The sequence below is a fragment of the Pelagibacterium nitratireducens genome (assembly GCF_037044555.1).
Taxonomy (GTDB): Bacteria; Pseudomonadota; Alphaproteobacteria; order Rhizobiales; family Devosiaceae; genus Pelagibacterium; species Pelagibacterium nitratireducens.
Map to the genome: position 1 here is coordinate 57672 of NZ_CP146275.1, position 54319 is coordinate 111990.

Annotated in this window: 61 protein-coding genes and 1 tRNA gene (2 of these 62 only partly in view); 31 read left to right on the forward strand and 31 right to left on the reverse strand. The window is 60.4% G+C overall.

Features of this window, described 5'->3' with window-relative positions; all coding sequences use genetic code 11:
• The 3 genes in view from hemW to rph are tightly spaced (each overlapping or abutting the next) and all read right to left on the reverse strand, a layout consistent with a single transcriptional unit that may run on beyond the window.
• A protein-coding gene (gene hemW, locus V6617_RS00255) for a radical SAM family heme chaperone HemW (RefSeq protein ID WP_338608370.1) crosses the window boundary here: on the reverse strand, positions 1 to 163 show its 5' portion. The gene continues 989 nt to the left of window position 1, outside the view; 163 of the gene's 1152 nt are visible here — the first part of the coding sequence; its start codon is at positions 161 to 163; the stop codon falls past the left edge of the window.
• Entirely contained in the window at positions 160 to 792 is a 633-nt protein-coding gene (gene rdgB, locus V6617_RS00260) for an RdgB/HAM1 family non-canonical purine NTP pyrophosphatase (protein ID WP_338608371.1), read from the reverse strand. Before rdgB ends, hemW begins: the two co-directional genes overlap by 4 nt.
• Positions 789 to 1508, reverse strand: coding sequence for a ribonuclease PH (gene rph, locus V6617_RS00265; protein ID WP_338608372.1), 720 nt, complete (start codon positions 1506 to 1508; stop codon positions 789 to 791). The genes rdgB and rph overlap by 4 nt, the downstream gene beginning before the upstream one ends.
• A gap of 232 nt (positions 1509 to 1740) precedes the next feature.
• Here rph and hrcA point away from each other — a divergent pair, with 232 nt between their 5' ends.
• The 8 genes from hrcA to V6617_RS00305 all read left to right on the forward strand — a co-directional run bounded on the left by hrcA (position 1741) and on the right by V6617_RS00305 (position 9994).
• Positions 1741 to 2829, forward strand: coding sequence for a heat-inducible transcriptional repressor HrcA (hrcA, locus tag V6617_RS00270; protein ID WP_338608373.1), 1089 nt, complete (start codon positions 1741 to 1743; stop codon positions 2827 to 2829).
• A 113-nt stretch (positions 2830 to 2942) separates the two neighbouring features.
• Positions 2943 to 3572, forward strand: a complete 630-nt coding sequence (gene grpE, locus V6617_RS00275) for a nucleotide exchange factor GrpE (RefSeq protein ID WP_338608374.1) — start codon at positions 2943 to 2945, stop codon at positions 3570 to 3572.
• Between the two features lie 199 nt (positions 3573 to 3771).
• Complete coding sequence (gene dnaK, locus V6617_RS00280) at positions 3772 to 5685, forward strand: molecular chaperone DnaK (RefSeq protein ID WP_338608375.1); 1914 nt, start codon at positions 3772 to 3774, stop codon at positions 5683 to 5685.
• A 272-nt stretch (positions 5686 to 5957) separates the two neighbouring features.
• A complete protein-coding gene (gene dnaJ, locus V6617_RS00285; protein ID WP_338608376.1) occupies positions 5958 to 7082 on the forward strand; it encodes a molecular chaperone DnaJ in 1125 nt (374 codons plus the stop codon).
• Positions 7083 to 7202: 120 nt separating this feature from the next.
• Positions 7203 to 7754, forward strand: a complete 552-nt coding sequence (locus tag V6617_RS00290; protein WP_338608377.1) for an NADPH-dependent FMN reductase — start codon at positions 7203 to 7205, stop codon at positions 7752 to 7754.
• 71 nt (positions 7755 to 7825) lie between these two features.
• Positions 7826 to 8512, forward strand: coding sequence for an orotidine-5'-phosphate decarboxylase (pyrF, locus tag V6617_RS00295; RefSeq protein WP_338608378.1), 687 nt, complete (start codon positions 7826 to 7828; stop codon positions 8510 to 8512).
• A 12-nt stretch (positions 8513 to 8524) separates the two neighbouring features.
• A complete protein-coding gene (gene dapB, locus V6617_RS00300; RefSeq protein WP_338608379.1) occupies positions 8525 to 9331 on the forward strand; it encodes a 4-hydroxy-tetrahydrodipicolinate reductase in 807 nt (268 codons plus the stop codon).
• Between the two features lie 48 nt (positions 9332 to 9379).
• Entirely contained in the window at positions 9380 to 9994 is a 615-nt protein-coding gene (locus tag V6617_RS00305; RefSeq protein ID WP_338608380.1) for a 2,3-bisphosphoglycerate-dependent phosphoglycerate mutase, read from the forward strand.
• Between the two features lie 96 nt (positions 9995 to 10090).
• Here the strand turns inward: V6617_RS00305 and V6617_RS00310 are convergent, their stop codons facing one another.
• The 3 genes from V6617_RS00310 to V6617_RS00320 all read right to left on the reverse strand — a co-directional run bounded on the left by V6617_RS00310 (position 10091) and on the right by V6617_RS00320 (position 12569).
• Positions 10091 to 11107 (reverse strand): AI-2E family transporter, encoded by a 1017-nt coding sequence (locus V6617_RS00310; protein ID WP_338608381.1) that lies wholly within the window; start codon positions 11105 to 11107, stop codon positions 10091 to 10093.
• 60 nt (positions 11108 to 11167) lie between these two features.
• On the reverse strand, positions 11168 to 12040 hold the full coding sequence (locus tag V6617_RS00315) for a methylated-DNA--[protein]-cysteine S-methyltransferase (RefSeq protein WP_338610770.1): 873 nt from the start codon (positions 12038 to 12040) through the stop codon (positions 11168 to 11170).
• A gap of 61 nt (positions 12041 to 12101) precedes the next feature.
• The gene (locus V6617_RS00320) at positions 12102 to 12569 is read right to left on the reverse strand and encodes a DUF2244 domain-containing protein (RefSeq protein ID WP_338608382.1); all 468 of its coding nucleotides are present in this window, start codon (positions 12567 to 12569) and stop codon (positions 12102 to 12104) included.
• Between the two features lie 38 nt (positions 12570 to 12607).
• Between V6617_RS00320 and nth the strand changes: the two genes are divergently transcribed.
• Together nth and V6617_RS00330 are read left to right on the forward strand one after the other, a co-directional pair.
• The gene (nth, locus tag V6617_RS00325) at positions 12608 to 13294 is read left to right on the forward strand and encodes an endonuclease III (protein ID WP_338610771.1); all 687 of its coding nucleotides are present in this window, start codon (positions 12608 to 12610) and stop codon (positions 13292 to 13294) included.
• Between the two features lie 215 nt (positions 13295 to 13509).
• The gene (locus V6617_RS00330; RefSeq protein WP_338608383.1) at positions 13510 to 14511 is read left to right on the forward strand and encodes an adenosine kinase; all 1002 of its coding nucleotides are present in this window, start codon (positions 13510 to 13512) and stop codon (positions 14509 to 14511) included.
• Here the strand turns inward: V6617_RS00330 and coaA are convergent.
• The 7 genes from coaA to hisB form a co-directional block, all read right to left on the reverse strand.
• A complete protein-coding gene (coaA, locus tag V6617_RS00335) occupies positions 14508 to 15452 on the reverse strand; it encodes a type I pantothenate kinase (protein ID WP_338608384.1) in 945 nt (314 codons plus the stop codon). The genes V6617_RS00330 and coaA overlap by 4 nt on opposite strands.
• Before the next feature lie 2 nt (positions 15453 to 15454).
• A complete protein-coding gene (locus tag V6617_RS00340; RefSeq protein ID WP_338608385.1) occupies positions 15455 to 15775 on the reverse strand; it encodes a phosphoribosyl-ATP diphosphatase in 321 nt (106 codons plus the stop codon).
• A gap of 72 nt (positions 15776 to 15847) precedes the next feature.
• A complete protein-coding gene (gene hisF, locus V6617_RS00345) occupies positions 15848 to 16612 on the reverse strand; it encodes an imidazole glycerol phosphate synthase subunit HisF (RefSeq protein ID WP_338608386.1) in 765 nt (254 codons plus the stop codon).
• A 106-nt stretch (positions 16613 to 16718) separates the two neighbouring features.
• Positions 16719 to 17453 (reverse strand): 1-(5-phosphoribosyl)-5-[(5-phosphoribosylamino)methylideneamino]imidazole-4-carboxamide isomerase, encoded by a 735-nt coding sequence (gene hisA, locus V6617_RS00350; RefSeq protein WP_338610772.1) that lies wholly within the window; start codon positions 17451 to 17453, stop codon positions 16719 to 16721.
• Positions 17450 to 18100, reverse strand: a complete 651-nt coding sequence (hisH, locus tag V6617_RS00355; protein ID WP_338608387.1) for an imidazole glycerol phosphate synthase subunit HisH — start codon at positions 18098 to 18100, stop codon at positions 17450 to 17452. Before hisH ends, hisA begins: the two co-directional genes overlap by 4 nt.
• Complete coding sequence (locus tag V6617_RS00360) at positions 18097 to 18465, reverse strand: hypothetical protein (RefSeq protein ID WP_338608388.1); 369 nt, start codon at positions 18463 to 18465, stop codon at positions 18097 to 18099. The genes hisH and V6617_RS00360 overlap by 4 nt, the downstream gene beginning before the upstream one ends.
• 39 nt (positions 18466 to 18504) lie before the next feature.
• On the reverse strand, positions 18505 to 19101 hold the full coding sequence (gene hisB, locus V6617_RS00365) for an imidazoleglycerol-phosphate dehydratase HisB (RefSeq protein ID WP_338608389.1): 597 nt from the start codon (positions 19099 to 19101) through the stop codon (positions 18505 to 18507).
• 142 nt (positions 19102 to 19243) lie between these two features.
• Between hisB and hslV the strand changes: the two genes are divergently transcribed.
• Genes hslV through hslU form a run of 3 tightly spaced genes read left to right on the forward strand, consistent with a single transcriptional unit; the run spans position 19244 to position 21584 of the window.
• Entirely contained in the window at positions 19244 to 19771 is a 528-nt protein-coding gene (gene hslV, locus V6617_RS00370; RefSeq protein WP_338608390.1) for an ATP-dependent protease subunit HslV, read from the forward strand.
• Positions 19768 to 20274 (forward strand): GNAT family N-acetyltransferase, encoded by a 507-nt coding sequence (locus V6617_RS00375; RefSeq protein WP_338608391.1) that lies wholly within the window; start codon positions 19768 to 19770, stop codon positions 20272 to 20274. Before hslV ends, V6617_RS00375 begins: the two co-directional genes overlap by 4 nt.
• Positions 20274 to 21584 (forward strand): ATP-dependent protease ATPase subunit HslU, encoded by a 1311-nt coding sequence (hslU, locus tag V6617_RS00380; RefSeq protein WP_338608392.1) that lies wholly within the window; start codon positions 20274 to 20276, stop codon positions 21582 to 21584. Before V6617_RS00375 ends, hslU begins: the two co-directional genes overlap by 1 nt.
• Before the next feature lie 114 nt (positions 21585 to 21698).
• Here hslU and V6617_RS00385 read toward each other — a convergent pair whose 3' ends face one another.
• The 3 genes from V6617_RS00385 to V6617_RS00395 are packed head-to-tail and all read right to left on the reverse strand — an operon-like array spanning position 21699 to position 23415.
• Positions 21699 to 22070 carry a helix-turn-helix transcriptional regulator gene (locus tag V6617_RS00385; protein ID WP_338608394.1) on the reverse strand — a complete coding sequence of 124 codons (372 nt, stop codon included), beginning with the start codon at positions 22068 to 22070 and terminating at the stop codon, positions 21699 to 21701.
• Complete coding sequence (locus V6617_RS00390) at positions 22067 to 22678, reverse strand: Smr/MutS family protein (RefSeq protein ID WP_338608395.1); 612 nt, start codon at positions 22676 to 22678, stop codon at positions 22067 to 22069. The genes V6617_RS00385 and V6617_RS00390 overlap by 4 nt, the downstream gene beginning before the upstream one ends.
• A 20-nt stretch (positions 22679 to 22698) precedes the next feature.
• The gene (locus V6617_RS00395; RefSeq protein WP_338608396.1) at positions 22699 to 23415 is read right to left on the reverse strand and encodes a Tim44/TimA family putative adaptor protein; all 717 of its coding nucleotides are present in this window, start codon (positions 23413 to 23415) and stop codon (positions 22699 to 22701) included.
• A gap of 227 nt (positions 23416 to 23642) precedes the next feature.
• Between V6617_RS00395 and V6617_RS00400 the strand changes: the two genes are divergently transcribed.
• Positions 23643 to 24071 carry an FxsA family protein gene (locus tag V6617_RS00400; protein ID WP_338608397.1) on the forward strand — a complete coding sequence of 143 codons (429 nt, stop codon included), beginning with the start codon at positions 23643 to 23645 and terminating at the stop codon, positions 24069 to 24071.
• A 223-nt stretch (positions 24072 to 24294) separates the two neighbouring features.
• Positions 24295 to 24828: a protein-export chaperone SecB gene (gene secB / locus V6617_RS00405; protein ID WP_338608398.1), complete on the forward strand. Its 534-nt coding sequence runs from the start codon at positions 24295 to 24297 to the stop codon at positions 24826 to 24828.
• 77 nt (positions 24829 to 24905) lie between these two features.
• Here the strand turns inward: secB and dnaQ are convergent, their stop codons facing one another.
• From dnaQ to V6617_RS00425, 4 genes are read right to left on the reverse strand one after another with little or no spacing between them, the layout of a single operon-like run.
• Positions 24906 to 25613: a DNA polymerase III subunit epsilon gene (gene dnaQ / locus V6617_RS00410; RefSeq protein ID WP_338610773.1), complete on the reverse strand. Its 708-nt coding sequence runs from the start codon at positions 25611 to 25613 to the stop codon at positions 24906 to 24908.
• 5 nt (positions 25614 to 25618) lie between these two features.
• Positions 25619 to 26212, reverse strand: a complete 594-nt coding sequence (coaE, locus tag V6617_RS00415; RefSeq protein ID WP_338608399.1) for a dephospho-CoA kinase — start codon at positions 26210 to 26212, stop codon at positions 25619 to 25621.
• A gap of 22 nt (positions 26213 to 26234) precedes the next feature.
• Positions 26235 to 27062, reverse strand: a complete 828-nt coding sequence (locus tag V6617_RS00420) for a shikimate dehydrogenase (RefSeq protein WP_338608400.1) — start codon at positions 27060 to 27062, stop codon at positions 26235 to 26237.
• Positions 27059 to 27661: a Maf family protein gene (locus tag V6617_RS00425; protein ID WP_338608401.1), complete on the reverse strand. Its 603-nt coding sequence runs from the start codon at positions 27659 to 27661 to the stop codon at positions 27059 to 27061. The genes V6617_RS00420 and V6617_RS00425 overlap by 4 nt, the downstream gene beginning before the upstream one ends.
• 504 nt (positions 27662 to 28165) lie before the next feature.
• Between V6617_RS00425 and hemE the strand changes: the two genes are divergently transcribed.
• The 8 genes from hemE (at position 28166) to V6617_RS00465 (ending at position 36801) form a co-directional block, all read left to right on the forward strand.
• Entirely contained in the window at positions 28166 to 29155 is a 990-nt protein-coding gene (hemE, locus tag V6617_RS00430) for a uroporphyrinogen decarboxylase (protein ID WP_338610774.1), read from the forward strand.
• Positions 29156 to 29182: 27 nt separating this feature from the next.
• Positions 29183 to 29611 carry a protoporphyrinogen oxidase HemJ gene (gene hemJ, locus V6617_RS00435; RefSeq protein WP_338608402.1) on the forward strand — a complete coding sequence of 143 codons (429 nt, stop codon included), beginning with the start codon at positions 29183 to 29185 and terminating at the stop codon, positions 29609 to 29611.
• Positions 29612 to 29777: 166 nt separating this feature from the next.
• A complete protein-coding gene (gene rho / locus V6617_RS00440; RefSeq protein ID WP_338608403.1) occupies positions 29778 to 31043 on the forward strand; it encodes a transcription termination factor Rho in 1266 nt (421 codons plus the stop codon).
• Between the two features lie 88 nt (positions 31044 to 31131).
• On the forward strand, positions 31132 to 32442 hold the full coding sequence (mnmE, locus tag V6617_RS00445; protein ID WP_338608404.1) for a tRNA uridine-5-carboxymethylaminomethyl(34) synthesis GTPase MnmE: 1311 nt from the start codon (positions 31132 to 31134) through the stop codon (positions 32440 to 32442).
• Positions 32443 to 32545: 103 nt separating this feature from the next.
• The gene (gene mnmG, locus V6617_RS00450; RefSeq protein WP_338608405.1) at positions 32546 to 34411 is read left to right on the forward strand and encodes a tRNA uridine-5-carboxymethylaminomethyl(34) synthesis enzyme MnmG; all 1866 of its coding nucleotides are present in this window, start codon (positions 32546 to 32548) and stop codon (positions 34409 to 34411) included.
• Positions 34408 to 35067 carry a 16S rRNA (guanine(527)-N(7))-methyltransferase RsmG gene (rsmG, locus tag V6617_RS00455; RefSeq protein ID WP_338608406.1) on the forward strand — a complete coding sequence of 220 codons (660 nt, stop codon included), beginning with the start codon at positions 34408 to 34410 and terminating at the stop codon, positions 35065 to 35067. Before mnmG ends, rsmG begins: the two co-directional genes overlap by 4 nt.
• Positions 35068 to 35104: 37 nt before the next feature.
• Entirely contained in the window at positions 35105 to 35905 is an 801-nt protein-coding gene (locus tag V6617_RS00460; protein ID WP_338608407.1) for a ParA family protein, read from the forward strand.
• 11 nt (positions 35906 to 35916) lie between these two features.
• Complete coding sequence (locus tag V6617_RS00465; RefSeq protein ID WP_338610776.1) at positions 35917 to 36801, forward strand: ParB/RepB/Spo0J family partition protein; 885 nt, start codon at positions 35917 to 35919, stop codon at positions 36799 to 36801.
• 167 nt (positions 36802 to 36968) lie between these two features.
• Here the strand turns inward: V6617_RS00465 and holA are convergent, their stop codons facing one another.
• Genes holA through leuS form a run of 3 tightly spaced genes read right to left on the reverse strand, consistent with a single transcriptional unit; the run spans position 36969 to position 41090 of the window.
• Positions 36969 to 37991 carry a DNA polymerase III subunit delta gene (holA, locus tag V6617_RS00470; protein ID WP_338608408.1) on the reverse strand — a complete coding sequence of 341 codons (1023 nt, stop codon included), beginning with the start codon at positions 37989 to 37991 and terminating at the stop codon, positions 36969 to 36971.
• Positions 37988 to 38419 carry an LPS assembly lipoprotein LptE gene (gene lptE / locus V6617_RS00475; RefSeq protein ID WP_338608409.1) on the reverse strand — a complete coding sequence of 144 codons (432 nt, stop codon included), beginning with the start codon at positions 38417 to 38419 and terminating at the stop codon, positions 37988 to 37990. The genes holA and lptE overlap by 4 nt, the downstream gene beginning before the upstream one ends.
• Positions 38420 to 38468: 49 nt before the next feature.
• Positions 38469 to 41090: a leucine--tRNA ligase gene (leuS, locus tag V6617_RS00480; RefSeq protein ID WP_338608410.1), complete on the reverse strand. Its 2622-nt coding sequence runs from the start codon at positions 41088 to 41090 to the stop codon at positions 38469 to 38471.
• 93 nt (positions 41091 to 41183) lie between these two features.
• On the opposite strand from leuS, the gene V6617_RS00485 reads away from it, so the two are divergent.
• The 3 genes from V6617_RS00485 to V6617_RS00495 all read left to right on the forward strand — a co-directional run bounded on the left by V6617_RS00485 (position 41184) and on the right by V6617_RS00495 (position 43184).
• Positions 41184 to 41858, forward strand: a complete 675-nt coding sequence (locus tag V6617_RS00485; RefSeq protein ID WP_338608411.1) for a YggS family pyridoxal phosphate-dependent enzyme — start codon at positions 41184 to 41186, stop codon at positions 41856 to 41858.
• A 105-nt stretch (positions 41859 to 41963) separates the two neighbouring features.
• Positions 41964 to 42647 carry a response regulator transcription factor gene (locus tag V6617_RS00490; RefSeq protein ID WP_338608412.1) on the forward strand — a complete coding sequence of 228 codons (684 nt, stop codon included), beginning with the start codon at positions 41964 to 41966 and terminating at the stop codon, positions 42645 to 42647.
• A gap of 84 nt (positions 42648 to 42731) precedes the next feature.
• Positions 42732 to 43184: a Crp/Fnr family transcriptional regulator gene (locus tag V6617_RS00495; protein ID WP_338608413.1), complete on the forward strand. Its 453-nt coding sequence runs from the start codon at positions 42732 to 42734 to the stop codon at positions 43182 to 43184.
• 129 nt (positions 43185 to 43313) lie between these two features.
• On the opposite strand, the gene xth is transcribed toward V6617_RS00495, so the two are convergent.
• From xth to V6617_RS00520, 5 genes are all read right to left on the reverse strand, one after another.
• Positions 43314 to 44114: an exodeoxyribonuclease III gene (gene xth, locus V6617_RS00500; RefSeq protein ID WP_338608414.1), complete on the reverse strand. Its 801-nt coding sequence runs from the start codon at positions 44112 to 44114 to the stop codon at positions 43314 to 43316.
• 81 nt (positions 44115 to 44195) lie between these two features.
• Positions 44196 to 44825 carry a LolA family protein gene (locus V6617_RS00505; protein ID WP_338608415.1) on the reverse strand — a complete coding sequence of 210 codons (630 nt, stop codon included), beginning with the start codon at positions 44823 to 44825 and terminating at the stop codon, positions 44196 to 44198.
• A 248-nt stretch (positions 44826 to 45073) separates the two neighbouring features.
• Positions 45074 to 47677 (reverse strand): DNA translocase FtsK, encoded by a 2604-nt coding sequence (locus tag V6617_RS00510; RefSeq protein WP_338608416.1) that lies wholly within the window; start codon positions 47675 to 47677, stop codon positions 45074 to 45076.
• A 233-nt stretch (positions 47678 to 47910) separates the two neighbouring features.
• A complete protein-coding gene (locus V6617_RS00515; RefSeq protein WP_338608417.1) occupies positions 47911 to 49284 on the reverse strand; it encodes an ammonium transporter in 1374 nt (457 codons plus the stop codon).
• A gap of 32 nt (positions 49285 to 49316) precedes the next feature.
• A complete protein-coding gene (locus V6617_RS00520) occupies positions 49317 to 49655 on the reverse strand; it encodes a P-II family nitrogen regulator (protein WP_338608418.1) in 339 nt (112 codons plus the stop codon).
• 293 nt (positions 49656 to 49948) lie between these two features.
• On the opposite strand from V6617_RS00520, the gene V6617_RS00525 reads away from it, so the two are divergent.
• Entirely contained in the window at positions 49949 to 51172 is a 1224-nt protein-coding gene (locus V6617_RS00525; protein WP_338608419.1) for an FAD-dependent monooxygenase, read from the forward strand.
• 9 nt (positions 51173 to 51181) lie between these two features.
• On the opposite strand, the gene V6617_RS00530 is transcribed toward V6617_RS00525, so the two are convergent.
• The 3 genes from V6617_RS00530 to V6617_RS00540 all read right to left on the reverse strand — a co-directional run bounded on the left by V6617_RS00530 (position 51182) and on the right by V6617_RS00540 (position 53118).
• Positions 51182 to 51439: a Trm112 family protein gene (locus tag V6617_RS00530; protein WP_338608420.1), complete on the reverse strand. Its 258-nt coding sequence runs from the start codon at positions 51437 to 51439 to the stop codon at positions 51182 to 51184.
• The gene (locus V6617_RS00535; protein ID WP_338608421.1) at positions 51436 to 52095 is read right to left on the reverse strand and encodes an LON peptidase substrate-binding domain-containing protein; all 660 of its coding nucleotides are present in this window, start codon (positions 52093 to 52095) and stop codon (positions 51436 to 51438) included. Before V6617_RS00535 ends, V6617_RS00530 begins: the two co-directional genes overlap by 4 nt.
• Positions 52096 to 52182: 87 nt before the next feature.
• On the reverse strand, positions 52183 to 53118 hold the full coding sequence (locus V6617_RS00540; protein WP_338608422.1) for a co-chaperone YbbN: 936 nt from the start codon (positions 53116 to 53118) through the stop codon (positions 52183 to 52185).
• 218 nt (positions 53119 to 53336) lie between these two features.
• Between V6617_RS00540 and V6617_RS00545 the strand changes: the two genes are divergently transcribed.
• The 4 genes from V6617_RS00545 to V6617_RS00560 all read left to right on the forward strand — a co-directional run.
• A tRNA-Gly gene (locus tag V6617_RS00545) sits at positions 53337 to 53411 on the forward strand.
• A gap of 354 nt (positions 53412 to 53765) precedes the next feature.
• On the forward strand, positions 53766 to 53972 hold the full coding sequence (locus V6617_RS00550; RefSeq protein ID WP_338608423.1) for a cold-shock protein: 207 nt from the start codon (positions 53766 to 53768) through the stop codon (positions 53970 to 53972).
• Between the two features lie 51 nt (positions 53973 to 54023).
• Positions 54024 to 54200, forward strand: coding sequence for a hypothetical protein (locus V6617_RS00555; protein ID WP_338608424.1), 177 nt, complete (start codon positions 54024 to 54026; stop codon positions 54198 to 54200).
• Between the two features lie 16 nt (positions 54201 to 54216).
• On the forward strand, positions 54217 to 54319 hold the start of the coding sequence (locus V6617_RS00560; RefSeq protein ID WP_338608425.1) for a hypothetical protein. 149 nt of this gene lie beyond the right edge of the window; only the first 103 of its 252 coding nucleotides appear in the window; it begins with the start codon at positions 54217 to 54219; its stop codon lies beyond the right edge, outside the window.

The following is a 54319-nucleotide window of genomic DNA, read 5'->3' on the forward strand; positions in this document are numbered from 1 at the left end:
GCGCCCGCCGCGCGGTGGTCTCGATCTCTTTAACATAAGCGCTAACGAAGCTGTCTTCGTCGAACTTGCCGTGGTGAACATGGGAATTGAAGTCGCAATAGGGACATTTGGCCGCGCAGAACGGCCAATGGATATAGATCCCGAATGCATTATTGGCGCTCAAAGCACGTCCTTCACGAATTTGGCAAAGGCGCGGGCGCGATGGGACAGGCCTTCCTTGCCAGGGGCCCAGGAATGTTTTTCCTCGGCGCTCATCTGGCCGAAGGTTTTCTCATATCCATCGGGCTTGAACATGGGGTCATAGCCGTGCCCCGAATCCCCGACGGGCGGCCAGACCAGCATGCCGGGCGCCAGCCCCTCGAAAATCATGTCGGTACCGTCGGGCAGGGCGAGGCAGAGGACGGCATTGAACTGGGCCGTGCGTTGATTGGGCTCGGTCGCGCCCTTTTCGACGAGCAGATCCTGCACCTTTTGCATGGCGTTGGTGAAATTGCGCGGCACACCGGCCCAGTCTGCGGTGTAAACCCCGGGCTGGCCGTCGAGCGCGTCGACCGAAATGCCCGAATCGTCGGAAAGGGCGATTTCGCCTGTGGCTTTCGCGGCTGCATGGGCTTTGAGGCGCGCATTCTCGATGAATGTGGTGCCGGTTTCTTCAGGCTCAGGCAGGCCCAGATCGCCGGCCGAGACGATATCGAGGCCGAAGTCTTTCAGCATGTCCTGAAATTCGACCAGCTTGCCCTTGTTGTGGGTGGCCAGAACCAACCGGTCGCCGCGCTTGAGCCTGATGGTCATGACGCCCCCAACACGGCGCGCTGGAGTTCGACCAGTTCGGCGATGCCTTTCTGGGCAAGCCCGATCAGTTCGGCCAGCTCCTGGGTGGAAAAGGGCTCGGCTTCGGCCGTCCCCTGGATCTCGACGAACTTGCCCGAGCCGGTCAGAACGAAATTGGCGTCGGTATCGGCCTCGCTGTCTTCGAGATAATCGAGATCAAGCACCGGGGTGCCGCGATAGACACCGCACGAGACGGCAGCCACATGGTCGCGGATCGGATCGCCCTTCAACAGCGAGCGTTCCTTCATCCAGAAGACCGCTTCCGAGAGCGCAACAAAGGCGCCGGTGATCGACGCTGTGCGCGTGCCGCCATCGGCTTCAAGCACGTCGCAGTCGAGAACGATCTGGTTTTCGCCCAAAGCCTGCATGTCGACAACGGCACGCAGGGAGCGCCCGATCAGACGCTGGATCTCCTGGGTGCGGCCCGATTGTTTGCCCGCGGTCGCCTCGCGGCGGGTGCGCGAGCCGGTGGCACGGGGCAGCATGCCGTATTCGGCCGTCACCCAACCAAGACCCTGTCCGCGCCGCCAGGGCGGAAGCGAGGTCTCGACGCTGGCGGTGCACAGAACGCGGGTGCGCCCGAATGCAACGAGGCACGAGCCCTCCGCCTGCGGCGCGACGCCCCGTTCAATTGTTACATCGCGCATCTGATCGCTTGCCCGTCCGCTTGGCCGCATAAAAACTGTCTTCCCGGTGTCTGTTGGCTGATATGGTTACCAGCCTCTTAACCGTTCGAGAAGGCCGGAACAAGCGCGCCTCACTTGGCGGTACCCTGGTTTTCTCCTACTTAGTTAATGGCAATCGAAACAAAGACAGCTTGCGGCGCCACGGCATGGCATCTTGAGTGGGTCGCGCGGTCGAACCGAAAAAACCTGCAACTTTTTCTGACCGCGCTCCGGAATGGTGAATATGGACAGAAACACGATAAATTCGTCAGAATTTTTAGAGGCCCTTTCGACACGCAGTCAGGACATCTTCCGGCGGCTGGTCGAGCGTTATCTGGAAACCGGCGAACCCATCGGGTCGCGGGCCATTTCCAAGATGCTCGACATGCAGCTTTCCCCGGCCTCGGTGCGCAATGTGATGGCCGATCTCGAGGAGCTGGGCCTGATTGCCGCGCCGCACACTTCGGCGGGGCGGGCTCCCACCCAGGAGGGGTTGCGGTTTTTCGTCGACGCCATGCTCGAAGTGGGGGCCGTGGACGAAACCGAGCGCGACCAGATCTCGCGCACCGTTTCGGGTGGAAGCCGGTCGGGACGGGTCGAGGACCTGCTCAACGAAGCGAGCGCCCTGCTTTCAGGCCTTTCGCACGGCGCGGGCATGGTCATTGCCGCAAAGGCGGACATGGTGCTCAAGCATGTCGAATTCGTCCGGCTCGATCCTGAGCGGGCCATGGCTATTCTTGTGGGAGAAGACGGACAGGTCGAAAACCGCATCATCGCCCTGCCGCCGGGGCTGACGGCGAGCGCCCTGACCCAGGCGTCCAATTTTCTCGCCCATCATATCGTGGGCAAGACGCTGCAGCAGGCGCGCGATTCGATCCGCCAGCAATCGGAAAACCAGCGCGCCGAACTCGATGCCATCGCGCAACGGCTTGTGGATTCCGGGCTCGCCTCGATGATCGAGGCCGATACGTCCGCTCCGACGCTGATCGTGCGGGGCCGGGCCAACCTGATCGATGACACGATGGCGTCCGACGATCTGGCCCGGGTGCGCCAATTGTTCGACGAGATCGAAACCAAGCAGGGGTTGATCGATCTGTTGAACGATGCGGAAACCGCCCAGGGGGTGCGCATCTTTATCGGTTCGGAAAACAAGCTGTTTTCGCTCTCGGGCTCGTCGGTCGTGCTTTCGCCCTACAAGGACGCCAATGACAAGGTTGTGGGGGTGCTGGGGGTTATCGGGCCGACACGGCTCAATTATGCGCGCATCGTGCCGGTGGTCGATTACACGGCGCATGTGGTTTCAAAGCTGATTTCGCGAAAGGGCGAGCTTTAAGGCCTGTCAGGCTCGAGCTTTGATTTGTCGGCTTTTCGCCACGAGGCTTGAAAAATTTCCGCCCTTGGCCGATATGGCAGCCAAGCTTAATTTCCCCAATCGTTGAAAGAGCAATGATGAGCGACGACAACACGACGCCAGAGCCGAACGACGAAATCGATCCGCGCCCCGACGCCGAAGAGGCCGAGGCGGTTTCCACCGAGCCGACGGCTGAAGAGCGCATTGCCCAGCTCGAGGCCGAAAAGGACCAGCTGCGTGACCAGGTGCTGCGCACCGCCGCTGAAATGGACAATCTGCGCAAGCGCACCGAGCGTGAAGTTTCCGACACGCGCTCTTATGCCATTGCCGGGTTTGCCCGCGACATGCTGGTGGCCACCGACAATCTCTCGCGTGCCCTTATGGTCATTCCCGCCGAATTGCGGGAAAACGCCGACGGGACACTCAAATCCCTGATCGAAGGGATCGAGATGACCGAGCGCGAAATGCAGCGGCTCTTGCAAAAGAACGGCGTGACACCGATCGTGGCGGAGGGCGAAAAGTTCGATCCCCACCGCCATCAGGCCATGTTTGAGGTGCCCGATGCCTCGGTGCCCGAGGGCACTGTGGTTCAGGTGGTCCAGACCGGATACGCCATCGGCGAGCGCGTGTTGCGCCCGGCCATGGTGGGAGTCGCCAAGGGCGGCAACAAACCGGCCCCCAAACCCGACGCCGAACCCGGTGAAGGGCTCGACACATCGGCCTGACAAAATTTGATGCAAAGCGGGGGGCGTGCTTGAAGGGCCCTCCCCCCCTCCTTATATAGCCAGCAAGCCCGGGAAACCGGGCCAAATCCATCCCCCAGAGGGGTCCGGCACGACCGATCAATGCGATGCCGCAACGTGAATGGGCGCGTTGAGGGGTCAGGGCCAAATTTAGGACTCGCTCGAGAAATGAGGTTTCGGAATGGGAAAAGTAATCGGTATTGACCTGGGCACGACCAATTCGTGCGTCGCCGTCATGGACGGCAAAACTCCTAAAGTGATCGAGAACGCCGAAGGCGCGCGCACCACGCCCTCGATGGTGGCCTTTTCGAACGATGGCGAACGCCTCGTGGGCCAGCCGGCCAAGCGTCAGGCCGTGACCAACCCCGAGGGTACGCTGTTTGCCGTCAAGCGCCTGATCGGGCGCCGGTTCGAAGACCCGATGGTCACCAAGGACAAGGGCCTTGTGCCCTACAAGATCGTCAAGGCTGACAATGGCGATGCGTGGGTGGAAGCGGATGGGAAGAAATCGTCTCCGTCCGAAGTCTCCGCCATGATCCTGGGCAAGATGAAGGAAACCGCAGAGAGCTATCTCGGCGAGCCGGTGACGCAGGCCGTCATCACGGTTCCGGCCTATTTCAACGACAGCCAGCGCCAGGCCACCAAGGACGCCGGCAAGATCGCCGGGCTCGAGGTGCTCCGCATCATCAACGAGCCGACCGCTGCCGCGCTGGCCTACGGGCTGGACAAGAAAGAATCCGGCACGATCGCTGTTTATGACCTTGGCGGCGGCACGTTCGACATCTCGATCCTCGAGATCGGCGACGGTGTTTTCGAAGTTAAATCGACCAATGGCGACACGTTCCTTGGCGGTGAAGATTTCGACATGCGCCTTGTCGATTACCTCGCTGACGAGTTCAAGAAAGAGCAGGGCATCGATCTGCGCGGCGACAAGTTGGCGCTGCAGCGGCTCAAGGAAGCTGCCGAAAAGGCCAAGATCGAGCTTTCGTCGGCTTCCCAGACCGAAGTCAACCTGCCCTTCATCACGGCCGATGCTTCGGGCCCCAAGCATTTGCAGCTCAAGCTGACCCGCGCCAAGTTCGAATCGATCGTTGAAGATCTGATCAAGCGCACCATTGATCCGTGCCGCGCCGCGCTCAAGGATGCCGGGATTTCGGCTGGCGAGATCGACGAGGTCGTTCTGGTCGGCGGCATGACCCGCATGCCCAAGGTGCAGGAAGAGGTGAAAAACTTCTTTGGCAAGGAGCCCCACAAGGGCGTGAACCCCGACGAAGTGGTTGCCATGGGCGCCGCCATTCAGGCCGGCGTTCTGCAGGGCGATGTGAAAGACGTTCTGCTGCTCGACGTGACCCCGCTTTCGCTGGGTATCGAGACGCTTGGTGGCGTATTTACCCGCCTGATCGACCGCAACACGACGATCCCGACCAAGAAGAGCCAGGTGTTCTCGACCGCCGAAGACAACCAGTCGGCCGTGACCATCCGGGTTTTCCAGGGTGAGCGTGAAATGGCGGCCGACAACAAGATGCTTGGCCAGTTCGACCTGGTCGGTATTCCCTCGGCGCCGCGCGGCGTGCCGCAGGTCGAAGTGACCTTCGACATCGACGCCAACGGCATCGTCAATGTTTCGGCGAAAGACAAGGGCACGGGCAAGGAGCAGCAGATCCGCATCCAGGCTTCGGGCGGTCTGTCGGACGCCGATATCGAGCAGATGGTCAAGGATGCCGAGACCAATGCCGAGGCCGACAAGAAGCGCCGCGAAGTGGTGGAAGCGAAAAACCAGGCCGAAAGCCTCGTGCATTCGACCGAATCCTCGCTCAAGGAGCATGGGGACAAGGTTTCGCCCGAGATCAAGACCGAGATCGAAACCGCCATCGCCGACACCAGGACCGCGCTCGAGGGCGACGACCCCGAAGCGATCAAGGAAAAGGCCGCTGCTTTGGCCCAGGCTTCGATGAAGCTTGGCGAGGCCATGTACAAGGCCAGTCAGGACGAAGCCGAAGCCGCCGCGGCCGGCGATGCGGCCAAGGATGACGAAGACGTTGTCGATGCCGACTTCGAAGAGGTCAAGGACGACGACGACAAGAAGTCGGCCTAAAACCTTTGCCCTGAAACCGATCAGTGCCGCCTTCGGGCGGCACTGTTATTTCCGGGCGCCAGTTTCACGTGAATCACCGGTGAGCGCTGGTCTTTTCGCCGCTGCCTATGGTAACAGGCAGCAACGATGATTACCTAAGCGCACGACGGGTTCTGGCCGTTGCCGGTCCCAAGAGAGATGCGTCATGACAAGAACGGTTGGTTTGGCACAAGAGATGATCTTGCATCCGTCCATTTTCTGCCCCTGCCGTGACACGGGGATAAACTAATCTCATGAGCAAAGCCGATTTCTATTCCGTGCTCGGGGTCGAAAAAACCTGTGACGCCGCCGGGCTCAAATCCGCCTATCGCAAGCTGGCCATGCAGTATCACCCGGATCGCAATCCGGGGGACACCGAGGCCGAGCACAAGTTCAAGGAAGTTTCCGAAGCCTACGACACGCTCAAGGACCCGCAAAAGCGCGCGGCCTATGACCGGTTTGGCCACGCGGCTTTCAATGGCGGCGGTGGCGGTGCCCAGGGGTTCGGGAATGATTTTTCCTCCTCGATGTCCGATATTTTCGAGGACATTTTCGGGGAATTCATGGGCGGCGCACGCGGCCAGCGTTCCCGCGACGGCCGCCAGCGCGGCTCGGATCTGCGCTACAATCTCGAAATCACCCTCGAAGACGCCTTTGCGGGCACCACTGTCGATATCGACGTGCCATCCCTGATCGGGTGCGAGACGTGCGAGGGGACGGGCGCCAAGCCGGGCACCGGGTTTTCAACCTGCCGCATGTGCGGCGGGCACGGCAAGGTGCGCGCAGCGCAAGGATTCTTTACCATCCAGCAGACCTGCCCCCAATGCCACGGGCGCGGGGAAACCATGGACCAGCCCTGCACCGACTGCCACGGGCAAGGCCGCCGTCAAACCTCGCGCACGCTCTCGGTCGATGTTCCCAAGGGAATCGAGGACGGCACGCGCATTCGTCTGGGTGGGGAAGGCGAGGCGGGATTGCGCGGCGGACCGGCCGGCGATCTCTACATCTTCGTTTCAGTCAGACCGCACCAGCTGTTCCAGCGCGACGGCGCCGATCTTTTCGCCAAGGTGCCCATTTCGATGATCACAGCGGCCTTGGGCGGCGAGTTCGAAGTGCCGACGCTCGAAGGCAGCCGTGCCAAGGTCAAGGTCAACGAAGGCACCCAGCCCGGCCAGCGCGTGCGGCTCAAGGGCAAGGGCATGCCGGTGCTGCGCAGCCAGCAGGTTGGTGACCTTTACGTCCAGCTCGAGGTGGAAACCCCGCAAAAGCTCTCAAAGCGGCAGCGCGAACTGCTCGAAGAATTCGAAACGCTTTCCAACCGCGACACCTCGCCGGGTTCGGAAGGGTTTTTCGACAAGCTCAAGACAATGTTCCACTGACGTCGGTTGGCTGGACCTTTTTTCAAAAGCCCTTCGCGTTGCGGAGGGCTTTTTGTATGTGAGCGGTTGCGGCGATCCAAATGGCCCGCTTAACTGCCGCCCATCAACAAGGAGACACCAATGGCTAGCGCCCTTACCCTTTGCGGCTCGATCCGCGCCGGATCGGTCAACAAGACGCTTCAGGACGCGGTGGACGCAAAGCTCAGCGAAGCCGGGGTCGCGGTCAATTCGATCACGCTCAAAGATTTCGAGATGCCGGTTTTCAATCAGGATCTCGAGCCTGACAATGTGCCCGAGGCCGCAGGACAACTGGCCGATCTGTTCCGATCCCACGACATCGTGTTTATCGCCACGCCCGAATACAATGGCGGGCTGCCGCCGCTGGTCGTCAACACGATCGCATGGCTTTCCCGGCAAAAGCCTTCGCCCTTCCGGCATGCGGTGTTCGGGATCGGCGGGGTGTCCTCGGGGCGTCACGGGACCATATGGGCCCAGAGCCATTTGCGTGATTCGCTCTCCAAGATCGGCGCGCTGGTCGTGCCGACCCTGCTCGGCGTCGGTCCGGCTTCGAGCGCTTTCGCCGAGGACGGCTCGGTGGCAGAATCGGGGGTCAGCACCAAGATCGACCAGCTGGTCAAAGAACTCACCCATTTTTCACGAGGCGGGATTTAGAGCCGGAGCTTGCGCTCGGGCCCAACTCATGGCATCGAGCCTTGATACACCAAAGCACGCGGAGACATGGAATGGCCGGTGACCTGATTGTCGGGCTCGATGTCGGGACACGCCGTGAAGCCGAGGACATGATTTCCCGGCTCGATGGCATCGTCGATTTCTACAAGATCGGCTATCAGCTTTTCTATGGCGGCGACGGGCTGATCGTGGGCAAGGAATTGCTCAAGGCCGGCAAGCGCGTGTTTTTCGACCTCAAGCTCCTCGATATCGACAACACGATTGCAAAGGGCGTCGCGGCCATTGCCGAAACCGGCGCGACCATGCTCACGCTCCATGCCTATCCCAAGGCGATGGCGGCTGCAGTCAAGGCAGCCGAAGGGTCGTCGCTCTGCCTGCTGGGCGTCACCGTCCTCACCTCGATGGATCAGGCCGATCTCGATGATGCCGGCTATGGCGTTTCGGTTGCCGAGCTCGTGGCACGTCGGGCGCGCCAGGCACGCGATGCGGGCATGGGCGGCGTCGTGGCCTCGGCCTTCGAGGCGCGGGCGGTGCGTGAGATCGTCGGGCCCGACATGGCCGTGGTGACCCCCGGTATCCGACCTGCCGGGGCGGAGAGGGGCGACCAGAAGCGTGTGATGACACCGACCGATGCGCTGGCGGCGGGCGCATCCCATCTTGTTGTGGCGCGGCCCATTGTTGCCGCACCCAGCCCGCGCCAGAGCGCGCAGGCGGTGCTGGCCGAAATGCAGGCGGCGTAAGGGGAAAACAGCATGCCACTGAAGATCGGAGTTGTGGGCGCGGGCGGGCGCATGGGACAGACGGTTATCCGCGCCGTCGCGGCCCATGCCGGCATGACGCTCACAGCGGCTGCCGACCGGGACAATTCGAGCGTTTTGGGCAAGGATGCCGGCAGCCTTGTGGGGCTCGAACCGCTGGGCGTTGCTATCGGGGACACGCCACTCGATATCGCCGACCATGTCGATGCCATCATCGATTTCACGGCGCCGCAATTGAGCGTCGCGCTGGCCCGCCGGGCCGCAGAGCGCAAGCTGGTCCATATCATAGGGACAACAGGGTGTTCGCCCGAGGACGATGCAGCGATCGCCAGGGCAGGGCGCGAGGGCGCGCGGATCGTCAAATCGGGCAATATGAGCCTTGGGGTGAACCTTCTGGCCGCATTGGTCAAAAAGACAGCGGCGAGCCTCGACATCGATTTCGACATCGAGATCCTTGAAATGCACCACCGCCACAAGGTGGACGCGCCTTCGGGCACAGCGCTGCTTCTGGGCGAGGCGGCGGCCGAGGGGCGCGACATCGATCTGGCCGATCATTCGGTCAAGGTGCGCGACGGGCACACCGGCGCGCGCGAGCCCGGCTCCATCGGCTTTGCCACATTGCGCGGCGGCGGCATCGTGGGCGAGCATTCGGTTTTGTTTTCATCGATGGCCGAAACCATCACCCTGTCCCATTCTGCGCGCGACCGGACGCTGTTTGCCGATGGAGCGCTTCGGGCTGCGCTGTGGGCCGCAGAACAGCCGGCGGGCCTTTATTCCATGGCCGATGTGCTCGGCCTTTGATCTGTAATGACCGCGTTATCGAACACGCTCAATGACAAGGACTGATTTATGACCGGCACGCTGATCCTCGTTCGCCATGGCCAGAGCGAATGGAATTTGAAAAACCTGTTCACCGGCTGGAAGAATCCCGGGCTGACCGATCTGGGGATCGAGGAAGCCAAAAAAGCCGGACAGGCGCTCAAGGCACGCGGGATCGTGCCGGACGCCTATTTCACATCCGCGCTGAGCCGCGCCCAGCGCACGCTCGACCTGATGCTCGAGGAAATGGGGATCACCGATCTCACCATCGTGCGCAGTCACAAGCTCAACGAGCGTGACTATGGCGACCTTTCGGGGCTCAACAAGGACGATGCGCGGGAAAAATGGGGCGAGGAGCAGGTCCATATCTGGCGCCGCTCCTATGACGTGCCCCCGCCGGGCGGCGAAAGCCTCAAAGACACCGCGGCGCGGGTTCTGCCCTATTACGAAGCCGAGATCGCGCCGCTGCTCAAGGCCGGCAAGACCGTTCTGGTCACGGCGCATGGCAATTCGCTGCGGGCGCTTGTCATGAAACTTGAAGGGCTCGACGAAGAAGCGATCCTCAAGCGCGAAATCGCCACCGGGGCGCCCATCGTTTACGGGATCGACGAGAGCGGCGACCGGGTTTCGACCGAAGAGCTTTAAAGCGTGTCCAGCAAAAGTGGAAGCGGTTTTGCGGTTCGGACACGCGACAAAACAAGGGCTTAGAGCCAAGGATTTGATTGAATCAAATCCTTGGCTCTAGTCGACCTTTTCGGGCGTATCGCCCAGAACGTCACGGACATAAAGTTCAAGCACCAGCACGCGCAGCGCCGCAAGCAGGGGTGTGCCCAGCGCCACCCCGAGCGGCCCGAGGGCCACGCCCATGAACAGCAGGAAGATGATGGTCAGGGCCGGGGCGAGATTGACCACCCGATCCTGGATCAGCGGGGTTGTGACATTGGCATCGAACTGCTGGATCAGGGTATAGCCGCCCAGAACGATCAGTGCCGTCGTCCAGTCCTGGCCGATCATCGACAGACCGATGGGAACGAAGGCAAGTATCGGCCCGACAAAGGGGATGAAGTTGAGAAGCCCCGCGATCAGACCGAGCGTTAGCCCATAAGACACGCCCATCACTAAAAGCAGGACCGTTGTCAGACCTCCGACGATGGCCATCAGCGCCAACTGGCCGACCAGCCAATGCTGTAGCGTCGTGCCGGCCTTGGCCAGCACCTCACGCGCCCGCGGGCGTGCCTCGATGGGCAGCAGGATGGCAAGCCCGTCGCGATAGCGTTTGGGATCGATGGCAAGGAATATCCCTGTGAGAAAGACGATCACCATATTGGAGAGCAAACCAAACCCGGTGCCCAGCACGGCACCGGCCCCGCCAAAGATCGTCTGGGGTTCGGGAATGGCTTCGACGATGTCGGTGACATCAAAGGTGCGCGCCACCGGCAGACCCCAATCGTTGAGCTGGCTCGCCACCATGTCCCAGGCCTCGGCCAATGCTCTTGAAAGCGCATCGAACTGGGTGACAATGGTCACCCCGCCGCCAATCGCGGCGACAATGACGAGCACCACGACAAAAATCAGGGTCAGGATCACGGCGACGGCGCGCGGCAGAATGGGTACGAGCCGCATCAGGAGCCGGATGAGCGCGTCGAGAACAGCGGCTACCAGGACCGCCGCGAAAACGAGCATGATGATGTGCGCATAGAGCGCGGCAAGCACCAGCGCCAGAAGTCCGATAAATGCCAAAAAAATCGCGCGCGCCAAATCAGCTCTCCGCCCCTTACGAAAAGCTAAGACTCGTGGGGCCCAAGAGTTCCAATTGCGCTATTGCGCCGAGACCAGCCCCGCTTCCCAGCCCAGAATGGCGCGCTTGCGCACGATGCCCCAATGGTAGCCGGTGAGCGCCCCGGTCGAACCCACGATGCGATGGCAGGGGACAACGAAGGAGATGGGATTGCGCCCCACCGCCCGGCCAATAGCGCGGGCAGCATTGGGCCGGCCGACGGCGCGGGCCACCTCGCCATAGGTCGCGGCACGCCCGGCCGGAACCTTGAGCAGGGTTTCCCAGACCTTGATTTCGAACTGGGAGCCGATCATCACCAACCGGATGGGCTGGTCGGGATCCCAGCGGTCGGGATCGAAGATGCGGGCGGCGATGGGGGCAATGGCGGCATCGTCGCGCTTGTAGGCGGCATTGGGCCAGCGATTGGCCAGATCCTCGAACGCGTATTGTTCCTTGCCATCATCGGCAAAGGAAATGCCGGCCACCCCATACTGGGTGACCATCAGGCACACCTTTCCGAACGGGGAGGGCGCATAGCCCCAGGCGACCTCCAGCCCCGCGCCTTTGGCACGGTAAACGCCCGGTGGCACCGCATCATAGGTCACGAACAGATCGTGAAGGCGTGACGGTCCGGAAAGACCCAGCTCGTAGGTCGTATCGAGCACGCTCATATTGTCACGCAGAAGTTTTCGCGCGTGGTCGAGGGCCACGGCCTGGGCAAAGCTTTTCGGCGTCAGCCCGCACCAGCGGCGGAACATATCGACCAGCTGGCGCTCGGTCATCGAGAGCGCATTGGCCAGTCCGGCGATATCGGATGCTTCGGGGCCGGGCATCGAGAGGTATTCGATGGCCTGCGCGATGGTGCGATAGGTCTCGTCGGTGGTCATATCGGGGAGCTGTGAAATTGCTGTCATCTCGTTCATGGGTTCACACTATCGACCGATGGCCCGCCCGACGACCCGATTTTTACACCGATCAGCGCTTGGCCCTGCTCAGGGCATGACCGAAGGCGTCGGCAAAGCTGGCCTTGTCGTCGGGGGTCAAGAACCGCCCGATTTCCACCTCGCCTTCGCGGGTTAGGATCTTGAGCGCGGTCACCCGGCCCTCATTGTCGCGGATCACCGAAAAGCGGATGAAAAACGGATTGAACGAGAGGGCGGTCTCACGCCCCTTCTTGGTGACATGGCGAATATCGAGGGTGTCGGGCCAGAGAGTGATCTCCTCGAACATGTCGGTATCCCCGAGCGAAGCGGTGAGCGCCCAATAGAGCAGGAGCACATCGAGCCCCAGAAGGCCGACGACGGGCCAGGCCCCCATGGCGTAAAACGTGATGCCGGGAATCGAGGCCATCACACAGGTGAACGCGATCACCCAGCGGATGCCCTTGGGCGAGAGGGAGCGATGTGGGGTCAGCAATGCGGCAAAGAGCGGGCTTTGGGTCATCTCGACTTGCCTTTTGGCCTTGGCGCCATTCTAAGAGGATTGTCCGCACACAAATCAAATCAATTATCGCCGCACCCATGCCCAAGCCACTGACCCGGGCCGAGATCGAAAAGATCTTCGAAGCCTTCTCGCTTCACGATCCCGAGCCCAGGGGCGAGCTCGATTACGTCAATGTCTTTACACTGCTGGTCGCCGTGGTTCTGAGCGCTCAAGCCACCGATGTGGGGGTCAACAAGGCGACAAAGGCGCTGTTTGCCATTGCCGACACGCCCGAAAAGATGGTGGCCCTGGGTGAGGACGCCATCCGCGAGCACATAAAGACCATCGGGCTTTATCGCAACAAGGCCAAAAACGTCTTTCTTTTGAGCCAGATGCTGATCGAAAAGCACGCAAGTGAAGTCCCCGACACGCGCGAGGCGCTGGAAGCTTTACCCGGCGTGGGGCGAAAGACGGCCAATGTCGTGCTCAATATCGGGTTCGGCCAACCCACGATCGCTGTCGATACCCATCTGTTCCGGGTGGGAAACCGCACGGGGATCGCCCCGGGAAAAACGCCGCTGGCGGTGGAGCTGGCCCTGCTCAAGCGTGTCCCTAAGCACTATCTGTTGCACGCCCATCACTGGCTCATCCTGCATGGGCGTTATGTGTGCAAGGCGCGCAAGCCAGAATGTTATCGCTGCATCATTGCCCAGTGGTGCCGCTATCCGGCAAAGACCGCCGGCTAGGACCAATCGACATTCAGCTTAGGGTGAGCCGAAAACGGCGGTTTTCGAGAACCGGAGCGGAGCGTACGTTCGGGTACGTGAGCACCGGAAGCGCAGAAAACTGCCATTTGCAGGCCGCCATCATCTGAATGTCGATTGGTCCTAGACCGGTTGCGCCTCCGGCCGCTATGGCTTAAGCGGGGGGCAGTATCCATGACAGTTTATGCGGAGCGCCGATGACCACGCGGTTCGACGTCCTGACCATCGGCAATGCCATCGTCGATGTGATCGCCCCGATCGATGACAAATTCCTTGTCGATGAGAGTTTACGCAAATCGATCATGCATCTTGTCGATGCCGATCGCTCGGCGGACCTGTACGCCAAGATGCCCGAGACCAAGTCGATCATTCCCGGCGGCAGCTCGGCCAACACGGCAGCGGGCGTTGCGGCGCTCGGCGGGCGCGCGGCGTTTGTGGGCAAGGTTGCCGAAGACGAGCTTGGGCTTGTGTTCCGCGACGATTTCGACACCAAGGGCATTCACTACGAAACCGCGTTTCTGCGCGACGATGTGGCCACCGCCCGCTCGATGATTCTGGTCACGCCCGATGGCGAGCGCACCATGAACACCTATCTGGGCGCCTGCCAGCACCTGACCGAAGACGATATCGTCGAGGAAACGGTCGGTGCTTCGGCCATCACCTATATGGAAGGCTATCTGTGGGACCCCCCGCAGGCCAAGAAGGCCTTTATCATGGCGGCCCATTACGCCCACAAGAACGAGCGCGCCGCGGCGATCACGCTGTCGGACCCGTTCTGTGTCAACCGCTTCCGCAACGAGTTTCTCGATCTGATCAAGTCAAAGACCATGGATTACGTCTTTGCCAATATCGAAGAGGTCAAGGCGCTCTATGAGACCGACGACCTCAATGTCGCGGTGCGCCAGCTTGCCGAAGACGCCGAAATCGCAGCGGTGACCATGGGCGCGCGCGGAGCCATGGCGATCAAGAACGGGGAAATCGTTTCCGTGCCGGCGTTTCCTGTCAGCAATGTTGTCGATGTGACCGGCGCGGGCGATCTGTTCGCCTCGGGATTCCTTCTGGCCACGGCGCGCGGGCAATCGATGGAAGAAGCGCTCAAGCTGGGGTGTCTTGCCGCCTCGGAGGTGATTTCGCACTATGGCGCCCGCCCGGTCGCCGATCTCAAGGCGCTGGCACGAGGCGAGGGGATTGCGGTTTAGACCTTCCGCAACGCCACTTCGTGAATGGAGTGGTCGGCGCCTTTCTTGAGAATCAGATCTGCTCGCCCACGGGTGGGCAGAATGTTTTCGCGCAGGTTCGGCAAATTGATCGATTGCCAGATGGATTTGGCCGTCGAAATCGCCGTCAGTTCCGACAGTTCGGAAAAGCGTTTGAAAAAGCTTTGCGGATCGCGGAACGCGGTTTCGCGCAGCTTCATGAAGCGCTCGACATACCAGGCCTCGAGCACATGCTCGTCGGCGTCGATATAGACCGAGAAATCGATGAAATCGGACGCAAAGACGATTGGATTGCCGGTTCTGGGCAATTCACCGGGCTGAAGAATGTTGAGCCCCTCGACGATCAGAATGTCGGGGCTTTCGACGACCACACGCTCGCCGGGCACAATGTCATAGACCAGGTGGGAATAGGTCGGCGCGCTGACACGGGGCTTGCCCGATTTGATCGCTGCAAGAAACTCGACGAAGGCAGACCGGTCATAGCTTTCGGGAAACCCCTTGCGCTGCATCAGCCCGCGTTTTTCCAGCACCGCGTTTGGATACAGAAACCCGTCGGTGGTGATGAGATCGACCTTGGGCGAACTCGGCCAGCGGCGCAGAAGGGCACTCAGAATGCGTGCGGTGGTCGATTTGCCGACGGCCACCGATCCGGCGACGCCGATGATGAACGGCACCTTGGCGCCATTGTGCCCGAGAAACCGGGTCGAGGCATGATGAATGGCCTGAATGGCTTCGACGTAAAACGAGAGCAGGCGGGTCAGCGGCAGATAGACGATTTCAGCTTCGGCGAGGGAAATCGGATCGTTGAGCGCCCGAAGATGTTCGATGTCCTCGCGATCGAGCGTCATGGGCTCGTCGGCGCGCAACCGCGCCCATTCCTCGATCGTAAAGCTCAGATAGGGCGTGTAGGTAATCCTGGCCATTGTCAGTCCCCGGACCTTGCGGACTTTTCGGCCAGGCCCGATTGCGCCGTGCGCCGGTCGAGTTCCTCGGACACCTCCGAGAGCGCAACGCCCTCCGAGCGCAACAGCACCAAAAGATGATAGACCAGATCGGCGCTTTCCTTGACCAGCTCTTCGCGATCCCCGCTCATCGCCGCGATCACGGTTTCGACCGCCTCTTCGCCAAGCTTCTGGGCACATTTGGCGGTGCCTTTAGCGATCAGCCTTGCCGTATAGGAGACCTCGGGCGAGGTGCCGGCCCGCTCGGCCAGACGCGCGTCAAGCGCTTCGATACTCAATGTCATGAAATTGTGCCTCCGTCTCCGCGCCATCCGTCTAACCATTGCCGGGGGCGGGGTGCAAGCAATCAAAAAGGGTTAGTCGAGCCGCATGGGAATGCCGGCCGCCGCCATATGCGCCTTGGCCTGGCCAATGGTGAACGTGCCGAAATGGAAGATCGAGGCGGCCAGAACGGCCGTCGCATGACCCTCTTTTATGCCATCGACAAGATGATCGAGGGTGCCCACGCCACCCGAGGCAATGACCGGCACGTCCACGGCGTCGGCGATGGTGCGTGTCAATTCGAGATCGAAGCCCGATTTGGTCCCGTCGCGGTCCATGGAGGTGACCAGCAATTCGCCGGCGCCGCGCTCGACGGCGCCAATGGCAAACTCGAGGGCGTTAAGCCCGGTCGGCTTGCGCCCGCCATGGGTGAAAATTTCCCAGGTGCCGGAGTCGCCGCGCTTGGCATCGACCGAAACGACGATACACTGATTGCCGAATTTGTCGGCGGCTCGTGCCACGAAATCGGGATCGTTGACCGCCGCCGAATTGATCGAGACCTTGTCGGCGCCGGACAACAGCAGCTTGCGGATATCGTCATTGGTGCGCACGCCACCGCCCACGGTGACCGGCATGAAGCAATGTTCGGCGGTGCGGGCAACGACGTCGAAAATGGTATCGCGGCCCTCGTGAGAGGCGGCGATATCGAGAAAGCAGAGTTCGTCCGCTCCGGCTGCGTCATAGGCGATGGCCGCTTGCACGGGATCGCCTGCGTCGACCAAGTCGACGAAATTGATGCCCTTGACGACGCGGCCGTCCTTGACGTCAAGGCAGGGAATAATGCGAGCTTTAAGTGTCATCGGACGCCCGCTCCTTTTTTCGAATTCACTGTCCTCGCGGCTGCGCCACTGCGGGCAAGCTGGCCGTCCTTGACGTCAAGGCAGAGAATGATGCGGGCCTTGAGGGTCATGCCGCTTCGCCCTTCAATATGGCCAGTGCTTCACGTGAATCAATGCGCCCGTCATAGAGCGCCCGGCCCGAAATCGCACCTTCGAGGATTTGCGCATCGGGCTCGGTCATGCGGCGGATGTCTTCTATTCCGGCCAGACCGCCAGAGGCGATGACCGGAATGGACATGGCATTGGCCAGTTCCAGCGTCGAGGGCCAGTTGATGCCCTTCAATACTCCGTCGCGATCGATATCGGTATAGATGATCGCTGCCACGCCGGCGCCCTCGAAGCGGCGGGCAAGGTCGATGGCAGAGAGTTCTGAGGTTTCCGCCCAGCCCTCGACGGCCACCTTGCCGCCCCGCGCATCGATGCCGACGGCGACCTGTCCGGGAAAGGCTTTGCAGGCGGCCTTGACCAGTCCGGGATCGCGCACGGCGACGGTGCCCAGGATCACCCGTGCCAGGCCTTTGTTGAGCCAGTTTTCAATATGGGCCAGCGTCCGGATGCCGCCGCCGAGCTGCACGGGAAAATCGACGGCCTTGAGGATCGCGTCCACAGCAGTGCCATTGACGCTCTCACCGGCAAACGCGCCATTGAGATCGACGACGTGCAGATACTCAAATCCCTGCCCCTCAAACAGCTTGGCCTGAGCGGCGGGATCGTCGTTGAAGACTGTCGCCTGCTCCATATCGCCGAGCTTGAGCCGGACGCATTGACCGTCCTTGAGATCGATGGCGGGAAACAGGATCATGGGCGCCATTTCAGAAAGTTCGCGATCAGGGCCAGCCCGAGGGACTGGCTCTTTTCAGGGTGGAACTGGGTGCCGAAAATATTGTCGCGGCCGACAATGGCCGTGATGGCGCCACCGTAATCGGCGGTGGCGATCACCTCGCTAAGGTTCTCGGCTTTCATGTGATAGGAATGGACGAAATAGGCGTGCAGTCCGGTTTCGCCTGTCTCTATGCCGTCGAGCAGGGCATGGGGACGGGAAACGCTCAGCGTGTTCCAGCCCATATGCGGCACCTTCAGTGCGGGGTCGGAGGGCTCGATCGTTTCGATGGCGCCAGCGATCCAGCCCAGCCCTTTCGTTACGATCTTTTCGCGACCGACGCTGGCTAAAAGCTGCATGCCCACGCAGACGCCCAGGAACGGTGTGCCGCCGGCCATCACCTTTTCATTGAGCACGTCGTGCATCCCCGGCACCGCATCGAGCCCGGCCATGCAATCGGCAAAGGCGCCGACGCCGGGCAGAACGATCCGGTCGGCCTTGCGGACAAGATCGGCATCGGAGGTGACGATGATCTCGGCCCCGGTTCCCTCGGCGGCACGGGCGAAGGCCTTTTGCGCCGATTTGAGATTGCCGGCGCCATAATCGATGATTGCAACGGTTTGGCTCATGGGCGCGATCCGTAGTTTCGGTTCAACCAAATCCGCTCGGCAGAGACGGTGCTGTCGGCTGCAAGTTCGCCGCTGGGGATCCAGTTGCGGCCCTCCAGTGCGCGGCCGGCGATCGAAGCGGCTGCAAAGCCGGTCCACAGCGCAAAGATCAGATAAAGGAGCACTGCAAGTTCATCCCCGAATTGGGGCGCGAGCAGAACAAGGCCAAGCGTCACCACAAGCCAGAGCACAAGATAGGCCATGGCGCCGCGGGCGAGCGCCCAGATCGGCGCAAACAGAAAGGCCGCCCAACTGAACTTCTCGGGCAGAACCCAAATGGCGTCGGGGCCGTTTTCCGGCTTGGCGTAGATTGTATAGAGGGTCATGAGACCGGTCCGTAACGGGGCCTTGCCCCAGCCTAAATCCTACAACACGCCCTTGGTCGAGGGCACCTGATCGGCAGCGCGGGTGTCGATTTCGACCGCCTGACGCAACGCGCGCGCCAAAGCCTTGAACAGGCTTTCGGCGATATGGTGGTTGTTGTCGCCATAGTGGGTTTCGGCGTGCAGCGTGATCCCGGCATTGATGGCAATTGCCTGGAAAAACTCGCGCACCAGTTCTGTATCGAAAGTGCCGATCGTGGGTGATGTGAACTGGACGCGCCAGACAAGGAACGGCCGGCCCGAAACATCGAGCGCCACCGTGGATTTGGTGCCGTCCATGACCAGGTCGCACGACCCGTAGCGGACAATGCCTTTCTTGTCGCCCAGCGCATCCTTGAGCGCCTGACCGATGGCAATGCCCACATCCTCGACCGTGTGGTGATCGTCGATGTGCAGATCGCCCTTGGCGTGGATGGCCATGTCGATCAGGGAATGGCGCGAAAGCTGGTCGAGCATGTGATCGAAAAAGCCGACCCCGGTTTCGATCTGCCGCACGCCATTGCCATCGAGATCGACGGCGACGGCGATCTCGGTCTCGTTGGTCTTGCGATCGAGCTTTGCCTTGCGCATTGGGTCCATCCCCTGGGAAACTCGGGCCTTGCATTAACAGCTTGAGGGGCGGCGGGAAAGCCCAGCATGGTGCCCTCGCATTGCATTTAGCCCAGCCAGTCCTAAATAAAGGCCAACACGCGTTTTAATGTGAAAGGCATTTGAGTTTCAAATGACGACAATCGTTTCAGTACGCAAGGGCAATCAGGTCGTGGTGGCGGGTGACGGGCAGGTCTCACTCGGCCAGACCGTCATGAAACATTCCGCCAGGAAGGTCCGTCGGCTGGCAGGCGGCTCGGTGATCGCCGGATTTGCCGGCGCAACCGCCGACGCCTTCACACTTTCCGAGCGGCTCGAAGCCAAGCTCGAACAGTATCCCGGCCAGTTGATGCGCGCCTGCGTGGAGCTGGCCAAGGACTGGCGCACCGATCGGTATCTGCGCCGGCTCGAAGCCATGATGATCGTGGTCGACAAGTCCGATTCGCTGATCCTGACGGGGACCGGTGACGTTCTGTCCCCCGAGGACGGGATCGCGGCCATCGGCTCGGGAGGCAATTATGCCCTTTCGGCAGCGCGGGCGCTCATCGACAGCGACAAGAGTGCCGAAGATATCGCCCGCAGATCGATGGCGATCGCCGCCGACATCTGCGTTTACACCAATGCCGATGTGACCGTTGAAACGATCGAGCTCGAATCTTGAGCCTTTCGATCCGCCAGATTGGACCTGATGAGGCCGAGGCCTATCGGACGATCAGGCTGATCGCGCTGGAGGGCGATCCGGCATCGTTTGCATCGGACGTCCAGACCGAGCGGGATCGCCCGCTCGACTGGTATGCGCAAGGCACGCGCGACGCGGCGATCTTTGTGGCGTTCGAAGACGATCGACCGGTAGGGATGGCGGGATTGTTCGTTTCCGACCGGGACAAGACCAGCCATATCGGAACGATATTCGGCGTTTACGTTCTCCCCCAATACCGGAGGGCCGGGCTGGCGGTCGCACTGATGGACACCGTCATCGCCCGTGCGAAAACCAAGGCCCGGCAGGTTCATCTCGGCGTCGCCGTGGACAATTGCGCCGCCCTCAAACTCTATCATCGGCTCGGTTTCCAGACCTATGGCACCGAGCCGCGCGCCCTCAATGTCGATGGGCGTTTCATCGACGAGCACCTGATGGTGCGGTTTCTGGACAAAGAAGACAGATAATGACTGACAGAAGTTTTTCCCCCCGCGAGATCGTTTCCGAGCTTGACCGCTACATCGTCGGGCAGTCCGACGCCAAGCGCGCCGTGGCCATTGCGCTGCGCAACCGCTGGCGCCGTCAGCAATTGCCCGAGGATATCCGCCGCGAGGTTTCCCCCAAGAACATCCTGATGATCGGGCCGACCGGCGTGGGCAAGACCGAAATTTCACGTCGCCTCGCCCGGCTGGCCCAGGCGCCCTTCGTCAAGGTCGAAGCCACCAAGTTCACCGAGGTTGGCTATGTGGGCCGCGACGTCGAGCAGATGATCCGCGATCTTGTCGAAGCCGGCATCGTGATCCTCAAGGACCGCAAGCGGGCCGAAGTGAAGGCCAAGGCTCATCTCAACGCCGAGGAGCGGGTGATCGACGCGCTGGTGGGGCAGTCGGCGACGCCCTCGACCCGCGAGGCATTCCGCAAAAAACTGCGCGACAACGAACTTGACGACAAGGAAATCGAGATCGAGGTACCCGCAACTTCGGGCATGCCGATGTTCGATATTCCCGGCATGCCGGGTGCCGGGGCGGGGATGATCAACCTGTCCGACATGTTCGGCAAGGCGTTCGGCGGCAAGACCCAGAAGCGCAGCGTCAAGGTCAAGGACAGCTACGAAATCCTCATCAATCAGGAGGCCGACAAGCTGCTTGATCAGGACAAGATCAATGCCGAGGCCATCGAGCTGGTGGAAAATCACGGCATCGTCTTTATCGACGAGATCGACAAGGTGGCCGCCAAGGAAGGCGGAGTGACCGGTGGGCCGAGCCGGGAAGGCGTGCAGCGCGATCTGTTGCCGCTGATCGAAGGCACCACGGTTTCGACCAAATACGGTCCGGTCAACACCGACCATATCCTGTTCATCGCCTCGGGCGCCTTCCACGTTTCAAAGCCGTCCGATCTTCTGCCCGAACTTCAGGGCCGCCTGCCCATCCGGGTGGAGTTGCGGGCCCTGACGCGCGAGGATTTCATCAAGATCCTCTCGGACACCGAATATTCGCTGATCCGGCAATATGTGGCGCTGATGGGCACTGAAGGGGTGACGCTCGAATTTACCCCCGACGCCATCGAGGAAGTGGCCAGCATCGCGGTCTCGGTCAATTCGACCATCGAAAACATCGGCGCCCGGCGTTTGCAGACGGTGCTGGAAAAGCTGGTCGAGGACATCTCGTTTGAAGCCCCCGACAAGTCCGGAACCACGCTGACCATCGACGGCGAACGTGTGCGCGAGACCGTGGGCAAGATGGCCGGCGATACCGATCTGAGCCGGTATATTCTCTAGAGCCAAGGATTTGATTGAATCAAATCCTTGGCTCTAAGCCTTTGTTTTGTCGCGTGTCCGAACCGCAAAACCGTTTCCACTTTTGCTGGACACGCTCTAAAGCATGCCGGGTGGTCACGGCTTTGTCTTGACCGCCCGGCGCATGACCTCGTCTCGGATGCTCCTGCAGTCTTCGGGCGAGAGCTTGGCAATCTCGCGGCCCAGAACATTTGTCAATTCGGTCGCCTCGGGCACCATGCCGGCGGTATCGATGGCCATTTTGGGGTCGGAGATTTCCGCCAGGCGCTGGATTTCCTCGGCCTCGTCCCAGATCACGTTGAAATAGGCGATCATGCGCTGCACCAGAAACCAGGTGGGCTTGCCGCGCTTGCCGTGTTCGAGGGCCGAAAGATAGGCGCTCGACACATTGAGGGCTTTGGCCATGTCCTTGAGCGCGATGCCGCGATCAGCGCGCAGCTTGCGCAATTTGGCTCCCAGCGGGGTCACATCTGCCTCTTGCGTTTGAGCCGGACATAAAGCGCGCCGCCTCCGCCATGGCTCTGGTGGGCGGGATCGATCCCGGCAACCATGGGGGCAAGCTCTTTGGCATTGAGCCAGAGCGGCACCATTTCGCGGAGCACGCCCTTTTGCTCGAGCTGCAGATATCCGGTCTTTTTGATTCCCTTGCCGGTGATGACAAGTACCGTCCTGTCGCCGCGCGCCGCGCGGGCAGGGATGAAGCGCTCAAGGGCCGCGCGCGCCTGATCCTGGGTCATGCCGTGCAGATCAAGGGTTGCATCGATCGGTTCGTGCCCGCGCGCCAGCCGCCGCTTGAGATTGGGCTCGATCGATTTTTCCCAGGCCGGGACCTTGGACGCCGCGATCATCGGGCCGGCCGAGGGCAGGGGCGGACGCGCGAACCGCGGAGCGGTGTCGATGGGCCTGGCCGCTTCGGGCTCCTCGGCTGCATTTTCGAGCGCTTCGAGCACGGCCTTGGGGTCGGTGCTCTTGCGCCGCAACAGCGGGTCGACTGTGTTGCCCACAGCATTCCACAGGTGCCAGTCGCGCACCGGCCCGGATTTTTTCGGGCGGGGTCCGGGCGGTTTGCGCGCCATGGCAGGTCTGCCTTTTTGGCCTAGTCGAGGTCGTTGGTCGCGACGAGCTTCCAGTTGGGATCGCGCGACCTTGTGTTGCGCATGAAGGTCCATTCGTCGGCGATCGCCACGACCTGGCCCGGCGTGCCCTCGACGATCTCGCCTTCGCGATCCTTGGTGATCGAAACCACTTCGGCGTCGATCCTGAGGGTAACGACCGCATTGCGCTTGTCGAGTTCGGCTTCGACGAACGCAATGTTGGAAAGGCCCACAAAGGTAAAGTCGACAGTATGACCCGCTGCTTCGCGTTCGGAGATGGCGCTGTCGAAACTGTCATAGACGTCCTTGTCGAGCAGCATCTTCAAATTCTTGCGGTCACCCGACGCATAGGCCGAAACGATCATTTCGTAGGCCGATTTGGCGCCTTCGAGGAACTGCTTGGGTGAAAAGGCGGGATCGGCGGCCGCGATGGCGCGCAGCCCTTCTTCGATCTCGGTCTTGCCGGATCCGAATTTTTCGATCTCGGCTTCGAGCTTGCGCTGGACCCTTTCAGCCTCCTCGGCATCCTGGGGATTGCGCCGCGGCATCGGAACCACTGTATCGTCGTTGTCCGACTTGGTGCGCGATATCGACTCGTAGCGCGTCGAGGGCGGACGCTCATTGCCGGTGCGGGTGCCCAGAACCGAGCGGAGACGCAGGAGCACTACGATGGCCACCACGATGACGATAAGGGTGGGAAAGTCGAGAAATTCGCCCATGAGTGAAATTCTGGCTCCAAAATGAAAGGTTCTGTCCACCGCCCGATCCGCAACACCAGTTGACTGGCGGGGGATCGGGGCGGTTCGCAATCTGGTTGTCGTGACCTATATATATGCAAACGCGCCCTGCAAACCAGTTTGCAGTGGCATTATTGTGATCGAAGGGTTTGCCCGGCACGATCGGTGCACGGTGGCGAACCCGACAAACCACAGGGAGCTTGCTCGGCGTGGGACGTTTCATACTTCTTGGAATTTTGCTGCTGCCATTTCTCGAAATCGCCGGATTCATCTGGGTCGGCGGGCAGATCGGTATTCTCTCGACCCTTGCCGCCATCGTCGGAACGGCCGTAGCCGGTGTCCTGATCGTCCGGTGGCAGGGGCTGGGCATGGTGCTCGACAGCCGGGCCATGATGGCGCGGGGCGAGATGCCACAGCGCCAGTTTGCTGAGATGATGATGATCGCGGTGGCGGGGCTGTTTCTTCTGGTCCCCGGTTTCATCACCGATGCCATCGGCTTTGCGCTGCTCATCCCGCCGGTGCGGCACTGGCTTTACGGACAGATGAGCCGGAACATGGTGGTGGTCACCACCTATCGGCCCTCCCAGCCCGGTCCGGCCCATAAATCGATCGACCTCGACAATGACGATTACCGCTAATGCGGGTCGAGCAGAACGGAACCGGGTTTGCGGCTCGGACACGCGAGAAATCAAAGGTTTGGAGCCGGGGACTTGATTCAATCAGATCCTGACACGCTCCAGCCGATTTTGCGCGTCTGTGCGCCAAACCTTGTGAGCCGGCCACAAAAGTGCTAGCCAAACGGCAAATTTGCGGTCCTTGCCGGGCCGCTCTGGCGAACCGGAGATAGGGACATATTGGCCAATGGCTGACGACAACACAAACAACGATGCGGCCGCCGCCGCCGGGCCGGAAGGAACTGCCCCCGCTTTTGGTATCGTGGGACAGTATGTGCGCGACCTGAGCTTTGAGAATCCCAATGCACCGGCTTCGCTCGTGCCTGGACAGGTCAATCCCGGTTCCAACGTCAACATCAACGTTCAGGTCAAAAAGCAGGGCGATGACGTTTATGCCGTCGAAATCGGGCTCAACGTCAAGACCGAACGCGAGGGCACTGTGCTCTATGCGGTCGAGTTGGTCTATGGCGGCCTGTTCCGCACCCGCAACATACCGGAAAACCAGCTCGGCGCGCTTTTGATGGTCGAAGCGCCGCGGCTGATCTTCCCGTTCGCGCGTCAGGTTCTGGCCTCGACGATCCAGGCGGGCGGCTTTCCGCCGCTGTTGCTCGAGCCTGTCGATTTTCTTGCGCTTTACCGCCGCAATCTGGCAGCGGCAGCCGACAAGAACAAGACCGAGGGCACAGCCGACGCCACCGAGGTCAAGCCGACCGTCAACTGAGCGGTTTCAACCGCACAGATGCGAAAGCCCCGGGAAAACCGGGGCTTTTTTGTTTCCGGCCGGCAAAAAAGCCAGGCCTATTCGACCTCGACGTCCAGCGTTTCGTATTTGAGCCACACGGCGCTGTCCCCCATCTGAGCGATAAAGGCCGCATGTGCCAGCTTTTCTGGCGCCGTCAGGCGCGCAGGCAGGGGCGTGGGGCGCTGGCGGGCCGGCGGACGGGTTCCCGCCCCCCGTATCGAGGTTTCGGCCTCAGCGGACAGGGCAAGCGCCACCTGCCGGCCACCGATCAGCTCGAGATAGACTTCGGCCAGGATCTCGCTGTCGAGCAGCGCGCCGTGCAAGCTGCGGCGTGAATTGTCGATGCCGTAATGCTTGCACAGGGCATCGAGGCTGACGCGGGCGCCGGGGTGAATCTTTCTGGCCAGCATCACCGTGTCGATGACTTCATTGGCAAGGCGCCCGCGGCCGGCCGCTTCGAGCTCGGCGTTCAAGAACCCCATGTCAAAGGGCGCATTGTGGATGATGAGGGTGTCTTCGCCGACAAAGTCGGCAAAGGCCTGCGCCACCTCGGCGAATTTGGGCTTGTCGCGCAGGAAGTCTTCGGACAGCCCGTGCACGCGAAACGCCTCTTCGGGCATGTCGCGCTCGGGATTGATATAGACATGGTAGTGACGGCCGGTCGGAACGTGGTTGATCAGCTCGACGCAGCCGATTTCCACCAGCCTGTCGCCATTGGCCGCCGAAAGGCCGGTGGTTTCGGTGTCGAGGACGATTTCGCGCAAAAGGCTCATGCCCGGACCTCTTCAAGCAGGGCGTCGATGACGGCATCGCTGCGCGCGATGGTGTCGTCCATGGTTCCCGAGGTATCGATGGCGTAATCGGCCCTTGCCCGTTTTTCGTCCTGGCTGAGTTGGCGCGAGAGGATGAGATCGAGCTTTTCGCTGCTCATGCCCGGGCGGGCAAGCACTCGCTGGCGCTGGATCTGGGGATCACAATGGATGGTCACGACCTTGTCGATGGAATATTTGACGCCGGTTTCAAAAAACAGCGGGATTTCGATGACGGCCAGATCATGGCCTGCCGCTTCAACCTCGTCCATGAATTCAAGCGCCTTTTCGCGCACCATCGGGTGGATGACTTCCTCGAGTTCGGAAATCCGGTGGGGTTCTGCCGCAATCGCGGCGCTGAGCGCTTTGCGATCCACCATGCCGTCGCGCACGGTGCCGGGGAACAGCGTCTCGACCAGCGCTGCGGCCTGTCCTGCGTAAAGTTCGTGGACGGCCTGGTCTGCCGAATAGGTTGGAAAACCCCGCTCGCCAAAGCGGGCAAGCACTGTCGATTTCCCCGTGGCGATGGAACCGGTGACCACAACGCGCAGCATTTTTCCCTCGAAAACTTCTCTCTTACTGCCCGAGTGCGGCCAGAACACGGTTTCTGAGCGTTTCGGTTACGGCCGGCGCAACGCCGAACCACGCGCGAAACCCCGGAACCGCCTGATGGAGCAGCATACCCAGCCCATCGACGCTGGCAAACCCCTCGGCCCGAGCCTGGGCCAAAAGGGGGGTAATGAGCGGTGTATAAACGATATCTGTGACCACCGCCCCCTGCGCCAGAGGCGACAGATCGAGCCCATTGAACTGTGTGCCCTTCATGCCGACCGCGCTCGTGTTGACGAGCAGCCCCGCTCCCGCCATTCGCGAGCCGATCTCAGAAAGAGGCCCCGGAACGATCGTCGGGCCGAATTCGTCTGCCAGCGCCTGGGCCCGGCCCAATGTGCGGTTGATGAGCTCTATACGCGGCACGCCGCGGTCGACCAGGGCGGCCAGGATGGCCCGCGATGCGCCGCCGGCCCCGATCACCACCGCCGATCCAAGCGCCTCGTCCCAGCCCGATGCCTGGGCATCGAGATTGGCGAGAAACCCTATATAATCGGTGTTCGTTCCCCAGATCTTGCCGTTGTCGGCCACCAGGGTATTAACCGCACCGATCCGTCTGGCCAGCGGATCGACCTCATCGATCAGCCCCATCACCGCTTCCTTGTGGGGGATGGTGACATTGCCGCCCACGAATTCACCCCCGCGCAGCCGGGCTACCAAGCCGGCAAGATCGGACGGCGCAATTTCGATCGCTTCATAGCTGGCCTCGAGCCCATGCTCGGCAATCCAGCTCTGATGGATCAGAGGGGATTGGGAATGGGCGATGGGGTGACCGATGACAAAGGCTTTTTTCATGATCCCGGCTCAAAGCTTTCCGGCGCATGCTGTTCGAGCGCTGCCAGAAGCGGCAGAAGCGGCAGGCCCAGAATGGTGAAATAATCACCCTCGATGCGCTCGAACAGGCGGATTGAGGGCCCTTCGAGCCTATAGGCAGCGACCGAATCAAAAATTGCCTCGCCCTCGAGATCGAGCACGCGATCAACGGTTTTTCGGGTAAAGGGCTTAAAGGTCAGCACCGCGGTTTCGACAGCGCTCCAGACGATTTTTCCCCCGCGGGCCAGCGCAACACCCGAATGGAGCTGATGGGACTTGCCCGCCATGGCCATCAGCCGCTCGGCGGCATCTTGGCGGTCAAGCGGCTTGTGGAGGCCCTGGTGCTGGAAAGCAATCGTCTGATCGGCCCCGATTACAAGCGCCTGGGGTGTCATGGCGCTAACGGCAAGCGCCTTGGCCTGTGCCAAAAGAGATGCAAGGCCGGCGCGATTCTCGCCGCTGGTCAAGGCCGCCTGTTCGATTTCACGCTCATCGACCCCGGCGCTGGCCACCGAAAACCGCAAGCCCGCGTTCTCGAGAAGGCTTTTCCGCGTTGTGCTTTTGGAGGCAAGGATCAACATGGCCGGGCTTTTGCGATTGAAGATGGAACGAGCTTTTCCACATGCGCTCTCACAGTTAAAGCCCATTTCGGGTTCCGGCCGTTCGGGGGCGGAGTTTTCCCCAAAGGGCGATATTGGGTTAACAGTTGGTGAACTGGGGACAGCGCAGCGGCCCTGGGGACAAGACCGGGGAAAACCGTTCGCTGCGGCACCGGCTCAACGTTAATCTTTCATTAAGGATGTGCACAGGCGATCTCTTAACGAAACGTTAACGAAACCGGCGCGCCCTGATCTTTCGTCCCCGTTTTTCCGACAGGGTCCACACCCGTTCTGCCGCGCGAAACTGACGCAAGCCGATTTGGACGGGCCCGGTTGTGGGCTCGAAACAATTGGTGCAAAACACAGCTATAAAGAAGAAGAAGACTCTTAAAGATAGATTCCTTACAGACCGAAGAGTTCAGGCAATTGCAGTCTCCCTTACCCAAAATTCCAAGCGGAAAGCCGCTTCTCGATGCAGCGCATGGGATTCGGCAAAACCGCCCCCCTGTCTGGATCATGCGCCAGGCGGGACGCTACCTTCCCGAATATCGAGAGGTGCGCGAAAAGGCCGGAAGCTTTCTCGATCTTTGCTATTCGCCTGCTCTTGCCACCGAAGTCACGCTCCAGCCGTTACGCCGCTTCGATCTTGATGCGGCGATCCTTTTTTCCGATATCCTGGTGATCCCCCATGCACTGGGCCAGGATGTCCGCTTTGCGCCGGGCGAAGGACCGATCCTCGATCCGATCGACGAGACCACGATTGCAACGCTCAGGCCGGAAAAGGCTCTGGACAATCTCGAGAAGGTCCTTGAAGCGATTGATCGGATCAAGCTGGCTCTGAGCGAAAACAAGACGTTGATCGGGTTCTGTGGCGCCCCCTGGACGGTAGCGACCTACATGATCGGCGGCCGCGGCTCGCCCGACCAGGCTGCGGCGCGCCTGTTTGCGCTCCACCACCCGAAGGCCTTTGCCGCGCTGATCGATATTCTTGTCGAGGTTTCGGCCCAATACCTTGTCGCCCAGTTTCGCGCCGGAGCGGACATGGTGCAGCTTTTTGAAAGCTGGGCGCTCAACCTCGATGAAGACGCCTTTCGCACCCATGTGATCGAACCCAACCGGCGGATCGTCGAAAAGGTGCGCAGTTTTGTTCCCGATGCTCCGATCACCGGATTTCCGCGCGGCGCGGCAGGCATGCTTGCCGAATATGCGCAAAAGACGGGGGTGAGCGTGTTGGGGCTCGATTTTGCTACGCCTCTGGCTTTCGCGTCATCGAACCTGCCCAAAACGTTGCCCGTACAGGGCAATCTCGATCCCCTGCGACTGGTTGCGGGCGGCGCGCAGATGGAAGAGCGCACCAACGCGATCATCGAGGCGTTTTCCGACCGGCCGCATATCTTCAATCTGGGCCATGGCATTGTGCCGCAAACCCCGATTGCACATGTTTCACGCCTTGTCGATGTCGTTCACGGGCGCTAAGCAGGCGCATGATCAAGGGAGAGCACGATGCTGGAATGGGTCAAGGCGCTTCACGTGATTTCGGTCATCGCCTGGATGGCGGGAATGCTCTATCTGCCGCGGCTGTTCGTCTATCACGCCGACGCCGAAAAAGGTTCTGCCCAGTCTGAAACCTTCAAGGTGATGGAACGCCGGCTCTACCGGGCCATCATGACGCCGGCAATGATTGCCACCTGGGTGTTCGGGCTGTGGATGATCCACCTTTACGGCATGGGCATTTTCGCCATGGGCTGGATCTGGGTCAAACTGGCTTTCGTTTTTGCACTTTCCGGCTTTCACGGCTTTCTGGGCAAAAACCTGCGGGCCTTTGCCGGCGACGAGAATGCGCGGCCGGCCAAATTCTTCCGCGCCATCAACGAAGTGCCCACGGTGATGATGATCGTCATCGTCATCATGGTGATCGTAAAGCCATTCTAGCCCCTTTGGCCGTCAGGTTCCGGTTCTGCTTGCAATGGACGCCCTGAATGGTTTATGAGAAGCGGGCAACTCACCCGTTCGCGGTGAGATGGGTGGCAAATTGCTCCGCCCCGCTTCTCCCTCCTTTTTTAAGTTTATCCCGACCATCCCCCTAAGAAGGCTGATCATGGAATTCATGAAGCTCAGGGACCTCAAGGCCAAATCACCGGCCGAGTTGCAGTCCTTTGCCGAAGAGCTCGACGTCGAAAATGCCAATACACTGCGCAAGCAGGAATTGATGTTCGCCATCCTCAAGCAATTGGCGACCCGCGATGTGGAAATAACCGGCGAAGGCGTTGTCGAGGTCCTGCCCGATGGTTTCGGCTTCCTGCGCTCTCCCGATGCCAATTATCTGCCCGGTCCTGACGACATCTATGTCAGCCCCTCCCAGATTCGCCGTTTCGGGCTGCGCACCGGCGACACGGTCGAGGGCCAGATCCGCTCTCCCAAGGAAGGCGAGCGCTATTTTGCGCTGCTCAAGGTCAACACAATCAATTTCGAGGACCCCGAACGGGTCCGCCACAAGATCAATTTCGACAACCTCACCCCGCTCTATCCCGATGAGCGGCTGAACATGGAACTTGCCGATCCCACAACCAAGGATCGCTCGGCCCGCGTCATCGATCTGGTTGCACCGCTCGGCAAGGGCCAGCGCGCCCTGATCGTTGCTCCGCCGCGTACCGGTAAAACGGTATTGTTGCAAAATATTGCACAATCGATCGCCACCAATCATCCCGAATGCTATCTGATCGTGCTTCTGATCGACGAACGTCCCGAAGAAGTGACCGACATGCAGCGCTCGGTGAAGGGGGAAGTGATTTCCTCGACCTTTGACGAGCCGGCTTCGCGCCACGTTCAAGTTGCTGAAATGGTTATCGAAAAGGCCAAGCGACTTGTCGAGCACAAGCGCGACGTCGTAATTCTCCTCGATTCGATCACGCGCCTTGGCCGTGCCTACAACACCGTCGTTCCATCATCGGGGAAGGTTTTGACCGGTGGTGTGGATGCCAATGCGCTTCAGCGTCCCAAGCGCTTTTTCGGTGCGGCGCGCAATATCGAGGACGGTGGCTCGCTGACCATCATTTCGACGGCGCTGATCGACACCGGCAGCCGTATGGACGAGGTGATCTTTGAAGAGTTCAAGGGTACCGGCAACTCCGAAATCGTGCTTGACCGCAAGGTTTCCGACAAGCGCGTCTTCCCGGCCATCGACGTTACAAAGTCGGGCACCCGCAAGGAAGAACTGCTGGTCGAATCCGATATCTTGCGCAAGATGTATGTGCTGCGCCGGATCCTCAATCCGATGGGCACCGTCGATGCCATGGAATTCCTGCTCGACAAGCTGCGGCAGACCAAGACAAATGCCGAGTTCTTCGAGTCGATGAACACCTGATTTCGACCCGCTTCGGCTACATTTTTGAGGCCGCGCGTGGCGTTGACACGGCGCGGCCTTGCTGCATTCTGACCCCGGAATGACTTTGATGCAGACCAGCACAACCATTGCCGCGCTATCCACCGGCAGCCTGCCTTCGGGCGTTGCAATTATCAGGCTGTCCGGTCCAAAGACCTTTGCGGCGGTCGAGGCTCTGTGCGGCAGTCTGCCGGCGTCCCGCACTCTGGCACGCAAGACGCTGATCCATCCGGAAACCGGGGAAGCCCTCGACCAGGGCCTCGTTGCCGTTTTCCCCGGGCCTCATTCCTTCACCGGGCAGGATTGTGCCGAGCTTCAGGTTCATGGTTCACCGGCCGGCGTAAAGGCCATTCTGTCCACGCTGACCACCTGTTGCGGCCTTGAATTGGCCGGGGCCGGCGATTTCACCCGCCGCGCCTTTGAAAACGGCAAGCTCGATCTTACGGCCGTTGAGGGTCTTGGTGACCTCTTGGCGGCCGAAACCGAATCCCAGCGACGTCAGGCCCTCTCGCGCCTGGAAGGCGGTCTGGCCGATCAAGTTATGATCTGGCGGGCGTTGTTGCTGGACGCGCGAGCCGAGATCGAAGCGCGTCTCGATTTTTCAGACGAAGACGACGTACCATTCGCCCTACCGCATCATTTTATCGCCGATTTGCAGGCGCTTGGCCGCAAGCTCGCCGACGCACTGGCGAGCTATGACAGGGGCCGCATCGTCCGGGAGGGTTTCCGAATCGTCCTGGCTGGCGCACCCAACGCCGGCAAATCGAGCCTGCTCAATCGCCTGGCCGGCTCCGAGGTCGCGATCGTCACCGCCGAAGCGGGTACCACGCGCGATACCAAGGATGTCGCCATCGATCTCGGTGGTCAGCTCATCACGCTCACCGATACCGCCGGATTGCGCGAGACAGACAGTCTGGCGGAAGGCGAAGGCATCAGACGGGCAAAAAGGGCTATGGAAAGCGCCGATCTCGTCCTCTGGCTGCTTGCTCCGGACGCAGTAAGTGCACCGGACATTGAAATGGACGTTCCCGTCTGGCGCCTGGGCACCAAATCGGATCTCGGGCGGGGGGCCCTTGTGGTCGATCTGTCGCTGTCGGTCACCAGCGGAGAGGGTATCGAAACCTTGCTAAAGCGCATCGAAAGCCATATTGAAGGCCGCCTCGGTGCGAGTGAATCAAGCCTGGTCAGCCATCTGCGCGACAAAGACGCGCTCGAGCGGGCGATCGTCAGCGTTGAAACGGCATTGGAGCGGATCGACCAGCCCGAACTCTGCGCTGAAGACTTGCGCCGGGCTGCCGACACTCTGGCCGGACTGATCGGACTTATGGACAATGAAGCGGTATTGGACCAACTGTTTGCCGGTTTTTGCATCGGGAAGTGATTCACGTGAAACACGCCGCATCCTCGTCGCGAGGGATTCACGTGAAACAGTGGGCGCCAATGCGGGCAAGAGATTCACGTGAAACACCATCGAGAGTGCAATCATGACTGACTATGGCGTCATCATCGTTGGCGGGGGACACGCGGGAGCGGAAGCGGCCGCCGCTTCGGCACGCCTGGGGGTGGCAACCGCGCTGGTCACGCATCGGTTCGCAACCATTGGTGAAATGAGCTGTAATCCGGCAATCGGTGGTCTAGGCAAAGGCCATCTGGTCCGCGAGATCGACGCCCTCGATGGGGTCATGGGCCGCATCGCCGACAAGGGCGGCATTCAGTTCCGTGTGCTCAATCGCCGAAAAGGTCCGGCCGTGCGTGGGCCCCGTGCGCAGCAGGACCGCAAGCTTTATCGCGAGGCCATGCAGGCCGAACTGTCCGCAACGCCCAATCTCGACATTATCGAAGGCGAAGTCGACGATCTCATGGTGACCGATGGCGTGGTCAGCGGCGTCGTTCTGCTCGACGGTCGCCAGATTTCGACCAGAGCCGTGGTTCTGACGACCGGCACATTCCTGCGCGGTCTTATCCATCGTGGTGAGGAAACCATTCCGGCGGGCCGGGCCGGGGAAAAGCCGGTTCTGGGCCTTTCGGTCCGTCTTGAAGCGCTCGGGCTCAAGCTGGGCCGCCTCAAGACCGGCACGCCGCCGCGGCTCGATGCCAACACCATAGATTTCTCGGTGCTGAACGAACAGCTTGGCGACGAACCGCCCGAGCCGTTTTCAGCACTGACCGACGCCATCACAACCCGGCAGATTTCGTGTTTTGAAACCCGCACGACACCCGAGGCGCATCGGATCATCGCCGATAATCTTTCAAAATCAGCGATGTATTCGGGACGAATCCAGTCGCGCGGGCCGCGCTATTGCCCTTCGATCGAAGACAAGATCGTACGCTTTGCCGACAAAGACAGTCATCTGGTTTTCCTCGAGCCCGAGGGGCTCGACGATCCCACGATCTATCCCAATGGCCTTTCGACGTCCCTGCCGGCCGATGTGCAGCTGAAATTCCTGCAGGCCATGCCAGGGCTTGAAAATGTGGTGATCAAGCGTCCCGGCTATGCCATCGAATATGATCACGTTGATCCGCGGGAACTGGCGCCAAGCCTCATGCTGCGCGCCCTGCCGGGGCTTTACCTGGCAGGTCAGATCAATGGCACGACGGGCTATGAAGAGGCTGCCGCGCAGGGCCTTTTGGCCGGTGCCAACGCTGCATTGGCCGCGCTCGGGCGCATCCCACTCATCCTCTCGCGCACCAATTCCTATCTTGGCGTCATGATCGACGATCTGATTTCCCGCGGGGTGACCGAGCCTTATCGCATGTTCACCTCGCGCGCCGAGTTCCGTCTGCAGCTGAGGGTCGACAACGCCGACCAGCGCCTGACGCAGCTTGGAATAGACACCGGCATCGTCTCCAAAGAGCGTGAGCAGCATTTCCGCGCCCGTATGGAGCGGCTGGACGGAGCCAAGGCGCTTTTGCATTCCCTATGGGTAACCCCGACCGAAGCGCGCAAAGTCGGCGTGAACGTCAATGCGGATGGCGTGCGGCGTACCGCCTTTGAACTGATGAGCTACCCAACCACCACGCGGCAAGATCTTGAAGCCGTATGGCCTGAGATTTCAGACATGGAATCAAAGACTTATGAGCAGGTGGCCATCGACGCGCAATATGCTGTCTATCTGGAGCGCCAGAAGGCGGACGTTGAGGCCGTAAAGCGAGACGAAGCGCGTGCAATTCCCGAATGGCTCGATTACAGCCTCCTGCCCGGGCTGTCGAACGAAATGAAGCAAAAGCTCATTGCGGCTCGTCCCCAAACCATCGCCCAGGCCCAGCGCATCGAGGGCGTGACTCCGGCGGCACTGACATTGGTCCTGGCGGTTATCCGTCGTGGCCGTATCGACCGGAAGGCGTCATGACCGGTGATTCGCAGCGCTTGGCGGACCTTGAGCGCCACGGTGCGTCAATGTTCGGCAATGTTGAGGCCACTTTCACTCAACTCCATAGATTTTCGGACCATCTTTTGCGCTGGCAGAAGGTTCAGAATCTGGTTTCACGTGAAACACCGGGGGATCTGTGGTCGCGCCATATCCTTGATTCGCTTCAGATTTTGCCGCTGATCGGCCCAATTTCCGGGCCATTGCGCATTCTCGATATCGGCAGCGGCGGGGGTTTTCCCGCGATTCCCCTGGCCATCGCGTTGCAGGACGTCGATTTTTCCATGCATCTGATCGAATCCAACACACGAAAATGTGCGTTCCTGCGGGCCACGGCGCGCGAATTTGACCTGCCGATAACAGTTCATACTGCCAGAATAGAGGCGGTTCCGCCCGAAATTGTTGGGGTAGTGGATCTTTTTACCTCCCGGGCCCTGGCGCCCTTACCCTTGCTCTTGACCTATATCCACCGTTTTTGGAGCCCGCAAAGCCGCGCCATTCTGCATAAAGGGCGCGAAAATGGGGAAGAACTGAAATCAGCGGATTCAGATTGGGTTTACGATGTGTTAAAGCATCAAAGTGCGACGGACAAAGACGGCGTTCTGCTCGAGTTTTCCCATCTGAGGCCTCGCACCTAACCTAAGTGTTTGAAGCCGTGACGGTTTCGGAGGTCAGATGCATCCGCGTATCATTACACTCGCCAATCAAAAGGGTGGTGTCGGCAAGACGACGACGGCCATTAACCTTGCAACTGCCCTCGCCGCGATTGGCGAGCGTGTTCTGATCGTCGATCTCGATCCGCAGGGCAATGCCTCCACCGGGCTTGGGCTCGGCCGCCAGCAGCGTGAACGCTCGTCCTATGACCTGCTGCTCAACGAATCGACCGTCAAGGACGCGGCGGTGCTTACCAATGTACCCAACGTCGCGATCGTTCCCTCGACCATGGATCTGCTGGGTGTGGAATTGACGATCGCCGCCGAGCGGGATCGGGCCTTTCGTTTGAAGTCGGCATTGGATAACGTTGCCGAAGTGACCATCGATAACAAGCCGATCACCTATGTGCTGATCGACTGCCCGCCGTCGCTGAATCTGCTCACCATCAACGCGCTCACCGCTGCCGACGCGGTGCTTGTGCCGTTACAGTGCGAATTTTTCGCGCTGGAGGGTCTGAGCCAATTGCTTCAAACCATTGAGCAAATCCGCTCGACACTCAATCCGCGCCTGTCGATCCAGGGCGTGGTGATGACCATGTTCGACAAACGCAACAATCTGTCCGAGCAGGTGCTCAGCGATGTGCGCGAGCATATGGGAACGCTGGTCTACGACACCGTCATTCCCCGCAATGTGCGGCTTTCCGAGGCGCCCAGCTATGGTAAGCCGGCTTTGCTGTATGACCTTAAATGCGCCGGAAGTCAGGCCTATCTTCGATTGGCCACCGAAGTAATCAAGCGCGAACGCCAGTTGCGGGCGGCCTGATGGAGAAGACCATGAACGATAAACCCACTCGTCTCGGCCGCGGTCTGGCCGCTCTGATCGGCGATATGCAGCCTCTTGAAGCGGCGCCCCGCCAGGCAGAAGCCTCCACAGGCACCCGCCGGCTGCCCGTCGAATTCATAATTGCCAACCGGGCCAATCCGCGTAAGGATTTCGACGCCGAGCTGCTTGAGGATCTGACCAATTCGATCCGTGAAAAAGGCGTAATGCAGCCGCTTCTGGTGCGCCCGAGCGATCAGGGGCCCGATGTCTTTGAAATCATCGCGGGAGAGCGGCGCTGGCGCGCGGCGCAGCGCGCAGGACTGCACGAGGTTCCCGTCATCATCCGTGAGGTCGATGACAAGGAAGCGCTTGAGCTGGCAATCATCGAAAACGTCCAGCGCGCCGACCTCAATCCGCTTGAAGAAGCCCAAGGCTATGGGCAGCTGATCGAACAGTTCGACTATACCCAAAACGATCTGGCGCACGTCATTGGCAAGTCCCGCTCCCATGTTGCCAACACGCTCAGGTTGTTGCGGCTGCCCGACGAGGTCCAGCACATGCTCGAGCGCGGCGAGCTTACCGCGGGGCATGCCAGAACGTTGATTACCTCGGATGATCCATTGGCTTTGGCACGCCGAATCGTTGACGCCGGGCTGTCGGTGCGCGAGGCCGAAGCGTTGCATCAGCAGGGGGCGGAAGCGCGTCGGCCGCAACCGGCCGGCGAAAAGCGGCCGGCGTCGAAAGATGCGGACACACTGGCCCTGGAAAAGCAGCTGTCGGACGCCTTGGGCCTTTCGGTGACGCTCGATCACAAGGATCGTGGCGGCAAACTGGAAATCCGCTACAAAACGCTTGAGCAGCTCGACGGAATTTGCGCGCGCCTCATGCCGCATTGAGCGGCGTTGCACGTGAAACATTTGCCTAAGTTGCTGATATCTCTTGATCCATTCTGGACATAATAGCTCGGATCGCCGACTCTAGAATTTTGTTTTGTCCCGTATCCGAGCCGCACAACCGATTCCATGCGCGATGGCGTCGAGGACAGGTTTTTGCTCGACAGGTTCTATCGTCTGGCCGCGGCCATGCATATGGCAAGCAGCGCCTGGCGGCCTATGGCCGGGGCCAGTGGCCCCGATTTGCGGCTGTCGAGGATGGCGGCGGCCAGACGATTGCAGGCTGCCGCCAGCCCATCATCGTTCCAGAGCCTGAGCTGTTGCTCGAAACCGGCCTTGCGCGAAAAATGGATGCGTGGCGTTGCCCGGCTGACGATCTGGTCGACGCTTGCTCCGGCATCGATTTCAGCACGCATGGCACGCAGCCTCGAAAAATGCTGCATTGCGACGATCAGCAGGCGCTGTGCGTCGGTTCCGGCGGCCGCCGCGCGCGTCATGGCATCGTCGAAGCGACGGGCGTGGCCGGTGGCGATGGAATCGACGACAGCATCGATGGCCAGGGCCGCGTTATCACCGCACAATCGCATGACGTCGTCCCGGGTCAACCTGCCACCATCCCCGGCATAAAGAACGAGTTTTTGCAGTTCGCTGCGCGTTACCTGGCGGTCGTTGCCAAGCATGTCGCGCAGCATCGGCGCCAGATCGGCCTCCAGCGCAATATTGGCCGCGGCAAATGTTTCGCGGATCAATGTATCGATAGTCTGGCCGGTGTCGGCATAACAGGGCAATGCCCTGGCATCTTTGCGCGCTTCGGCATGCTTGCGCAGGGCGTCGGAGGGCTTTAGATCCGCGCCTTCCACGACGAAGAGGGCCTGGGCTCCTTCGTCGAGGAGTTCGACAAGGGTGGGCGCCAGTTTGTTTGTCGCCGCGCGAATGCGAATAGTGGTCTGACCGCCAAACAAGGATGGGCTGCGCGCCAGAATACCCAGTCTTTGGGGATCGGCGTCGATCTCGCTCATATGCAATTGCGACAGGCTTTCGGGATCTGGCGGATCGCCGGCGAAATACTTGACCAGCCGCGCCGCATTCTCGCTGACCAGACCGGTATCGGGACCATAAACCAGTACAAGGCCCGAGGTCAGGTCGGGGCGCGCGAGAAACTTCTCGATGTCGCGCCCCTTGAGTGCGCTCATCGTGCCTGCAGGACGGCCAGTAAAGCCAGACGAACAGTTTCTGCTGCTGCCTTTGCCGCCTGTTCTTCCGCTGCCGTCCGAGCGGCATCATCGGCGATGCTTTGGCCCGTCGTGCGATAGCCGGTGGTGGCCGAGCGCGTGCCGCCGGCGACGCTCATGCCATCGTCGACTACGAGATAAGTTATTGTGATCGTGAGCTGATTTTCCGCTATTGGCCCCGATATACTGGATAGGCCAATGCGCGTGGTGTTGGACGAAACCTGGGCAGAAAACTGCGGTGCGCCCGCGACGTTCGGCCCAAGTCGATCCGAAAGCGTGCGATAAACCACTTGCTCCAGGCGCGTTTCCGGTTCCGCATAGCTCAGGGCGAGGCTCGCGTTCGCCGCGTTCGCACCGCCGTAAATCGGCGTCAGTGTGCAGCCGGCCAAAGAGGCGGCCGCTGTTAGGGCAGCACCAAGGCACAAGGCACGAAGACCTCTAGCAAACCACATTGACGATCCTGTTGGGCACGACGATCACCTTTCGGGGTGGATTGCCTTCGAGAATGCGGACAACCGCGTCCAGTGACAAGGCCGCAGCTTCGGCCTGGGCCGAAGGCGCGTCTTTGGGCATTTCGATCTCACCACGCCGTTTGCCGTTGACCTGAACTGCCAAAACAACCGTGTCATCAACAAGATAGTCCGGGTCGGCTTCCGGCCAGGGCGTGTCGCAGATCATCGTCTGATGACCCAGATTGGCCCAACAGCTTTCGGCCAGATGAGGCATCATGGGAGCGATGAACTGCACGAAGCGTTCGATGGCCGTGCGCAGCGCAGTGATATTGGCCAGAGAGGGTGATCTGCTCACGGCCGGAATGAACTTCTGAATCGCATTGGCCAGCTCGTAGATCTGGGCGACGGCGCGATTGAACCGCAGCCCCGCCAGATCGGCCTCGATCAGGGCCGTGGCCTTATGGGCGGCCTTGAGGATTTCGACAGTGTGCGGCTCCTCACCGTCGATTATGGCCGGGTCGAGCGAAAGCAGCTCGCGCGCCTCGACGACCAGCTTGTAGGCCCGTTGAGTAAAGCGCCAAGCACCCTCGATGCCCGCTTCGGTCCACTGCACGTCGCGTTCGGGTGGCGAATCGGAAAGCACGAACCAGCGCACCGTATCGGCGCCATACGTGGCGATCATATCGTCGGGATCGATGACGTTGCGCTTGGATTTACTCATCTTTTCGATCGAGCCGATGACCACAGGCTCGCCGGTCACCGAAGAGGTTGCCACGCGCTGGCCATCGGATGCCTGCACCATGACTTCGGTAGGCGGCACCCAATTGCCCTGGGCGTCCTTGTAGGTCTCGTGAGTCACCATGCCCTGGGTGAACAGGCCCTTGAAGGGCTCATCGACATCCATGTGGCCTGTCTGGCTCATGGCGCGGGCGAAAAAGCGCGAATACAGCAGGTGCAAAATGGCGTGTTCGATGCCGCCGATGTACTGATCGACCGGCAGCCATTCGTTGGCCATCTCCGGAATCGTCGGATTGTCGGCGTGCGGTGCTGTAAAGCGAGCGAAATACCACGAGGAATCGACAAATGTATCCATCGTGTCGGTTTCCCGGCGCGCCTTGGAGCCGCATGATGGGCAATCGACGTATTTGAAGCTCGGGTGGCGGTCCAGCGGATTACCCGGCGTGTCGAACTCGACATCGGCCGGCAGACGGACCGGCAATTGATCCTTGGGCACGGGAACGATGCCGCAGGTGTCGCAATGGATGACAGGGATCGGGCAACCCCAGTAGCGCTGACGCGAGATGCCCCAGTCGCGCAGGCGATAATTGACCTGGCGGACACCCTGAGGCTTGCCTTCGACCTTTTCGGTTTCCAGAAAGCGGGCGATCGCATCCTTGGCGGCGTCGACATCCATACCGTCGAGAAATCCGGAATTAAAAGCGACCCCGGGACCGGTATAGGCTTCATCTTCAACGGAAAACACCTCGGCATCCGTGTTTGGCGGCAAAACGACGGGGATGACCGGGAGGTCGTATTTGCGGGCAAAATCGAGGTCGCGCTGGTCATGGGCCGGACAGCCGAAAATTGCGCCCGTGCCGTAATCCATCAAGACGAAATTGGCGACATAGACGGGCAGGGTTGCGCCTTCTATTACCGGATGGGTCACGGTAATTGTCGTGCGATAGCCCCGCTTTTCGGCAGTTTCGATCACTTCGGCCGAGGTGCCCATGCGGTGACACTCGGCGATGAATTCGGCCAGAGCCGGATCGGACTGGGCCAGATGGGCAGCCATGGGGTGGTCGGGCGAAAGGGCAACAAAGGAAGCGCCAAACAGCGTATCGGGCCGCGTGGTAAAAATCTCGACGCTGTCCTGACCCGCATCACCCGAAGCGACGCCAAACAGGATGCGCAGCCCTTCGGATCGTCCGATCCAGTTGCGCTGCATCAGTCGGACTTTTTCGGGCCAATCGGTCAGGCCGTCGATCGCGGAGAGCAGATCTTCGGCAAAATCGGAAATCTTGAAGAACCACTGGGTCAATTCGCGCTGTTCGACCAGCGCGCCCGAGCGCCAACCGCGGCCGTCGATCACCTGTTCGTTGGCCAGAACCGTATGGTCGACGGGGTCCCAGTTGACCTTGGAAGACTTGCGCGTGACCAGACCCGCTTCAAGCATATCGATGAACAGCATTTGCTGGCGGTGGTAATATTGTTCGTCACAGGTCGCAAATTCCCTGCTCCAGTCGAGCGAAAAACCCATAGATTGCAATTGCTTGCGCATTGCCGCGATATTGTCATAGGTCCACTCGCGCGGGTGGACCTTGTTGGCCATCGCCGCGTTTTCGGCGGGCATGCCGAACGCATCCCAACCCATTGGGTGGAGGACTTTTTTACCCTTGGCCCGCTGGAACCGTGCAACCACGTCGCCCATGGTGTAGTTGCGCACATGGCCGACATGGATGCGGCCCGAGGGGTAGGGAAACATCTCGAGCACATAGTAGGGCTCACGCGGATCGTCGTTGGACGTTTCGAAGGTTTTGTTCTCCGCCCAGACCTTTTGCCAATGAGGTTCTTGTTCGCGCGGATTGTAGCGCTCGGAAGCGTTTGCCATAGAAAGTACCGGTGGCCGCCCTATACTTGAGAAGAGATGAGAAATTGGGTAGGCGACCATCACCAGAAAAGCGCCGGAAGGTCAACCATTGCCATGAGCCCAAACGCCCCGGAAACCGCTGCCCAACGGCTCGCGGACATCAAGACCCGCATGGATCGAGCCGCCGGGCGGCTTGAAGGGGGCGCTCGCGCCAATCTGGTAGCCGTTTCCAAGACCTTCGATGCTTCGGCGATCGCTCCGGTCATTGAGGCCGGACAGCGTCATTTCGGTGAAAACCGTGTCCAGGAGGCGCAGGGCAAATGGCCCGCCCTGAAATCGGCATATCGCGATATCGTATTGCATCTGATTGGGCCGCTGCAGACCAACAAGGCGGGCGATGCGGTTGGATTGTTCGATGTCATCGAAAGCGTGGACCGCGACAAGTTGGCCAGGGTGCTCTCGGGTGAGATGGAAAAACAGAATCGGCATCTGCCTTGCTTCGTGCAGGTCAATATCGGGGGCGAAGCGCAAAAAGCGGGGGTGGCGGTATCGGAAACAGTCGCCTTCGTTGCCCGCTGCAGGGATCAATATGGGCTCGATATCGTTGGTTTGATGTGTATTCCCCCGGTCGAGGACGCTCCAGGGCCCTATTTTGCGCAGCTGGCGCGTTTGGCAAGAGAGGCCGGCGTTTCTCAATTGTCCATGGGGATGAGTTCGGATTTCGAGACGGCAATATTGATGGGAGCAACGCAGGTTCGGGTGGGTTCGGCGCTTTTCGGGGCTCGATAACGCGCATGTGATTGGCGAATGCCTCACTCAAGCTAGATTGAATCGTATGTCACTTCGAAAGACAGGTGTTTGCCGCTTGTCAGGAAAGAAGCGGGAGTTTTGCTGATGAACAAGCGCCGTTTGCTGGTCGTCGACGACGACACCGATCTGCGGGCCGCATTGGTGGGGCAGCTCGAACCCTATCGCGAGTTCGACATCACGGAAGCGGGAACGGCCTCCGGAGCGCGTGAAACCGCCCGGGCGGGCCATTTCGATCTTATGCTGCTTGATGTTGGCCTGCCCGACATGGATGGCCGGGAAGCCCTCAAGATCATGCGCAGCGACGGATTTAGGGCGCCGGTCATCATGCTGACGGGGCAGGACAGCGAGTCCGACGAAATTCTTGGACTTGAAAGCGGTGCAAATGACTATGTCACCAAGCCATTCCGCTTTTCGGTGCTTCTGGCGCGCATGCGTGCCGCGCTGCGCCAGCACGATCAGAGCGAGGATGTGGTTTTCACCATCGGGCCCTACAGCTTCCAGCCTGCGGCCAAGACACTGGAAAATGGCGATGGTTCGAAGATCCGTCTGACCGACAAGGAAACCTCGATCCTCAAATTCTTGTACCGGCAGGGTGCCAAGACCATTTCACGCGATGTCCTGCTCGCCGAAGTCTGGGGATACAACAATCGCGTCACAACCCATACGCTCGAGACCCATATCTACCGTTTGCGCCAAAAGATCGAACGCGACCCGTCAAATGCACGTCTTTTGGTCACTGAAGAAGGCGGATACCGGCTGGTTCCCTGATTTCCTCGGGGCCAGATCGGTCTAAGTCTTTGCGCGCGCGGTAATATATGCCAATCATACGCCCTCAACGCGCCGGGGGCATGTATGGACGAAGCGGCGGCAGTGGCCGCGTTGGCAGAACTCGATTTTTTTTCCAGCTTTTCTGATGAACAGCTGCGCCTTCTGGCGTTCGTTTGCGAAGACGTTTCGCTTTCTCCTGGTGATGTTCTCTATACGGCAGGTGATGTTGCCGACGGCGGCTATGTCCTTGTGTCCGGCGCTCTTGAGACAACGGACTCGCCAGTTGAGGACAGTGGGCGGTTTCGCATCGATCCCGTTGCGCTGGTGGGAGAGCTCGGCCTGATGCTGACCCGTCCGCGCGGCGCATCGCTCCGGGCGGCGCGATCGAGCACATTACTGTTTGTGCCGCGCGGACCTTTTCTGAAACTGCTGAGAAGCCATCCCGAACTTGCCGAAGATGTCGCGGCAACAATCAGGGCCGAACTTTCGCGCTATCTCGATTCCATTACCCGTCTGGGCGAGCGGTTTTCAGACTGACATCTAGAGCCGTTCAGGATTTGATTAAATCAAATCCTCGGCTCCAAACCCTTGCTTTGTCGCGTGTCCGAACCGCAAAATCGTTTCCATCCCCGATCGCGTCGAGGACATGCTTTTGCTGGATACGCTCTAGGCGAAATCAACGATTACCGGCACATGGTCGGAGGGTTTTTCCGACCATCCGCGGGCCGGGCGCAGGATATGGGCTGCTTTTGCGTGGGCCGCGATGTCGCGTGTCGCCCATATGTGATCGAGCCGGCGGCCGCGGTCGGACATGTCCCAATCCTTGGCTCTGTAGCTCCACCAGGAATAGACTTTTTCCTCGATCGGTATGTGCTGGCGCACAAGATCGACCCAATTGCGCCGGGAGAGCAGGCGGTCGAGGGCTTCGGTTTCGACTGGCGTATGGGAAACCACTTTGAGGAGCTGCTTATGGCTCCAGACGTCGTTTTCATGGGGCGCCACGTTGAAATCGCCGCAAATCAGCTGGCGCTCGTCGAAAACCAGATCGTCGAACCAATCTTCCATCTCGGCCAGAAAGTCGAGCTTGTGGCGGAATTTGGGGTTGATTTCGGGGTTTGGCTCGTCGCCGCCAGCGGGAACGTAGAAATTGTGTACGGTGAACGGGCCTTTGCCGAAGTCGAGCCGGGCCGAAACGTGGCGGCAGTCAGGGATGTCGCAAAAGCCGCGCGCCGTGATTTCGTCAAGGGGATGTTTCGAAAGTATGGCCACCCCGTGATAGCCTTTTTGCCCGTGAACGGCCTGGTGGGGATAGCCGGCATCGGCGAGGGCTGAGCGGGGGAACTGATCGTTCATGCATTTGATCTCCTGCAGACACAGGACATCAGGGCCGTACTGGGAGAGAAAATCGAGGACGATGGGCAGGCGCAGCCGCACCGAGTTGATGTTCCAGGTGGCAAGCGAAGGCATAAGCGACTCTGAAGGACGGGTAGGGGTGACGCCTTTATGACGGCCCGACCCGGTGCGGTAAAGCCCCGAGCCCATTCTCTCTCAGTTCGCGTTGACCGACCGGTAGGTGGGATCGATGCGGAAATACTGATCGGGAATATCGACGCCCTTTTCGGTCTCGGTAATCGAAAACGTGGTTTCCACTCCGGAGGGCTCTATTAGGCTCCACTGTACGAGATCGAGTGACTCGCGATCAAAGATCAGCGAAACCTGCACGGTACCGATGGGGCTTTCATCAACAATCATTACCGATACGTGGGTTTCCGAGAGCACGACGTCGGAGAGGTTGGAGTTGATCAGGCTGACCTCATCGCCGAGAAACTGGCGCAGCGGCACATTGTCCTGCGGATAGGCGTATTGGGTGCGCTCCTGACGGTCGATGACATAAAATCCGCGACCCTGCGAAATGATCTCTTCCCGACTTGGCGGGGCATAGCGGAAGCGCACCATGTCGGGGCGCTTGAGCCAGAATGTGCCCTCGATTTGCCCGCCCTGGCTGTCGATCTGGACAAAGCGACCAGCCATGGTGCGAATTTCGGTGTTGTGGGCCGAAATCTCTTGAAGGAGAAACTCTTCATCCGGGGTCAGAACGCGTGACTGCGCATTGACGGGCATGGCCAGTGCGAGCGCGCAAATGCCTGCTGTCAAGAGTGCGGCGACAATGCGAATCATTTCAGGACTCCGTTTCGGTACAACAAGGGTCTGCCCCTTGAATGGTCGAGGTAAATCCCAATTGCGGCAAGAGCGCGAAACCGGACGACCGGGCGGTAAACTCATCGTGTGACGGTGAGGTTCCTTGTCGGGGTCAGAGCATGTCCGCTTTTCTCCGTATCGCGAAAATCCTCCAAGTCTTTGTTTTGGCGCGTTTCCGAACCGCAAAACCGTTTCCATCCCCGATCGCGTCGAGTGCTGGACACACCCTAGTAGCCGTCGGCGTTGTCGCCAATCAGCACTTCGCGTTTGCCCGCATGGTTGGCAGGGGAAATGATGCCTTCGTGCTCCATGCGTTCGATCAGTGTCGCGGCCTTGTTGTAGCCCACCGAAAGTCGGCGCTGAATGTAGGAGGTCGATGCCTTCTTGTCGGAGAGCACGATGTTGACGGCCTTGTCGTAAAGCTCGTCGCCCGATCCGCCGAAGCCGCCGTCTTCGTCGATGCTGCTCTGGCCGTCATCGTCCTCGGCGGTTATCGATTCGAGATATTCGGGCGTACCCTGGCTCTTGAGATGGGCGACGATGTCCTCGACTTCGTTGTCGGCCACGAAGGCGCCATGGAGTCGCTTTATGCGCCCGCCACCGGCCATGTAGAGCATGTCGCCATTGCCAAGCAGTTGCTCGGCCCCCTGCTCGCCCAGGATAGTGCGCGAATCGATCTTGGAGGTCACCTGGAACGAGACGCGGGTGGGGAAGTTGGCCTTGATGGTGCCGGTGATCACGTCGACCGAGGGGCGTTGAGTCGCCATGATGATGTGGATGCCGGCGGCGCGCGCCATCTGGGCCAGCCGCTGGATCGTGCCTTCGATGTCCTTTCCCGCCACCATCATCAGGTCGGCCATTTCATCGACAATGACCACGATGAAGGGGAGCGGTTCGAGATCGAATTGTTCGCTCTCAAAGATCGCTTCGCCGGTTTCACGATCAAACCCGGTCTGAACGGTGCGCGTGAGCACTTCCCCCTTGGCGGCCGATTCGGCAACGCGGGCGTTGAACCCATCGATGTTGCGCACACCGATCTTGCTCATCTTCTTGTAGCGGTCTTCCATCTCGCGGACGGCCCATTTGAGGGCGACGACCGCCTTGGCGGGGTCGGTGACGACTGGGGTCAAAAGGTGTGGAATGCCGTCATAGACCGAGAGCTCGAGCATCTTGGGGTCGATCATGATGAGCCGGCACTGTTCCGGGCTCATCTTGTAGAGCAGGGAAAGGATCATCGTGTTGATCCCGACCGACTTGCCCGAGCCGGTGGTGCCGGCGATGAGCAGATGGGGCATGCGCGCCAGATCGACAATGATCGGTTCGCCGCCAATGGTCTTGCCCAGACAGATGGGCAGCTTGGCCTTGGCCTTGTCGAAATCGTTGGAGGCCAGAAGTTCGCGCAGAAACACGGTTTCGCGCGTCTTGTTGGGCAATTCGATGCCGATGGCGTTGCGGCCGGGGACGACGGCCACACGGGCGGAAATGGCGCTCATTGAGCGCGCAATGTCGTCGGCCAGCGAGATGACGCGGCTCGATTTGATGCCCGGCGCAGGTTCGAGTTCGTAGAGCGTGACAACCGGGCCAGGACGCACATTGATGATATCGCCCTTGACGCCAAAATCTTCCAGAACGCCTTCGAGGCGCTTGGCATTGGCTTCGAGCGCTTCAGGATTGTGCTCCGGCAGGACCTGCGTCGAGCTGGGAGCAGCGAGCAGTTCGAGCGGCGGCAGTTCGAACCCGTCGGTTGGCAGAAATGACGCCTGGGCCTCGCGTATCTGGCGCGGGGAGGGGGCGGGACGGGGAGCCGGCGCCGCCACGCGGGCGCGTCCCCCCGAAGGTTGCTCGACGATCATGCGGGCAATGTCGTCAGCCTCGCGTCGAGGAGATGCTTCGGGCGCGTGTGCGTCCTCATAATCGTCGTAGGCGCTTTCGTCCCAATCGCGAGGGGACTGGGGTTCAGGATCTGATTGTTGCCGATCAAATGGGATGGATTTGTCGAGCTGGGGTTCGAAATCATTGGTTTGCCAGTTGCGGGCCGGCATCTGCTCGGATGGCTTGCGGCGGAAAACCCGTTTTATCGCGGCCCGGGCACCATAGAGGGTATGGGCAAGAAAGCCGATCGTAATATCGAAAAGCCCGTTGGAATCGGGTGTGTCGTCAATTTCAGGCTCGGGCTCGGCGGCTTTCTTCCGGCGCGCAGTGGTCTTGGCCGGAACCGGCAAATCGCTCTCGAATGCGGGCCGCGACCGCGCCGAAAGCCAGACCAGCCCAAGCGCGGGAATGCCAAGCAGAACCGCATAAAGAATAGCGCCCCAGCCCTGCGGCGCATCGCCGGCCAGGGTGATGAACAGATTTGTGAATCCGGTGCCCACAAACCCGCCCAGACCAAGCGGCAGGGGCCAGCTTTCCGGCGAAGGAAAGCAGGCAAACATGCCCGTTGCCAGCACCGTGCCAAGCAGCCAGCCCGTCAGGCGCAGGCCGAGATAGGAGGGAACGATGCGACGGATCATCGACCAGGACCACAACAGCGGCGGCAAAAGCAACAGCGGCGCGCCAAGCCCCAGAAGCTGAAAGCCGATATCGGCGATCGCCGCGCCGGCAAAGCCCAGCCAGTTTTCGACAGGTTTGTCGGTGGCATAGGAAAAGGACGGGTCATCGACCGACCAGGATGCCAGGGCCACGAGCGCCAGTGCACAGACCAGCGCGACCACGATACCGATGATTCGCACGGGGATGGTGATCGAAAGCACCGGGGTTGAGCGGTGGCTGTCGTCCAGATGCGGAGAAGGATGCAGGGTCATCGAGCGGCCGGTCGGTTTACGCAATACCATTTGGCGACAACCCTAGTCGTGCATGGTTAACCTTGGATTAGCGCATCGAGGTAATTTGACACCAAAACAAGGCCCCGCCGGGACGGGCGGGGCCAGCAGGCGCTGAAGAGGGGATGCAGCCCATATCATTTGCGAGTGGGAAGGCCTCTATGATGTGGGGTCAAGAGGGATATGGGCTGCATGCCGTCTTCAGCGGGCAAGGCCCGGGCTTGCGCCCGGACCTTGGGGTTCGATTACCGGAATTCGGGATAGGCTTCGACGCCGACTTCGGCCTTGTCGAGCCCCAGAACTTCGTCATCTTCCGTGGGCCGCAGGCCCATGGTCGCCTTGAGGATCAGCCACACGACGAAGCTGGCCACGAAGGTGAAGATGCCCACCACGATGATCGAGAGAAGTTGAACGCCAAGGTTCGCATCGGAGTTGGTGAAGATAACCGCGATGGTGCCCCAGATGCCGGCCAGCAGATGCACCGGAATGGCGCCGACGACGTCGTCGATCTTGAGCCTGTCGAGGAGCGGGACCGCAAAGACGACGATGACGCCGCCGACTGCACCGATCAGCGAGGCAGTGCCCAGGCCCGGGGTCAGAGGCTCGGCGGTAACCGAAACCAGGCCGGCAAGAGCCCCGTTGAGCACGAAGGTCAGATCGACCTTCTTGTAGATGATTGCGGTGAGGATCAGAGCGGCAATCGCGCCGCCGGCCGCACCGGCATTGGTGTTTGCCATGATCCGGCCCACGTCGGCCACGTCGCCGACCGAGCCCATCGCCAGCTGGGATGCGCCGTTAAACCCGAACCAGCCCATCCAGAGGATGAAGGTGCCGAGCGTGGCCAGAGGCATGGACGACCCGGGCATCGCATTTACGGTGCCGTCCGGGTTGTACTTGCCGATGCGGGCACCAAGCAGGATGGCGCCGGCCAGGGCAGCCCAGCCGCCGACCGAGTGAACGACGGTCGAGCCGGCAAAATCGAGAAAGCCCATCGCATCGAGGAAGCCGCCGCCCCACTTCCAGGAAGCCTGGATCGGGTAGATCAGACCCGTCAGGACGACGGTGAAGATCAGGAACGGCAGGATCTTGATCCGTTCAGCCAGCGTGCCCGATACGATCGAGGCTGTGGTGGCGCAGAACATGACCTGGAAGAAGAAGTCCGAGCTGGTCGCGGCATACCCGAAATCGTCTGCACCATCGGCCGTGACGCCGACAGCTTCGAGAATACCAATACCGAAGGCACCCAGATATCCACCGGTATCATCGGAGCCGATGGTCCAGTTGCCGAGCGGATACATCAGGTTATAGCCGATGAGGTAGTAAAAGATCGCAGCGATCGCAAAGAGCGAAATGTTCTTCAAAAGCTGCATCGATACGTTCTTGGTGCGCACCAGACCGGCTTCGAGCATGGCAAAGCCGGCAGCCATCCACATCACCAGCACGCCGCCGAAGATCATCAGGAACGAATTGAGAATGAACACAACGTCGGCCGAGACACCCTCGGACACGGTTTCGACCACTTCCTCGGCCGCCGCGGCGTCCTGCCCCAGCGCGGGCAGTGCAATGAGCAGGGAGGCTAGCGCCGCCGCACCCAGCAATTTGCTTGTCTTGAAATTCATGATTGTCCTTCTCCTAGTTGGACGCCAGGCTCTCAGAGGGCTTCCGTTCCGGTTTCACCGGTACGGATGCGGATGGCCTGTTCGAGATCGAGAATGAAAATCTTGCCGTCGCCGATACGACCCGTCTGCGCGGAGTCCTTGATGGCGCTGGCAACCGCGTCGATCTGAGCGGCGTCAACGGCGATCTCAACCTTGAGCTTGGGGAGGAAGTGAACGGCGTATTCAGTACCGCGGTAGATCTCGGAGTGACCCTTCTGACGTCCATACCCCTTGACCTCTGTTACGGTCATGCCGTGCACATCGAGCGAATTGAGGGCCTGACGGACCTCCTCGAGCCGCGATGGCTTAATAATGGCTATTAGCAGTTTCATGGGTGCTCCTTTCCGAATTCCGCACCTGACACGGGACACATGGACTCAAGAGCCGTGCCAACCTGCTTTTTTTCTGATTAAGCATTTGATGAATAAGGCATTTTTCCGTGGCCGATGATGGCGTCAAATTCCTGACACAATTCGGCATGCCTAAAAAACAGGCAAGTTTGGTTCGATCTTTTAACGAATGGTGAATTTAAATGCACGGATGCCGATAGCGGTGCGGCAATCGTTTCCTTGCGTCATGGCGACTGCAGACGCATGCTCGGACCAAACGATCGGGAGCATGCATCATGGCAGGCAGCAATCAGGTACAATCGTTCGACGTTCTGATTGTCGGCGGTGGGCCGGTTGGCCTTTCGCTGGGCATCGCATTGGCGCGATTTGTTCCCGGCATAAATGTGGGCCTGCTTGACCGGCGCGCCCTCACGGTGCCCAGGGATTCGCGGGCTTCGGCGATCGCGGCAGGCGTGCGGCATCTGTTTACGGCTATCGGGGTCTGGGATGGTATGGCTCAAGCGGCCAATCCGATCGCGGAAATGAAAATCACCGATTCGGGGCGTGCCGATATCAGCCGCCCCGTACTTCTCGATTTTGTCGGGCCACGGGTCCCGGGCAAACCCTTTGCGCACATGGTGCCCAATACAGCCAGTGCCGCCAGCCTCATCGCAGCGGCTCAGGACCACGTGACCATTGTCGAGCCAGGTGCTGTTTCCGCTTTCAGTGCCGGGCCAGCGCATGGCCTGGTTACCCTCGACGATGGGCGAAGCCTCTCGGCCGGGTTGATCGTGGCCGCCGATGGCGGCAGGTCGATGCTGCGCGGCCTGGCTGGAATCAGGACGCTTTCCCATGACTATCGTCAGTCGGGGCTGGTAACGACGATCAGTCATGCCCAGCCGCATCATGACGTTGCCTATGAGCATTTCCGGCCCGCCGGCCCCTTTGCTTCGCTGCCTTTGGCGGGCAACCAGTCGTCATTGGTATGGACCGAAAAACCCGAGACCGCGCAGGATCTTATGGCCATGTCGCGCGGTGATCTGGCGCATCGCATCGAATCGGCCATGGGCTCTGTTCTTGGACCGGTCGAAATCGTTGAAACCGTTCAAAGCTTTCCCCTGAACCTGGTTCTTGCTCATCGGCTCGCCGCCCCACGGCTGGCACTGGTGGGCGATGCGGCTCACGTGATCCATCCCCTCGCGGGGCAGGGGCTCAATCTGGGATTGCGCGATGTTGCGGTTCTCGCCGAGGTTCTGGTCGATGCCATCAGGCTGGGCCAAGATCCGGGATCGATGGCGGTGCTCGAGCGCTATGAGGGCCGACGGCGCACCGATACCGCGCTTATGGCGCTGGCGACGGATGGGCTCAACCGTCTGTTTTCCAACGATGTTGCGCCTGTCAGGGCTGTGCGTGATTTCGGCCTTTCGCTTGTCGATCGTATCGATCCGCTCAAGGATGGCTTCATGACCCAGGCGGCAGGTGCGTCTGGCGCCAAGCTGCTCAAGGGCATCGCGCTCTAGGTCTCGAATCTAGTTGTCGGGACCGGGACGGGTGCGCAGCGCTTCAGCTTCTTCTTCATCGATGCGCCGCGCGGCATCGATCACGAGCAATGGGACACCTTTGCGGATGGGAAAGGCGTAGCGGGCGACAATCGAGATCAGCTCCGTTCCGTCTGCAGAGAGGGTCAAACGTGTCTTGGTGACCGGACAAACCAGCATTTCGATAGTGCGGGGATCGACCCTGTAGCGTGGATTGCCCTCCGGTGACGGCGCGTCGTCGGATGTCATTGCAAGACGACACCCGACCGGGCCCGCGCCATTTCGATTTCCGCCAGGGCCATCAGGGTTTCCGCGCGTTCGACAAGGGTGCGCGCTTCGAGCAGGGCCTGCTTTTCGGGTGCACCATAGGGGCCGAGCATGGCAGCAAGATCGACCAGTTCGCCGGTCGCCATGTCCTCGATTTCATCCCAGTCGACCTCGATGTCGGAAAATTCGGCATGCGCCCGCAACACTTTGAGCAGGCGCGGGCGGTCCACGGCGTCTTCGCCCAGCTCGGGGGTAAAGTCTGCGGAAAATTGGGACGTGTCGATCCGGGCCTGCCGATACGGCGTCGCAGTGGTCAATTCCTCGATCGGCGCAAAGCGGCAAACACCTTCGAGAATTATGAAATAGCGGCCCTCGGCCTGTTCCTCAAAATGGGTGATGCGACCGATGCAGCCCACTTTTTCCAATGGCACCTGGCCACGCGGTGCTTCCTCGGCAGTGTCGCGCGGCTGAATCAGGCCGATCATGCGGTTTCCCGCCAACGCATCATCGACCAGCGCGACGAAGCGTGGTTCGAAAACGTTGAGCGGTCGGTGCGAGCCGGGCAGGAGCAGGGCGCGGCTCAAGGGAAAGAGCGCGAGCATGTCCGGCAGTTCCGATATAGAGGCCGGGCGGCGCATGGCATATCCTCTCTTGCTTGTGTCCTGAAGCCGTTCCGAATTTTACGAAACCAGACGACCAGGTCCAATCTTGTTGCCCGTTTCGCCCTAGCGAAACAGGAGCGCGGACAACATGCGACGCCCCTTGAGCGTCGCAGGATCCTTAGGCCCCCAGGCTTCGAAAAATTCGAGCAGTTTCTTGCGCGCGCCATCGTCTTGCCATTCGCGATCGCGCTCCATGATGGCGATCAACGACTGCACAGCGGCAAGCCTGTCGCCCTTGGCGTTGCGAATCATCGCCAGGTCGAAACGGGCCTGATGGTCATCGGGGTCGGCCGCAAGCGCTGCTTCGAGCTGGGTCGCATCGCCGAGCTTTTCGGCTTCCTGCTCAAGCGACATGGCCTTTTCCAGCGCGTCCGCGCCGGCGTGGCTCTTGTCCTCGGGCAGCATCGATAGCGTTTCGCGAGCGCCGTCGCGATCGCCGGTCCGGAACAGAACGGTAGCCACACCGACCAGCGCATCGAGATTGTCAGGAGCATGGCGCAATACGGTGGCAAAAATCTGGTAGGCGCGCTCGAAATCTTCGGCCTCGAGTGCCGCCTGGGCCGCTTCCATGGCGGCTGCGATCTGGCTTTCTTCTTCCGACGGACCTCCGATACCGGCCTTGGCCGCCATGTCGAGGAGCTTTTGAGCAAAACGGGCGACTTCGCTTTCCGGTAGCGCACCCATAAAACCATCGGCCGGGCGGCCGCCGACAAAGCCAAAGACCGCAGGGATCGACTGTACGCCCATCTGTCCGGCAAGGGCCTGGTTTTCGTCGACATTGATCTTAACGAGCGCGACCTTGCCGCCGAGAGATGTGACCACTTTCTCCAATGCGGGGGTCAGCTGCTTGCAGGGGCCGCACCAGGGCGCCCAGAAATCGACGAGGACCGGGCGCTGCATGGACGCCTCAAGCACGTCGGCCTGAAAGCGTGCCGTCGAGGATTCGATGATCAGCCCTTCGTGGGTCTGAGCCTGTGGTGCGTTGAGATTGAGGTCCATCGGGTGTTGCCTTTTCTGGCCCTTCGGTTGCGTGCCGATATTTGCGACGAGCCTTACACCAAGGTGGGCGCCGGTGCAAAAGCCCAAAGCGATCGCCGGTCTTGTGTCGCGTCATCGCCGTTGCGGCAAAGGGCAAAAATATGGGTTGCAATTGTCATTTCGGTTGGGCATATAGGCGCCCATCGCGGTGCCGCCAAGAGGCGGGCCGGGATTGGAGTGCGGGCGTAGCTCAGGGGTAGAGCATAACCTTGCCAAGGTTAGGGTCGTGAGTTCGAATCTCATCGCCCGCTCCAAAAATTCCAAGGCGTGAAAGCCTTGAGATCAAAGGGCCGAAAGGCCCTTTTTGCTTTTCCGGATTAGGGGAGGCTGGCGCTACTTCAGGCAATGCGATGGTGCTGCCCCATGGATCCAGGCGGTCCTTTAGTGTGTGATCGTGCCTTGATCCTGTCGGCCCTTGTTTATCGGACCGCAGTTACCTATATATAGAAGTACGTTTTCGGTCGATCATTGGCTTTCCCTGCACCGGCGCGCCGGTGCAGGAACATCTCCTGATTTTTTGCGAACGTTCTAGATCCGATCCGCGTGTTGCGGGCCGGAAACATGCCCGTATGTCCGCTTTGGACCGGGCCACACGAAAAGACACTTTCATGATCAACGGTACCGTTAAGTTCTTCAATGCCACCAAAGGCTTTGGTTTTATCTCGCCTTCTGACGGCAGCAAGGACGCCTTCGTCCACATTTCAGCGGTGGAGCGCGCCGGTCTTTCGGGTCTCGCCGAAGGTCAGGCTGTCAGCTATGAGCTGGAAAATGGCCGTGACGGCAAGGCATCAGCAGTAAATCTGCAGGTTTCCTGACGATTTCGCCGGGGCTGAGTTTTCGGCCCCGGCCTTCAAGGTGAAACGCCAGTGATAAAGACACCTCTTGAGGTTGCCGAGAGCAAGGTCCGATCAATCTCGGTCACTGAAAAGAACGGGCAATTTGCGGCCATTCGCCAGGTCTTTCTGGATCGCGAGCGTAAATTGAGAGCCGTTCAGACGGCGCAGCGCCTTTATGACGGGGTGCGACCCGACAAGGGCGAATGACGCCGGAGAAAGCACAATGAAAACCAACATCGACGGATTTGATTATACGGCCAGCGCAGAACTTTATCCGGGCAAGCGCTCGACGCGGTTCCGCACGGTTCGCTACCGCCGCTTTGACA

Excerpts from the sequence above, each read along its gene's own strand:
- rdgB (WP_338608371.1), bottom strand. The coding sequence starts at position 792 with ATGACCATCAGGCTCAAGCGCGGCGACCGGTTGGTTCTGGCCACCCAC.
- rph (WP_338608372.1), bottom strand. The coding sequence starts at position 1,508 with ATGCGGCCAAGCGGACGGGCAAGCGATCAGATGCGCGATGTAACAATT.
- hrcA (WP_338608373.1), top strand. The coding sequence starts at position 1,741 with ATGGACAGAAACACGATAAATTCGTCAGAATTTTTAGAGGCCCTTTCG.
- grpE (WP_338608374.1), top strand. The coding sequence starts at position 2,943 with ATGATGAGCGACGACAACACGACGCCAGAGCCGAACGACGAAATCGAT.
- dnaK (WP_338608375.1), top strand. The coding sequence starts at position 3,772 with ATGGGAAAAGTAATCGGTATTGACCTGGGCACGACCAATTCGTGCGTC.
- dnaJ (WP_338608376.1), top strand. The coding sequence starts at position 5,958 with ATGAGCAAAGCCGATTTCTATTCCGTGCTCGGGGTCGAAAAAACCTGT.
- V6617_RS00290 (WP_338608377.1), top strand. The coding sequence starts at position 7,203 with ATGGCTAGCGCCCTTACCCTTTGCGGCTCGATCCGCGCCGGATCGGTC.
- pyrF (WP_338608378.1), top strand. The coding sequence starts at position 7,826 with ATGGCCGGTGACCTGATTGTCGGGCTCGATGTCGGGACACGCCGTGAA.
- dapB (WP_338608379.1), top strand. The coding sequence starts at position 8,525 with ATGCCACTGAAGATCGGAGTTGTGGGCGCGGGCGGGCGCATGGGACAG.
- V6617_RS00305 (WP_338608380.1), top strand. The coding sequence starts at position 9,380 with ATGACCGGCACGCTGATCCTCGTTCGCCATGGCCAGAGCGAATGGAAT.
- V6617_RS00315 (WP_338610770.1), bottom strand. The coding sequence starts at position 12,040 with ATGACAGCAATTTCACAGCTCCCCGATATGACCACCGACGAGACCTAT.
- V6617_RS00320 (WP_338608382.1), bottom strand. The coding sequence starts at position 12,569 with ATGACCCAAAGCCCGCTCTTTGCCGCATTGCTGACCCCACATCGCTCC.
- V6617_RS00330 (WP_338608383.1), top strand. The coding sequence starts at position 13,510 with ATGACCACGCGGTTCGACGTCCTGACCATCGGCAATGCCATCGTCGAT.
- coaA (WP_338608384.1), bottom strand. The coding sequence starts at position 15,452 with ATGGCCAGGATTACCTACACGCCCTATCTGAGCTTTACGATCGAGGAA.
- V6617_RS00340 (WP_338608385.1), bottom strand. The coding sequence starts at position 15,775 with ATGACATTGAGTATCGAAGCGCTTGACGCGCGTCTGGCCGAGCGGGCC.
- hisF (WP_338608386.1), bottom strand. The coding sequence starts at position 16,612 with ATGACACTTAAAGCTCGCATTATTCCCTGCCTTGACGTCAAGGACGGC.
- hisA (WP_338610772.1), bottom strand. The coding sequence starts at position 17,453 with ATGATCCTGTTTCCCGCCATCGATCTCAAGGACGGTCAATGCGTCCGG.
- hisH (WP_338608387.1), bottom strand. The coding sequence starts at position 18,100 with ATGAGCCAAACCGTTGCAATCATCGATTATGGCGCCGGCAATCTCAAA.
- V6617_RS00360 (WP_338608388.1), bottom strand. The coding sequence starts at position 18,465 with ATGACCCTCTATACAATCTACGCCAAGCCGGAAAACGGCCCCGACGCC.
- hisB (WP_338608389.1), bottom strand. The coding sequence starts at position 19,101 with ATGGACCCAATGCGCAAGGCAAAGCTCGATCGCAAGACCAACGAGACC.
- hslV (WP_338608390.1), top strand. The coding sequence starts at position 19,244 with ATGACGACAATCGTTTCAGTACGCAAGGGCAATCAGGTCGTGGTGGCG.
- hslU (WP_338608392.1), top strand. The coding sequence starts at position 20,274 with ATGACTGACAGAAGTTTTTCCCCCCGCGAGATCGTTTCCGAGCTTGAC.
- V6617_RS00390 (WP_338608395.1), bottom strand. The coding sequence starts at position 22,678 with ATGGCGCGCAAACCGCCCGGACCCCGCCCGAAAAAATCCGGGCCGGTG.
- V6617_RS00395 (WP_338608396.1), bottom strand. The coding sequence starts at position 23,415 with ATGGGCGAATTTCTCGACTTTCCCACCCTTATCGTCATCGTGGTGGCC.
- secB (WP_338608398.1), top strand. The coding sequence starts at position 24,295 with ATGGCTGACGACAACACAAACAACGATGCGGCCGCCGCCGCCGGGCCG.
- coaE (WP_338608399.1), bottom strand. The coding sequence starts at position 26,212 with ATGCTGCGCGTTGTGGTCACCGGTTCCATCGCCACGGGGAAATCGACA.
- V6617_RS00420 (WP_338608400.1), bottom strand. The coding sequence starts at position 27,062 with ATGAAAAAAGCCTTTGTCATCGGTCACCCCATCGCCCATTCCCAATCC.
- V6617_RS00425 (WP_338608401.1), bottom strand. The coding sequence starts at position 27,661 with ATGTTGATCCTTGCCTCCAAAAGCACAACGCGGAAAAGCCTTCTCGAG.
- hemJ (WP_338608402.1), top strand. The coding sequence starts at position 29,183 with ATGCTGGAATGGGTCAAGGCGCTTCACGTGATTTCGGTCATCGCCTGG.
- rho (WP_338608403.1), top strand. The coding sequence starts at position 29,778 with ATGGAATTCATGAAGCTCAGGGACCTCAAGGCCAAATCACCGGCCGAG.
- mnmE (WP_338608404.1), top strand. The coding sequence starts at position 31,132 with ATGCAGACCAGCACAACCATTGCCGCGCTATCCACCGGCAGCCTGCCT.
- mnmG (WP_338608405.1), top strand. The coding sequence starts at position 32,546 with ATGACTGACTATGGCGTCATCATCGTTGGCGGGGGACACGCGGGAGCG.
- rsmG (WP_338608406.1), top strand. The coding sequence starts at position 34,408 with ATGACCGGTGATTCGCAGCGCTTGGCGGACCTTGAGCGCCACGGTGCG.
- V6617_RS00460 (WP_338608407.1), top strand. The coding sequence starts at position 35,105 with ATGCATCCGCGTATCATTACACTCGCCAATCAAAAGGGTGGTGTCGGC.
- V6617_RS00465 (WP_338610776.1), top strand. The coding sequence starts at position 35,917 with ATGAACGATAAACCCACTCGTCTCGGCCGCGGTCTGGCCGCTCTGATC.
- holA (WP_338608408.1), bottom strand. The coding sequence starts at position 37,991 with ATGAGCGCACTCAAGGGGCGCGACATCGAGAAGTTTCTCGCGCGCCCC.
- leuS (WP_338608410.1), bottom strand. The coding sequence starts at position 41,090 with ATGGCAAACGCTTCCGAGCGCTACAATCCGCGCGAACAAGAACCTCAT.
- V6617_RS00485 (WP_338608411.1), top strand. The coding sequence starts at position 41,184 with ATGAGCCCAAACGCCCCGGAAACCGCTGCCCAACGGCTCGCGGACATC.
- V6617_RS00490 (WP_338608412.1), top strand. The coding sequence starts at position 41,964 with ATGAACAAGCGCCGTTTGCTGGTCGTCGACGACGACACCGATCTGCGG.
- V6617_RS00495 (WP_338608413.1), top strand. The coding sequence starts at position 42,732 with ATGGACGAAGCGGCGGCAGTGGCCGCGTTGGCAGAACTCGATTTTTTT.
- xth (WP_338608414.1), bottom strand. The coding sequence starts at position 44,114 with ATGCCTTCGCTTGCCACCTGGAACATCAACTCGGTGCGGCTGCGCCTG.
- V6617_RS00505 (WP_338608415.1), bottom strand. The coding sequence starts at position 44,825 with ATGATTCGCATTGTCGCCGCACTCTTGACAGCAGGCATTTGCGCGCTC.
- V6617_RS00510 (WP_338608416.1), bottom strand. The coding sequence starts at position 47,677 with ATGGTATTGCGTAAACCGACCGGCCGCTCGATGACCCTGCATCCTTCT.
- V6617_RS00515 (WP_338608417.1), bottom strand. The coding sequence starts at position 49,284 with ATGAATTTCAAGACAAGCAAATTGCTGGGTGCGGCGGCGCTAGCCTCC.
- V6617_RS00520 (WP_338608418.1), bottom strand. The coding sequence starts at position 49,655 with ATGAAACTGCTAATAGCCATTATTAAGCCATCGCGGCTCGAGGAGGTC.
- V6617_RS00525 (WP_338608419.1), top strand. The coding sequence starts at position 49,949 with ATGGCAGGCAGCAATCAGGTACAATCGTTCGACGTTCTGATTGTCGGC.
- V6617_RS00530 (WP_338608420.1), bottom strand. The coding sequence starts at position 51,439 with ATGACATCCGACGACGCGCCGTCACCGGAGGGCAATCCACGCTACAGG.
- V6617_RS00535 (WP_338608421.1), bottom strand. The coding sequence starts at position 52,095 with ATGCGCCGCCCGGCCTCTATATCGGAACTGCCGGACATGCTCGCGCTC.
- V6617_RS00540 (WP_338608422.1), bottom strand. The coding sequence starts at position 53,118 with ATGGACCTCAATCTCAACGCACCACAGGCTCAGACCCACGAAGGGCTG.
- V6617_RS00550 (WP_338608423.1), top strand. The coding sequence starts at position 53,766 with ATGATCAACGGTACCGTTAAGTTCTTCAATGCCACCAAAGGCTTTGGT.